Source organism: Azospirillum agricola (assembly GCF_020005195.1).
Lineage (GTDB): Bacteria > Pseudomonadota > Alphaproteobacteria > Azospirillales > Azospirillaceae > Azospirillum > Azospirillum agricola.
In genome coordinates this window covers 111208-168878 of sequence record NZ_JAIFZR010000004.1, presented here as the reverse complement: position 1 = coordinate 168878, position 57671 = coordinate 111208, and the positions used below count along the sequence as shown (strand labels likewise).

Sequence of the window (57671 nt, the reverse complement as noted above, 5' to 3'; positions counted from 1 at the left end):
TCCTCGATGCCGTTCACATAGACCTTCTGCGACATCGGGATCGAGCTGCCGACCCGGATTCCCGGCTCGCCGGAGAAGACGTCGCGGATGTCGCTTGGATTCTTGCGGTCGAGATCCTCCTGGGTGACGGTGGTCTGGCTGACCCCGGTCCAGTTTAGGGCGGAGGCCGACACCGCGACCGGCCCCAGCAGCACGGCGCCCGGTGCCGCCGCGGCCGGCGCCGGGACCAGCGTGGCGGTGCCCGGCCCGGTCATCCGGTAGCCGACGCCGGTGCCGCCGAGCAGCGTGTCCAGCGCCTGGGCCGGGGTCATGGTGCCGGTCACCGGGCGGGAGCTGCGGCCCTCGGCCAGCGCGCTGGGATAGCCGATCTGCCAGCCGGTCTGGCGGATGAAGGCGTCGAGCGCCGCCTGCAACGGCTGCGCCGGAAGCGCGAAGGCCACCGGCCCGCCGGCGGGATTCGCGGTGGCGGCGCCCGGCGTCGCCTGCTGGGCGGCGGCCGGCGAGGCGAGCGCCAGGACGCCGAGCGCGCCGCCAAGGACGGCGCCGCCAAGCGACGTCGAGGCCATCAACGCCACCAGCATGCTCCGGGCGGCGGTCGTCCGCGCGCGTGCCGTACCCTCAACCACCATACCCGTCCGGCCGTGCATTCCCCAAAACTCCCCTGTTTCCGGTGTCGTCGGGGCGGCCGTCGCGCGAACGCTCGGGCTACCCCCTTTTCGCCAGACGCGCGGGGCGGCGGGGCCTCACAAAAAAAGATCGGGTTCAGCCGAAAACAATCAGCCCGCCCGGCAGGGTGGTCATCCGCACACCGGCGATGGCGGCCACCGACCGCAGGGCGGCGGCCGGGTCGTCCAGCCGGTAGTTGCCGCTCACCCGCTCCCCGTCCATACGGTGGTCGAGCACCAGGATCGGTCCCGGATAGTAGCGGCGAAGATTGTCGACGACCGCGGCGAAGGGCTGCTGGTGGAAGATGTAGCGCCCTTCCCGCCACGCCAGCGCGTTGACCGGATCCGTCCGCGCCACCGCCGACAGGCCGAGCACCGTGGCCGTCACCCGGTCGCCGGGCGCCAGCGTCACCGGCCGGCCCGGTTCGTCGAGCGGGCTGACGGACACCCAGCCGCGCTCCAGCACGACCGAGTCCGCCGCATTGTCGGCGCGCACCGCGAAGGCGGTTCCCGTGACCTCGACGGCGCTGAAGCCGGCGGTCACGCGGAAGGGTCGGGAGGGATCGGAAACCACGTCGAAATAGCCCTCGCCGCGCAGCATCCGCACGCCGCGCCGCCCCTCCGCGAAATCCAGCGCGACGGCCGAGCCGGTGTCGAGCGTCAGCCGCGACCCGTCGGGCAGCGCGATCTCCCGCCGTTCGCCGGCGGCCGTCCGGTGATCGGCGGTCCAGCGCAGCATCAGCTCGGGGTAGAGGTTGAGGCCGACGACGGCAAGCAGCAGGGCGGCGGCCAGCGATCTCCACCGCGCGCCCCATCCCGCCCGGCGCGAAGGCGAACGGGAACGCCCCCCTTCCGCACGGACGAACGGAGCGAGGGTCGCGGGAGCGGCAGGGGAAACGGGCGCGGCCCCGGCGGATGGCGGCGGGGCGGCGGCAAGGGTCGCCGCGTGCAGTTCCGACATTCCGCTCATCGCCGCCAGCCGGTCGAAGGCCTGCGCGTGACGGGGATCGCTCTCCCGCCACGCCCGGTAGGCGGCCAGGGTTTCGCTGTCGGAAAGGCCGCCCTGGAAGGCGACGAACCAGTCGAGCGCCGCATCGACGACGGGGTCGGCGTGCCGGTACGGTCCGGCGCCCCCCGACCCGGCCGCTTCCGGCCCGGCCGTCTTTTCCTGTTCCACGCGGGCCATTCCGTCGCTCTTGGTTTGGAGCCTATCGCCATCTTAGACGTTTCAGAACGCGAACGACACAATCGGCGGACGCGGCTTCCCGCGTTCTCTCGACACAATTATGCGAATAATAATCAGTTGCGTGCCGCCGGCCGATCTGGCAAGGGTTGATCGACGGTTCGCCGCACCGTATTGCCCGCAAGCCACGACCGCAAGCGACGACAGGCCGAGGATGCCCGCAAGTCTGGACGCGATCTATCTCGATCACCGCTCCTCGCTGCTCGGCCGGGCGCTGCGGATCGTGCGCGATCTCCAGACCGCCGAGGACGTGATCCAGGAAAGCTATCTGCGGGCGCACAAGGCGGCGGAACGGGGATCCATCGACAACATCGGCGCCTTTCTGCACCGCACGGTCCAGAATCTGGCGCTCGACCATCTCCGCCGCCGCAAGACGCAGGAGCGCTTCGAAGTCCCGCCTTCCGACCGCTTCGATCCGTTGCAGATCGCCAGCGACACCCCTTCGGCCGAGGATCGCCTCCTGCAACGCGAGCGCCTCGCCAGCTTCAGGGATGCGCTGGAGGCGCTGCCGGAACGGGCGCGCCGGGTGTGGACCCTGAACCGGGTCGAGGGCTGGTCCTATCCCCGGATCGCCGAGCATCTCGGCGTGTCGCCGGGCACCGTGTTCAACGACATGAAGCTGGCGATGGGCCATGTCTTCGACGCCATGGCCCGCACCGAACGCGAGTGACACCGGGCGCGGGTGACGCCGGTTTCCCGGCGCCTCGTCGCCCGCCCGGTCACATCTTCTTGACGAGCGGGCAGTCGCTCTCGGCGAGCGGGCGGAAGGCCTTGTCGCCGGGGACCGTGCGGATCAGCTTGTAATAGTCCCACGGCGCCTTGGATTCCGCCGGGGTCTTGACCTGGAACAGGTGCATGTCGCGCAGCACCCGGCCGTCCTCGCGCACCGTGCCGTTCTTCGTCATGAAGTCGTTCACCGGGGTCGCCTTCATCGTCTTCATGACGGTGGGCGCGGCGTCGGTGCCGGCTGCCTTGACCGCCTTCAGGTAATGGGCGACGGCGCCGTAGACGCCGGCCTGGTAGAAGGTCGGCATCGCCTTGCGCTTCTCGAAGAAGCGCTTGGAGAAGGCGCGGGTCTCGTCATCCATGTCCCAATAGAAGGGATCGGTCAGCATGACGCCCTGGGTCGCCGGCAGGCCCAGCGCGTGGACCTCGTTGATGGCGAGCAGCAGCGCCACGATGTTCTTGCCCGACTGGCCGAGCCCGAACTCCGCCGCCTGCTTGATGGCGTTCTGGGTGTCGGCCCCGGCGGTGGCGAGCGCCACCACCTCGGCCGGCGACGCCTGGGCCTGGAGCAGGAAGGAGGAGAAGTCGGCGTTGTTGGCCGGCATCTTGACGCTGCCCGCCACCTTGCCCTTCTGGGCCTGGACGACGGCGCCGGTGTCGCGCTCCAGCGCGTGGCCGAAGGCGTAGTCGGAGGTCAGGAAGAACCAGTTCTTGAAGCCCGCCGCGACCACCGCCTCGCCGGTCACATGGGCCAGCGCGTAAGTGTCGTAGGTCCAGTGGATGCCGTTGGGCGTGCAGGCCTTGCCGGTCAGGTCCGAACTGGCCGGCGAGGAGAAGATGGCGATCCGGTTCGCCTCCTTGGTGATCTGCTGCACGGCCAGCGCGACGGCCGAATTCGGCACGTCGACGATGGCGTCGACCTGATCGACGTCGTACCAGCGCCGCGCGGTGGAGGCGCCGACGTCGGCCTTGTTCTGGTGGTCGGAGAAGATCAGCTCGACCGGCGTGCCGTTGACGGCGCCGCCGAAATCCTCCACCGCCATCTGCGCGGCGGTGATCGAGCCCTGGCCGGTGGTGTCGGTGAGCTGGCCCGACAGGTCGGTCAGGACGCCGATCTTGATCTTGCCGTCGCTGTAGGCGCTTTGCGCGCCCGCCGTCTGGGGAAGCGTCTGGGCGAGCAGGCAGGCGGCGACGGCCGCCGTCACGGCGTAACGGTTCATGATGTCCTCCCGAATTTTTATGGGCCGAGGGTTCTTATGGATTTGGTCAGCCGTCGTCCCTGGACGCGGCGGCGTGCTGGGCGGCCAGACGGCCGAACACGGCGCCGCGCAGGACCGAGGTCGAGCCGGTGTAGACCTGATGGTAGAGCCCGACCGTCTCGCCCGCCGCGTAGAGGCCGGGCATCGGCCGGCCGTTGCCGTCCAGCACGCGGGCGTCGACGTCCACCTTCAGCCCGCCGAAGGTGAAGCAGTTGGCCGACACGATGGGGAAGGCGCGGAACGGCCCCTTGACCAGCGGACGCGCCCAGTTGGTCTTGGCCGGCGAGAGTCCGGTCGTCGCCAGACCGTCCACCCGCGTCGGCTCGAAGCGGCTTCCGTCCGCCGGACAGGCGGCGTTGTAGGCGGCGACCGTCGCCTTGGTGGCCTCCACCGGCAGCCCGAGCTTCTCGATCAGCGCGTCGAGCGTCGGCGCCTCGATGGCCGGCACGTCGCTGCGGATGCTGGCGCGCCAGCGCGGGATGTCCTCCACCTGGTCGTCGAACAGGACGTAGGCGAGCCCGTCCGGCTGGTCGGCGACGATTCGGGTGATGGCGTCGTAGGTGGCGTCGGCGGTGCCCGGCGCCTCGTCGAGGAAGCGCTCGCCGCGCTTGTTGACCAGCACGCCGTAGGGCCAGATGAAGATCACCGCCTCGGGCTGGCGGGAGCGCGGATCGACCGGCTCGGCGTGGTAGGAGCCGAAATCGCCGGCCGGCGCCGCCCCGGCGTCGAGCGCCATGCGGATGCCCTCGCCCCGGTTGTAGTAGCCGCCGCGCGCCACCGGCCGCACATGCTTGGCGCGCTGGCCCATGTAGCGGGTCATCATCTCCGAATTGCCCTGGTAGCCGCCCGACGCCAGGATGGTCGAACGGCCCCGGATGGCGACGCGCAGGCCGTCCGGCCCGGTGGCGTGGACGCCGCCGATGCGGCCCCGCTCGTCGCGCAGCAGATCGAGCGCCGTCGTCCGGTAGAGCACGCGGGCGCCCAGCGTCCTGGCCTCCGCCATCAGACGCTCGATCAGGGCGAGGCCGCCGCCCTGCGCGGCGATGCGCTGGGTGTTCTGGGTCAGCAGATAGATCGCCTGCGGTTCGAAGCGCAGGCCGAACTCCTTCAGCCAGCCGATGGTCGGCGGCACCCGCTCGGCGAAGCGGGCGATCACCTCCGGATCGGGGAAGGGGTGGGCCTTCACGTAGTCGGGCCAGTACTCGTAGGGCTCGGCGGCGGCGGCCAGCACGTTGGGATCGATGTTCAGCCCGGCGTTAGCGGCGAAATGTTCCTCGAAATCGTCGGCGATCTCGGAATCGTTCTTCATCCGCATGTAGGCCTCGGTCCAGCGGGAGTTGCCGCCGAACTCCTCCTCCGGCGACCGCTCCAGCAGCGTGACCGACAGCCCGGCCTGGAGCGCCGTCACCGCCGCCGACAGGCCGGCGATGCCACAGCCGACGATGACCAGATCGCTGATGCCCGCCTGATCCATCCTGGTTTCCTCCGTCATCTCAGTCGTCTCCTGACATGTCCCGCGTTCATCCCGCGAGGCGCTGTTGGTTGCTGTCGGGTGCGCTGTCGGCCACGACGACCCCGCTGTCGCACAGGCTGTCGATCGCCGCCGGGCCGTAGCCGAGTTCGGCCAGAACCGCGCGGGTGTCCTGGCCGACGCGCGGGGGATCGCGGCGGATCGCCAGATCGGCGTCGGCGACGTGGATCGGCAGGCGCGGCAGGGCGGTCCGCACCCCGTTGGGCAGGGTCGTCGCCATCAGCCCGCCGGTCGCCCGCAGATGCGGGTCGTCGAACAGATCCTCCGGCCGGGCGATCGGGGCGAAGGGGATGCGGGCGCGCTCGCACACCGCCACCGCGTCCTCCATCGACAGGCCGCCGAACAGCGCGGTCAGCAGCGGCAGCAGGCGCGGCCGGGCGGCGATGCGGTCGTTGTTGGTGCGGAACTCCGGATCGTCGCGCAGGTCCGGCCGGTCGATCACCGCGCAGAAGCGTTCCCAATGGCTGTCGGTGGTGATGCCGACGAAGATCGGCCGCCCGTCGGCGACGTGGAAGGTTTCGTAGACCGCCCAGGCCGACACGCGCTCCGGCATCGGCGGGATCGGCGCGTCCGACTGGGCGGCGTAGCAGAGATGCTGGCCCATCAGGAACACCGTGGTTTCGAACAGGGCGGACTCGACGGTCTGGCCCTTGCCGGTCCGCTCGCGCTCGCGCAGCGCCACCAGGATGCCGATGACCGCGAACATGCCGCCGGTGATGTCCACCACCGAGGTCCCGGCGCGCAGCGGCCGCCCGCTGGGGCCGGTCATGTAGGCCAGCCCGGTCATCATCTGGACCACCTCGTCGAGCGCAAGGCGGTCGGCGTAGGGGCCGTTGAGGAAGCCCTTCAGGCTGGCGTAGATCAGGCGCGGGTTCACCCGTGCCAGCGCCTCGGCGCCGAGCCCCAGCCGTTCCATGGTGCCGGGGGCGAAGTTCTCCACCAGCACGTCGGCCTCGGCGACGAGGCGCCGCGCGATGTCTCGGCCCTCCGGCGTCTTCAGATCGACGGCGACGGAGCGCTTGTTGCGGTTGAAATAGCCGAAATAGCCGGTGCCGAAGCCCTTCAGATGACGGGTCGGCTCACCGTCGGGCACCGGCTCGATCTTCACCACGTCGGCGCCGAGATCGGCGAGGATCATCGCGCAGGACGGCCCCATAACCGTGTGGCCGAAATCGAGAATCTTGACGCCGGCCAGAGGCAGCGGCTTGTCGCCGGAATGGTCGGTCATGCGCCGTCTCCCGGCACCGGGCGCGGCGCGGCGCCCTCGTAGCGGTAGGGGACGGAGGGCGGCATCGGCCCCTTGATGCGGCCGCCCTGCCGCGACTGCTCCCAGGCGTGCGCCAGGATGCCGACCGAGCGCGACAGCACGAACAGCCCGCGCCCCAGCCCGGCCGGGAAGCCGAGTTCGGCGAACACCACGGCGGTGGCGCCGTCGATGTTCATCGGCAGCCGCTTGCCCTTGCGCGCGGCGAGCGCATCCTCGACCGCGCGGCCGAGGACGGCCGTCTCGCCGGTGACGGCGCCCTCCCCCCTCGCCTCCTCGACCAGCGCCAGCAGGCGGCCGGCGCGCGGATCGACGGGATGGAAGCGGTGGCCGAAGCCGGGGATGTGCTCGCGCCGCTCCAGCCGGGCGGCGATCTCGCGCCCCGCCGCCTCGGCCACGGAGGCACCCTCCGCCACGCGGGCGGCGACGGCGGCGTACAGCTCCATGCACTGCTGGCCGGCGCCGCCATGGACGTCGCCCAGCGCGTTGATGCCCGACGCCATGGCGTTGTTCAGTCCGACGCCGCAGGTGGCGGCCATGCGGGCGGTGGCGATGGAAGGCGCCTGGGGACCGTGGTCCACCGCCGCCACCAGCGCCGCGCCCAGCAGCCGCCCTTGCGCCGGTGTCGGCAGCTCGCCGCGCAGCATCAGCCAGATCATGTCGGGGAAGCCGATCGTGCCGATCAGTTCCTCGATGGCGTAGCCGCGCACCCGGATCGAGCCGGGATGGATGTCGATGATCGAGGTCCGCCACCAGCCGGTGGCGGCGTCGATGCTTATGTCTGACATGGGAATGCTCCCGAAGGCCCTGGCCTCAGCCGAGCACGAAGGGGTTGGCGCGGTTGGGCTTGGTGGTGATCCAGACGCTCTTGGTCTGGAGGTATTCCTTGATCGCCTCGACCCCGCCCTCGCGCCCCAGGCCCGAGCGCTTGTAGCCGCCGAACGGCGTTGTGAAGCTGGTGGAGCGGTAGTTGTTCACCCACACCGTCCCGGCGCGCAGCCGGTCGACGCAGTGCATCGCCCGGTGCAGGTCGCGCGTCCACACCCCGGCCGCCAGCCCGAACTCGACGTCGTTGGCGATGCGCAGCGCGTCCTCCTCGTCCTCGAAGGGGATGACGCAGAGCACCGGGCCGAACACCTCCTCCTGGGCGATGCGCATGTCATTGCGCACGCCGGTGAAGATGGTCGGCGCCACGAACTGGCCCTGGCCGTACTCCGGCCCCGACAGGGCGTGGCCGCCGAGCGCGCAGACCGCGCCCTCCGCCTTCGCGATGTCGATCATGCGCAGGATCTTCTCCCACTGGGCGCGGGTGGCGATCGGGCCGATCTGCGTCTCCATCCGCGACGGGTCGCCGATGACGGCCGCGCCGGCCGCCGCGACCAGCTTTTCGACGAAGGCGTCGTGAATGGTCTTCTGCACCAACAGGCGCGAGCCGGCCATGCAGGTCTGGCCCGAGGCGCCGAACACGCCGGAGATGGCGCCCTTCACCGCCTGGTCGAGGTCGGCGTCGTCGAAGACGATGTTCGGCGACTTGCCGCCCAGCTCCAGCGTCACCTTCTTCAAGCCCGGCGCCGCCGCCTCGTTCACCTTCTGGCCGCCGATGTCGCCGCCGGTGAAGGCGATCTTGGCGGTCAGCGGATGACGCACCAGCGGCTCGCCGACCTCCGGACCGAAGCCGGTGACGACGTTGACGACGCCGCGCGGGAACCCCGCCTCCTGCGCCAGCCGCGCCAGCTCCAGGATCGAGGCGGAGGTGTATTCCGACGGCTTGATGACGATGGTGTTCCCGGCGGCCAGCGCCGGCGCCATCTTCCAGGTGGTCAGCGCCAGCGGCGAGTTCCACGGCGTGATGGCGACGACGACGCCGAGCGGCTCGTACTTCACGTAGTTGAAGACGTCGGCCTTGTTGATCGGCACCACGGCGCCCTGCACCTTGTCGGCCAGCCCGGCGTAATAGTGGAACCACTGGGCGACGTTGCGCACCTGCCCGCTGACCTCGGCCATCAGCTTGCCGTTGTCGCGCTGCTCGATGGCGCCGAGCCCCTCGACGTTGCGCTCGATCAGCTCGGCCAGCCGGCGCAGCAGGGCGCCGCGCTGGGTCGCGGTCAGGCCGGCCCATTCCGGCGACAGGAAGGCGCGGTGCGCCGCTTCGACCGCGCGGTCGGCGTCGGCCCGCGTGCCGCGCGGGATGCGCGCCCACGCCTCCCCGGAGAAGGGCTCCGTCGTCTCGAACCATTCGTTGGAGACCGGATCGCACCAGTCCCCGTCGATGAACATCGTGTAGCGTTCCACCCTCGCCTCGCAAAAGTTCTGTTAGATAGAACTAAGTTTCATCTAAGAGAACATGCGCGGGCAAAATGTGTCAAGCCCCAACCTTTTCCCTCCCGATATTTTCGAGTCCAAACTTTCTACGCGCCACCTCCGGCGCCGACCGACCTTGACGCCCGGTGGTGCGGTCGGGGACAAAAGCGCGTCGAAGCTGCCGCCACCGAAGGACGCGCCATGACCGATGCCAAGCCCACCACGGCCACCGCCCCCGCCGGAGGAGTGGAGGCGGTCGACCGGGCGCTGAGCATCGTCGGCTGCTTCCAGGCGGGCGATCACGCGCTCAGCCTGACGGAGATCGCGGCGCGGACCGGACTTTACAAAAGCACCATCCTGCGGCTGACCGTGTCGCTGGAGAAGGCCGGCTATCTGGTCCGCCACCAGGACAAGTCCTACCGGCTCGGCGCGGAGCTGATGCGGCTGGGCGGGCTCTACCAGCGCTCGCTGCGGCTGGAGGACCATGTCCGGCCGGTGCTGCGCCAGTTGATGCGCGAGAGCGGTGAGAGCGCCTCCTTCTTCCGGCGCGAGGGGGCGTGGCGCATCTGCGCCTTCCGCGAGGATTCCACCCAGGCGATCCGCGACCATGTGCATGAGGGCGACCGCCTGCCGCTGGAGCGGGGTGCGGCCGGCCACGCGCTGACCCGCTTCGCCGGAGAGGTGTCGGCGGCCGACGTCGCCGCCCTGCCCCTGCTGTCCTTCGGCGAGCGGGAGTCCGAGACCGGCGCCGCCGCCGTGCCGGTGTTCTCCCAGCGCGAGGGGCTGATCGGCGCCCTGACCCTGTCGGGCCCGCTGACCCGCTTCACCGAGAAGCGGGTGGCGGTGATGGCGCCCCTGCTGCTGGCCGCCGGGCGCCGGCTGTCGGAGACGCTGGGCGGGCACTATCCGGACCCGGCGGGCACCGCTGGAAGCGCCGCGCCGGAATCCCGCCGGCCTGACGCCCCTAGGTGACCAGCCCCTCCCTTGCCGGCGCCCCTGATCGGACAACCGCTTCGGAGGCGTCATCGTTCGTTGCCACGCCCGGCGTCCCTGCGTAGCTTCGGTCGCCATGGACGCGCAAAGGAGGCCATCGGTGCGGACCGCTCTCTTGCAGCCGGGCGACCCGGCGCCCTGGTTCATCGCCCGCAGCCGCGGCAACCCGCGGTATCGGATCGACACCGCCGCCGGGCGCTGGCTCGTGCTGTGCTTCTTTCCCTCCAGCCGGGATGAACGGGTGGCCCGCCGGCTCGCCGCGCTGCTCGAAGACGCCGAGCGCTTCGACGACCGCAACCTCGCCTTTTTCGGGGTGTCGCTTGATCCGGGAGACTGGGACCGCCTCCGGGACCGCATTCCCGGTGTCCGCTTCCTGCTGGACCCCGACGGCGCCGCGAGCCGGCTGTGCGACGCCCTCGGCAAGACCGACGACGCCGGCACGACCGCGGCCTGGCCGCAGACGCTGATCCTCGACCCGTCCTTCCGCGTCTTCGCCCGCGTCGACTTCGCCGATCCGGACCATGACGACCGGGTGGGGGCGCTCATCCGCAGCCTGCCCAGGGCCGAGGCGGACGACACGGCCGCCTTCGCTCCGGTGCTGGTCCTGCCCCGCGTCTTCGAGCCCGAACTGTGCCGGCGGCTGATCGCCCTGTACGACCGGCATGGCGGCGAGGAGTCCGGCGTCATGCGCGAGGTGGATGGCAAGACCGTCGGGGTCCACGACCACAGCTACAAGCGCCGGGACGACCATACGATCCTGGACGAGGAGGTCCGCGCCCTCGCCTGCCGGCGGATCGAGCGGCGCGTCGTCCCGGAAATCCACAAAGCGTTCAATTTTGCCGTGACCCGGATGGAACGCTACATCGTCGCCTGTTACGACGCGGCGAGCGGCGGGCATTTCCGCGCCCACCGCGACAACACCACCCGAGGCACCGCCCACCGGCGCTTCGCGGTGTCGATCAACCTCAACGCCGAGGACCACGAGGGGGGCGAGTTGCGCTTCCCGGAGCATGGCCGCCGCACCTACCGGGCACCCACCGGCGGTGCCGTGGTCTTCTCCGGCACGCTGCTGCACGAGGTGACGCCGGTCACGTCCGGACGACGCTACGCCTTCCTGCCCTTCCTCTACGACGAGACGGCGGCGCGCCTGCGCGAACGCAACAACGGCTTCCTTGGTGACGCGGTGGGCCAGTATCAGGCGGAATGACGCCCGGTGAAGGCGTTGAAAAAGCACCGCCTCGCGCCTCGCCTCCTCGCGGAGCACCATCCCGGGGTGAGCGCCGTGCAGGTCTGGTCCGGGGACGAAGCCGCATCGGCCGGAAAGGCACCCTGACCCGGCGATGGCACCATGGCGGTCGGCCAAGGGGGCGGTCGCCCGGTCAGGCCATCGCTCAGGCCATCGCTCCGGGACCGGGGGTGGCGCCCGGCGGGCATTTGCCGAGGATGATCATTCCCAACACCTCGTCCTGGGTCACGTCGGACACGTTCGCCGTGCCGACCAGCTTGCCGTTCTTCATGACGTGGATGCGGTCGGCCAGATCGAACACGTCGTGGATGTCATGGGAAATCAGGAAGATGCCGATGCCTTCCTGCTTCAGCTGCTTCACCAGCTCGCCGACCTGCCGGGTTTCGGCGGGACCGAGCGCCGCGGTCGGCTCGTCCATGATCAGGACGCGGGCATCGAAATGGATGGCGCGGGCGATGGCGACCGACTGGCGCTGGCCCCCCGACAGCGCCTTCACCGGCTCCTTGAAGCGGCGGAAATGCGGGTTGAGGCGGCCCATCACCGCCCGCGCCTCCGCCTCCATGGCGTGGTCGTCCAGCGTGCCCCAGGCGGTCAGCTTCTCCCGCCCCAGGAAGATGTTGGCGGCGGCGTCGACGTTGTCGGCGAGCGCCAGCGTCTGGTAGATCGTCTCGATGCCGCAGCGCTTGGCGTCGCGCGGGCTGGCGATGTGGACCGGCTCGCCGTTCACGCGGATCTCGCCGTGGTCGGCGGCGTAGGCCCCCGACAGGATCTTGATCAGCGTCGATTTGCCCGCCCCGTTGTGGCCGAGCAGCCCGACCACCTCGCCGGCGTGGAGGTCGATGCTGACGCCGTCCACCGCCTTGATGCCGCCGAACGCGATCGACACGTCGCGCATTTCCACCAGCGGAACCGGCGGCTCCGGCGCCACCGCCGCGGACAGGCTGACCTCCGTCATTTCACACCTTTGCGGTAGAGCGTGTCGATGTAGACCGCGGCGACCAGCACGACGCCGACGACGATGTTCTGCATCGGCGCGTCGACCCCCAGCAGCACCATGCCGGACTGGAGCGACTGCATCACCAACGCCCCCAGCATGGCGCCGTGGATGGTGCCGACGCCGCCGGCCAGCGAGGTGCCGCCGATGATCGCGGCGGCGATCACGTACAGCTCGTCCAGCGTGCCGTTGGCGTTGGTGGCGGCGTTCAGCCGCGCGGTGGCGATGCAGGCGGACAGGCCGCACAGCGCCCCCATCAGCCCGAACACCATCACCAGGACGCGCCGTGTGTTGATGCCCGACAGTTCCGCCGCCTCCGGGTTGCCGCCGATGGCGAAGACGTAGCGGCCGAAGCGGGTGCGGCTCGCCAGGAAGGTCACCGCCACGCCCACCGCCAGCGCGATCAGCACCGGGATGGCGAAGCCGTGGGCGATCGGCGGCAGCGGCCCGTCGGTCGACAGCCCCTGCGCCTCCACCATCCGCCGCACGACGGGCGGCGGCAGCGGGTAGGCGTTGACCACCAGCACCGACCCGACGATGGCGGCGGCCACCAGCAGGATCACCACCGCCTCCGCCCACAAGGGCCGCACCGGGAAGCCGAAGCCGGCGCGCCGCCGCCGGGTCAGCAGCAGCGCGGCGACCGCCAGCGCGATCGCCGCCACCCCGACCAGCCAGCTCGGCCCGGCGCCGATGGCGCCCTCGAAGCCGCCGCCCAGCCGCTTGAACAGCCCGTCCATCGGCGCCACGGTCTGGCCGGTCGTCACCCACCACGCGGCCCCGCGCCAGACCAGCAGCCCGCCGAGCGTGACGATGAAGGACGACACGCCGAGATAGGCGACGATCGCCCCTTGCAGCGCGCCGACCGTCCCGCCGACCGCGATGCCGGCCGCCACCGCCGCCGCCCAGGTCAGGGGGTGGTCGAACCCCCACAGCTCCGGCAGCAGCCGCGCCTGCAACACGCCGACCACCATGCCGGTGAAGCCCAGGATCGAGCCGACCGACAGGTCGATGTTGCGGGTGACGATGACCAGCACCATGCCGGTCGCCATCACCCCGACCGACGCCGCCTGCACCGAGAGGTTCCACAGGTTGCGCGGGGTGAGGAAGGCACCCCCGGTCAGGACGTCGAAGCCGATCCAGATGACGGCGAGCGCGCCGATCATCCCGACCAGCCTCGTGTCCAGCTCCAGCGCGCGCAGGGTGTCGCCGATGCCGGAACGGCCGGCGGCCGTGGCGGCCGGCACGTCCCCCGGCGCCTCGGTCCGAGGCGGCGGGGACGACAGGGCGGACGGCTCGGCCATCAGTCGCAGACCTTGACCGCGCCCTTCTTGACGCCCTGGCAGACCACGTCCTTCGTCACCCAGCCGGCGTCGATCACCTGGTTCAGGTTGTCCCTGGTGATGGCGATCGGCGTCAGGAACAGCGAGGTCATCGTCTGCTTCTTCGGCCCGCCGTTGAAGCTGGTCGCGCCGTCGATGGCGCTCATCTTCTTGCCGCCGGCCAGTTCCAGGGCGATCTCCGCCGCGCGGCGGCCCAGTTCGCGCGCGTCCTTCCACACCGACACGGTCTGGGTGCCGAGCGCGATGCGGTTGAGCGCCGCCTTGTCGCCGTCCTGGCCCGACACCGGCACCGACCCGGCCAGCCCCTGCGCCGCCAGCGCCGCCACAGCACCACCCGCCGTCCCGTCATTGGAGGCGACCACCGCATCGACCTTGTTGCCGGTCTTGGTCAGGATCTGCTCCATGTTCTGCTGGGCGATGGCCGGCAGCCACTTGTCGGTGTAGGCCTCGCCGACGTTCCTGACGTCGCCGCGGTCGATGGCCTCCTTCAGCACCTCCATCTGGCCGGCGAACAGGAAGTCGGCGTTGGGATCGGTGGAGGACCCCTTGATGAAGGCGTAATTGCCCTTGGGCTTGGCGGCGAAGACGCTGCGGGCCTGCAACCGGCCGACCTCCTTGTTGTCGAAGGTGATGTAGAAGGCCGACGGGATCTCGATCAGCCGGTCGTAGCCGACCACCGGGATGCCCTCCGCCGCTGCCTTCTCCACCGCCGGGCGGATGGCGTCGCCGTCCTGCGCCAGGATGATCAGCGCGGTGGCGCCCCGGGCGATCAGCGATTCGATGTCGGACAGCTGCTTGGCCGGCGAGGATTGCGCGTCGGCCGAGACGTAGGTGCCCCCGGCCTTCTCGATCACCGCCTTGATGGCCGCCTCGTCGGTCTTCCAGCGCTCCTCCTGGAAGTTGGACCAGGACACGCCGACGGTCGGCCCGGCGGCCAGCGCGACGCTGGCGGTCATGCCGGCGGCCAGCGTCAGGAGCAGGCCGGTGGCGGCGGTCGCGATGGGGGTGGCGAGGCGGTGCTTCATCGTGTTCCCTCCCTGTGAGGCCGTCCATGCGGCGGCCCTTGTCGATCGATGATGAGCGGCGGTCGATGAGCGGTGGTCGGCGGCTCAGACGTAGCGGTTGACGACGTTCTCCAGACGCTCCTGCCCGCCGGAGCGCGGCTGCGGATTGACGCCGGTGGTGAGCGCGCGGTCAGCCAGCGTGGCGAGGTCGCGCTCGCCGGCCAGGATGGCCCGGCCCTCCGCGCCGTCCCAGCCGGCGTAGCGCTCGGCGAGCGGGGCGGTCAGCGCCTCGTCCTCCAGCATCGCGGCGGCTTGCAGCAGGGCGCGGGCGCAGGTGTCGATGCCGCCGATGTGGCCGTGCAGCAGGTCGGCCGGATCGATCGACTGGCGCCGGATCTTGGCGTCGAAATTCAGGCCGCCGGTGGTGAAGCCGCCGCCCTTCAGGATGTCGTGCAGCACCAGCGTGGTCTCGCCGACGTCGTTGGCGAACTGGTCGGTGTCCCAGCCCAGCAGCCCGTCGCCGCGATTCATGTCGAGCGAGCCGAAGATCCCCAGCGCCAGCGCCAGCCCCACCTCGTGCTGGAAGCTGTGGCCGGCCAGAATGGCGTGGTTCTGCTCGATGTTCACCCGCACGTCGGCCAGCAGGTCGTAGCGCTCCAGGAAGCCGTAGACGGTGGCGACGTCGAAGTCGTACTGGTGCTTGGTCGGCTCGCGCGGTTTCGGCTCGATCAGGATCGGGCCCTTGAAGCCGATCTTGTGCTTGTGCTCGACCACCATCGACAGGAAGCGGCCCATCTGGTCCAGCTCGCGGCCGAGATCGGTGTTCAGCAGCGTCTCGTACCCCTCGCGCCCGCCCCACATCACATAGTTGGCGCCGCCCAGCGCGTGCGTCGCCTCCAGCGCCGCGCGGACCTGCCCGCAGGCGTAGAGGAAGACGTCCGGATCGGGGTTGGTCGCCGCGCCCGCCATGTAGCGCCGGTGCGAGAACAGGTTGGCGGTGCCCCACAGCAGCCGGACCCTGGCGCTCTCCATCTTCGCGGCGAACAGCTCGGTGATCGCCTTCAGATTGTCGGTGCTCTCGGCCAGCGTGGCGCCTTCGGGCGCGGCGTCGAGGTCGTGGAAGCAGAAGAAGGGGATGTCGAGCAGGCGGAACATCTCGAAGGCGACGTCGGCCTTGTCGCGCGCCGCCGCCATCGGGTCGAATCCTGGGCGCATCCACGGCCGCAGGAAGGTCTCGCCGCCGAAGGGATCGCCGCCCGGCCAGCAGAAGCTGTGCCAGTAGCAGGCGGCGAGGCGCAGATGCTCCTCCATCCGCTTGCCCATCACCACGCGATCCTTGTCGTACCAGCGGTAGGACAGCGGGTCGCGGCTGTCCGGCCCGCGGTACGCCACCGGGGACAGGTCGCCGAAGAAGGGAACGGTGCTCAAGACGCGAACTCCTTGGCAAGAGGGTAGAGCCGGCGCCAGCGCAGCCACGCTTGGCTGTAGGCCTCGGCGCGGGCCGGATCGGGGGTGAAGGATTCCAGGCGGCGGGGCTTGCGGCAGACGGCGGCGGGATCCTCGCCGGTCGCCGCCATGCGGCCGAGATGGGCGGCGCCCAGCGCGGCGCCGACCTCGCCGTCCTCGATGCGGTGGACGGTCAGGCCGAGCGCGTCGGCGCAGATCCGCGCCCACAGCCGCGAGCGGGAGCCGCCGCCGGCCAGATCGATGGATTCCGGCCTCTGCCCGAGCGCCGCCAGATTGTCGCGGGCGGCGAAGGCGACACCCTCCAGCACCGCCTGCACCAGCGCGTCGCGCCCGGTGTTGGCCGCCAGCCCGGCGAACAGGCCGCGCACGGTGGCGTCGTTGTGGGGGGTGCGCTCGCCCGACAGATAGGGCAGGAAGGCGACCGGCGACGGGCCGTCCACCGCGTCGCCCAGCGGGGCCAGCAGTTCCACCTCCCCGGCGCCCGCCCCGGCCCCCGTCCCCCCTGCCCCCAGCGCCGTCGCCGCCCAGGCCAGCGACGCCGCCGCCGACAGCATGACGCCCATCTGGTGCCAGACACCCGGCAGGGCGTGGCAGAAGGCGTGGACCGCCATCGCCGGGTTGGGCAGGAAGCGGTCGGTCGTCGTCCACACCACCCCCGACGTTCCGAGGCTGAGGAAGGCGTCGCCCGGCGCGATGGCGCCCAGCCCGACGGCGCTCGCCGCGCAGTCACCCGCCCCGCCCGCCACCACCGGCGCCGTGCGCATGCCCCAGCGCCGGGCGAAATCGGCGGACAGCCGGGCGACCGGGGCCGAGCCCTCGGCGAGATCCGGCATGTGGTCGCGGGTCAGGCGGGTGGCGGCCAGCAGATCGTCGGACCAGTCGCGCCGGGCGACGTTGAGCCACAGGGTGCCGGACGCGTCCGACATCTCCTCCACCATCACCCCGGTCAGGCGCCAGCGGACATAGGCCTTGGGCAGCAGGACCTTGGCGAGGGCGGCGAAGATCTCCGGCTCCTCCTCCGCCACCCACAGCAGCTTGGGCGCGGTGAAGCCGGGCATGGCGATGTTGCCGCTGATGGCGCGCAGGGCCGGCAGCGCCGCTTCCAGCGTCGCGCACTGGCGGTGGGAGCGGCCGTCGTTCCACAGGATGGCCGGCCGCAGCACCCGGCCGTCCCCGCCCAGCAGCACGGCGCCGTGCATCTGACCGGAAAAGCCGATCCCCGTGACGGCGGCGACGGCGTCCGGCAGCCGCGCCGCCAGCTCGTCCACCGCGGCGACGGCCGCCGCGACCCAGTCCTCCGGCTCCTGCTCCGACCACAGCGGATGCGGACGGGAGACGGCGCAGGGATGCGACGCGACAGCCGCCACTCCTCCGTCGGCGTCGGTCAGCACCGCCTTGACGCTCGACGTGCCGATGTCGATTCCCAGAAACATGACGGCCGACCTTCCCGATGTGGTGCCGTGCCGGCGGATGCCGGTATCGCCTGCGCCGGCTGACGCCGGTATCGTCTGCGCCGGCTGACGCCGGTCAGGGCAGATTGTCCCGAAGGATGACCTCGACCCGGATGTGCTCCTGCGCGGCGACGATCTCCTGGCCGCTGACCAGCGCGTGCAGCACCCGCGCCATCGACCGCGCCTCGTGCCCGGGATCCTGCGCCACCAGCGCGGCGAAGGTGCCGTCCAGCAGCATCCGGCGCGTCGCCGGGGTCAGCTCGTGCCCGACGCACAGGATCCGGCGGGCGAGCCCGGCCTCGGCCAGCGCTTCCCCGATGCCGACCGATCCTTCGCCGGTGTTGTAGATGGCGACCAGATCGGGAATGTCGGCGATCATCCGGCGGACCAGGGCGCGGTTGCGCTCCGGATCATCGCGCCCCTCCACCGGAGCCAGCCGCGTCAGGTGCGGATACTCCTCCGCCATCACCTGCCCGAAGCCGAAACGCCGCTCGGCATGGTCGCGCAGGCTGCCGGAGCCGGTGACGATGCCGATGGAGCCGCCGGGGCCATCCCCGCGCGGGGGGCCGAGGAAGCGGCCGACCAGCGACCCCGCCGTGCGGCCGGCGGCGATGTTGTCGATGCCGACGTAATGCCGGCGGCGCGAGGACGGCGAATCCGACACCAGCGTCACCACCGCCACGCCGGCATCGACCAGATCGTCGATCGCCGCCCGAATGCGCGGGTGGTCGAGCGCCACCACCGCCACCCCGTCGAAGCGGCCGGGCAGTCCGGCCAGTTCGGCCGCCAGACGGTCGGCGTCGAACACGTCGGTTTCGATGATCTCGACCGCGATGCGCCGGGCGCGGAACCAGTCGGCCTGGGCGCGGATGTTGTCGGCGATGTCCAACATGAAGCGGTTGCTCCCGCGCGGCAGCACCACGCCGAAGCGCCAGGACCGCGCCCGCGCCAGTTCGGCCGCCGCCGCCAGCGGGCGGAAGCCCAGGCGCTGCACCGCCTCGTTCACCTTGCGCGCTGTCTTCTCGCTGACTCCGGGCCGGCCGTTGACCACCCGATCGGCCGTCGCAAGACTGACGCCCGCAGCAGCCGCCACGTCGCGAAGCGTCAAAGGCCCATCGTCTTGCTGATTGTTCATGAAACAAACGTATCGCAAATCTTTGAGGTGCGCAACTCAAAACAAAAAATGGTTACAGTAAAGGAGTTCGCATGCGAAAAGACCGCGAATGCATGGTGTCCATCCGCGCTTCCTTAAGGTGCGCGCATCAGAAATGTTCGACAAAAGAAAAACTCACCGCAGGTCGGTCCGGAACCGCAGTTGCATGCGGTGCCCGTACCGCTGGCCGGGATCGAGCCGGGCGGACGGGAAATGGGCGATGCTCGGCGTGCCGGGGAAGCGCTGGGTCTCCAGCGCGATCCCGGCGAAGGGGCGGTAGGGCCGACCGCCTTTTCCGACCACGCGGTCGCTGAGGTAACCGCCGGTGTAAACCTGCAAGCCCGGCTGGTCGCTGGACAGCTCCAGACGGCGGCCCGACGCCGGATCCTCCAGCGAGGCCACCGGGCGCAGTTCCCCGGCCGGCCCTTCCAGGCACCAGTTGTGGTCGAAGCCGAACCCGCCCACCGCCGCCAGCGCATCCCCCAACAGCGGGCCGTCGCGCAGGTCGAAGGGGGTGCCGTCCACCGGCCGCACCTCCCCGGTCGGGATCAGGTCGGAGCCAACCGGGGTGACGAAGCCGCCGCGCACCGCCAGCCGGTGGCCGCGCACATCGCCCACCGCGTGGTCGGCCGCATGGCCGGCGAGATTCCAATAGCTGTGATGGACCAGATTGACGATTGTCGGCCGGTCGGTGGTCGCCGCCATCCGGATGTCCAACACGCCGTCTCCGGACAGTTGGTAGCGGACGCTGGCCGTCAGCGCGCCGGGATAGCCCTGGTCGCCATCGGGCGAGCGCAGGGTGAAGGTGACCGCGTTCGCCGCCTCGTCCACCGCCGCCTCCCACAGCCGGCGGTCGAAACCGTCGCTGCCGCCATGCAGCTGGTTGGGCGGCTCGTTGGCGACCAGCCGGTGCCGGACGCCGTCCAGCGTGAAGGCCGCCCCGCCGATCCGGTTGCCGTAGCGCCCGCAGGTCGCCCCGACATAGGCGTCGCTGCCCAGATAGCCCGCCAGCCGGTCGAAGCCGAGCACGACGTTCGCCGGCCGGCCGTCGCGATCGGGCATCAGGAAGCGGACCAGCCGGGCGCCATGGGCGATGACCGTCGCCTCCAGCCCGCCGGCGGCGAGCGTGAAGCCCTCCACCGGCCGGCCGTCCAGTTCGTCGAACGGAAAGGAATTGATCGGCATCAGGCCTCCGCCAGTTCGCCGCCACGGCCGGTCCAGGCCGCCAGCAGACCCTTTTGCAGCAGGATGAAGACGAACAGCAGGGCGCCGATGGCGATCTTGGTCCACCAGCTGCTGAGCGTGCCGTCGAAGGTGATGTAGGTCTGGATCAGCCCCTGGATCAGCACCCCGGCAAAGGTCCCCAGCACATAGCCGTAGCCGCCGGTCAGCTGGGCGCCGCCGATCACCACCGCCGTGATGGTGTCCAGCTCCACCCCCGTCGCCGCCAGCGAATAGCCGGCGCCGGTGTAGAGCGAGAAGACGATGCCGGCCAGCCCAGCCAGCAGCCCCGACAGGGTGTAGACCGCCACGGTGGTCCGCGCCACCGGCACCCCCATCAGCTCCGCCGACTGCCGGTTGCCGCCCAGGGCGTACAGGTTGGCGCCGAAGCGGGTCCAATGCGCCAGCACCACCGCCAGCGCCAGCACGCCCAGCAGGACCATCGCCGGCAGGCTCAACTTGCCGCCGCCGTCGAACCGCCAGGCGACATCGTTCAATTCGCCGTAGAGCGGGTGGTTGATCGGCAGGGAGTCGGTGGTCAAGACGAAGGCCATGCCACGGGCGACGAACATGCCGGCCAGCGTGACGATGAAGGGCGGCATCCGGAACACATGGATGATGGCGCCCATCGCCGCCCCGAACAGCGCGGCGGCCAGCAGCGCCGCCGCGAAGGCGGCCGGCGGATCCCAGCCGCCCTGCTCGATCAGCACCGCCAGCAACACGGTGGTGAAGCCGATCACCGCCCCGACCGACAGATCGATGCCGCCCGACAGGATGACGAAGGTCATGCCGATCGCGGTGATGCCGAGAAAGGCGTTGTCGGTCAGCAGGTTGCCCACCACCCGCAACGAGGCGAAGTTGGGGAACTGCACGGCGCACAGCAGGAAGCCGACCACCAGCACGACGATGGTGACGATGAGGGGAAGGAAACGGTGGATCATGGTTTCACGCTCCCGCTCTCGCGCTGGGGCGGCCCCAGTGGCGGACGCGCGCCCTTCGGCCGGGGCAGCAGCAGCGTCAGGGCCGGCGACTGGAGCAGCAGCACGGCCAGCAGGACCGCCGCCTTGACGATCAGGTTGAACTCCGGCTTGAAGCCGCTCAGCAGGATGCCGGTGTTCATCGCCTGGATGATCGCCGCCCCCACCACCGACAGCAGCAGCCCGAACCGCCCGCCGAGCAGCGACGTGCCGCCGATCACCACCGCCAGGATGGCGTCCAGCTCCAGCCACAGGCCGGCGTTGTTGACGTCGGCGCCGCGGATGTCGGCGGCAACGATGACGCCCGCCACCGCCGCGCACAGACCGCACCAGACATAGACGGCGACCAGCACCAGCGGCGTGTTGACGCCGGCCCCGGCGCTCGACAGCCGGTTGACGCCGACCGCCTCGATCATCAGCCCGAGCGCCGTCGCCCGCACCAACAGCGCGGTGACGGCCAGCAGCACGGCAGTGATGACGACCGGCATCGGCACGGTCAGGAAGGATCCGCTGCCGATCGCCGCCAGACCGGGGCTGACGAAGGTGACGATCTGCCCCTCGGTGATCAGCTGGGCGAGGCCGCGCCCGGCGACCATCAGGATCAGCGTGGCGATGATCGGCTGGATGCGCAGCAGCGCCACCAGCAGCCCGTTCCACAACCCGCACAGCAGCCCGGCGCCAAGCGACGCCGCCAGCACCGCCGGGAGGCCCCAGCCGGCCTGGGTCATGGTGGCGGCGACCGCGCCGGCGATCGCCATCACGGCGCCGACCGACAGGTCGATGCCACGGGTGGCGATGACCATGGTCATGCCGATGGCGAGCAGCGCGACCGGGGCGCCGCGGTTCAGCACGTCGATCAGGCTTCCGAACAGCCGTCCGTCCTGGAGACGGACGGAGAAGAAGTCGGGAAACAGCAGCCAGTTGGCCAGCAGCACGGCGGCGAGCGCGCCGTATTGCGGCAGGCTGCGCAACAGGCCGGTGCGGTGCAGGCCGGGGGCCGGGCCGGGAAGCGGCAGGGTCATGCCGGCACCCCTTCCGGGCCCGCCGAAGCCGGTTCCGACGCGATGGCGGACACGATGCGGTCCACGGTGACCTCCCCTCCCCTCAGTTCGGCGACGTGGCGGCGGTCGCGCAGCACCACGACCCGGTGGCTGTAGGCGACGATCTCCTCCAGCTCGGACGAGACGACCAGCAGCGCCATGCCGTCGGCGCACAGACGTTCGATCAGGCGGATGATCTCGGCATGGGCGCCGACGTCGATGCCGCGCGTCGGCTCGTCCAGGATCAGCAGGCGCGGCTCGGTCGCCAGCCAGCGGGCCAGCAGCGCCTTCTGCTGGTTGCCGCCCGACAGGAGCTGGATCGGCCGTTCGGCGTCGGGCGTGCGGATGTCGAGCAGGCGGATGAAGCGGTCGGCGATCTCCTCCTGGCGGCGGCGCGGGATCGGCTTCAACCAGCCCTGCCGCGCCTGGAGCGCCAGGATGATGTTCTCGCGCACCGACAGTTCGCCGACGATGCCCTCCTTCTTGCGGTCCTCCGGACAGAAGCCGAAGCCGAGCCGGATCGCCTCGCGGGGGCCGCGCAGCCGCAAGGGGCGCCCGTCCACCGCCACCTCGCCGCGGTCGGCACGGTCCATGCCGAAGACCAGCCGGACCGTCTCCGTCCGGCCGGAGCCGAGCAGACCGGCCAGCCCGACCACCTCGCCCGGACGGATGTCGAGGTCGAACGGCTCGACGCTGCGCGCCTTGCCGAAGCCGCGGAAGCGGACCAGCGGCGGGCGGGCGTCGGCGCCGGCTTCGGTGTCGGCGGCCGGATCGGCGGCGATCCGGTGCGCCGCCTCCTCCAGCTCCCGCCCCAGCATCATGGCGACCAGATCGAGGCGGGGCAGGTCTTCCGTCCGGCGCTCGCCGACCAGCCGGCCGTTGCGCAGCACGGTGATGCGGTCGCACACCGCGTAGACCTGATCGAGGAAATGGGTGACGAAGACGATGCCGATGCCGCGCCCCTTCAGCGCGCGCAGGACTCCGAACAGCACCGCCACCTCCTGGGCGTCGAGGCTGGCGGTCGGCTCGTCCAGGATCAGCACCTTGGCCGACATGTCGACCGCGCGGGCGATGGCGACGATCTGCTGGGTCGCCACCGAAAACCGCCCGAGCGGCGCCGTCACGTCGACCGACAGGCCGAAGCCGGACAGCACCGCCCGCGCCCGCCGCCGCATCGCCCCGCGATCGACCAGTCCGAACCGCATCGGCTGGCGGCCCAGGAACAGGTTTTCCGCCACCGACAGGTTGGGCAGCAGGTTCACCTCCTGGTAGACGGTGCCGATGTGCAGGCGCTGCGCCTCCTCCACCCCGCGCGGCGCGATCTCCCGCCCCTCCAGCGCGACGGTGCCGGCGTCGCGCCGGTAGACGCCGGTCAGCGTCTTGATCAGCGTCGACTTGCCGGCGCCGTTCTCGCCGAGCAGCGCGTGGATCTCGCCATGGCGCAGCGTGAAATCGACGCCGTCGAGCGCCTGGACGCCGAGAAAGGCCTTGGACAGGCCGCGGATCGCCAGCAGCGGCGCGGATTGTTGGGGAAGGTGCGGCGTCATCGGAGCCTCGCCAGCCACGCGTCGGCAAAGAGCGCCGGGGCCTGTGCCGGAGCAGAGTCCGGCACAGGCCCCGGCGCCGGATCAGTAGGCGTCCTTGCGGCGCTCGTACTCGGCCTTGGCGGTGTCGGGGGTGAACAGCGCCGACTCCGTCTTGATCCATTTCGGCGGGGCCTTGCCGTCCTTCTTGAAGGCGACCAGCGCGTCGTAGGCCGGACCGGCCATGTTGGGGGTCAGTTCGACCGTCGCGTTGGCCTCGCCGTCCGCCATCGCCTTGAAGATGTCGGGAACGCCGTCGATCGAGACGACCAGGATGTCCTTGCCCGGCTTCAGGCCGGCCTCCTTGATCGCCTGGATGGCGCCGACCGCCATGTCGTCGTTGTGGGCGTAGACGGCGCAGATCCTCTTGCCGCCGTCCTCGGCCTTGATGAAGCTCTCCATCACCTCCTTGCCCTTGGCGCGGGTGAAGTCGCCGGACTGGGTGCGGATGATCGTCATGCCGGGAGTCTTGGCGACGACCTCGTCGAAGCCCTTCTTGCGGTTGATCGCCGGGGATGACCCCACCGTGCCCTGCAACTCCACCACCGCGCATTTGCCGCCGGTCTGCTTGGCCAGCCATTCGCCGGCCACCCGGCCCTCGTGCACGGTGTCAGAGGTGACGGCGGTCATGTAGAGGCTCGGATCCTTGGTGTCGATCTGGCGGTCGAGCAGGACCACCGGGATCTTCGCCTCCTTGGCCTCCTTCAACACCGCATCCCAGCCGGTCGCCACCACCGGTGCTATGAAGATGGCGTCGACGCCCTGGGCGACGAAGGAGCGCACCGCCTTGATCTGGTTCTCCTGCTTCTGCTGGGCGTCGGAGATTTTCAGATCGATTCCGCGCTTCTGGGCCTCGGCCTTGGCCGTCTTGGTCTCGGCGGCGCGCCAGCCGGATTCGGAGCCGATCTGCGAGAAGCCGACCACCAGCTTGCCGTCGGCGGCCTGGACCGAACCCAGCCCGATGAGCAGGGCCGTCATGGCGGTGGCGGCGGTGGCGGCGGACGTCAGCCAATTCCTGGACATTCGTTTCACTCCCTGCGTTCTGTCGTGTTCTTGGAAACGGGGGCGGATGAGGCTGCGGAGCGGGAAGGCCGAACCGGCGCGACAAGGCATCGCGGCGTTCCGCCGGATCTCAAATCGCCGGATTTCAAACTGTTCGCCATACCCACTTTAAGTGTCTGAAACCATAACTGTCCAATATGTTTATCCGCCAGTCCGATACGGAAACCGGCATGGGCGGAAGCGTCACGGAAAAGCACGGCCGGACGACGTTCCGACCGCCGCCCTGCCACGCCAGACAGGCGCCGCAAGCAGGCGTCACTCCCGGCCCGGCACGCCGTCGACGCGGCGCCACAGCCCCAGCGGGTTGCCGTCGCGCAGGGACTCGGGCAGCAGGTCGGCGGGCAGGTCCTGGTAGCAGACCGGGCGCAGGAAGCGGCGGATCGCCAGCGTGCCGACCGAGGTCGAGCGGCTGTCCGACGTCGCCGGGAACGGGCCGCCATGCACCATCGCGTCGCAGACCTCCACCCCGGTCGGCCAGCCGTTCGCCAGGATGCGGCCGGCCTTGCGCTCCAGCGTCGGGATCAGCGCGCCGACCGCCGCCGCGTCGGCCCCGTCCATCTGCACGGTCGCGGTCAATTGGCCCTCCAGCCGCTCCGCCACCACCCGCATCGTCGCCACGTCCGGGCAGCGGACCAGCAGCGAGGCCGCCCCGAACACCTCCTCCTGCAAGCCCGCCTCCGCCAGGAACGTTCGGGCCGTCGTGGCGAAGAGGGCCGCCCAAGCCTGGTTGGGGCCGGAGCAAGCGATGCCGCGCGCCAGCGTCTCCACCGCCGTCGCGCCGGCCAGCCGGGCGACGCCGGCGTCGTAGGCCGCGTGGATGCCCGGCGTCAGCATCGTCGCCGCCGCGCTGCCGCCGAGCGCCGCCACCGCCGCCGTCACGAAGCGGTCGAGGTCCGGCCCCTCCACCCCCAGCAGGATGCCGGGGTTGGTGCAGAACTGCCCCGCCCCCATGGTCAGCGAGGCGACAAATTCCGCGCCCAGCGCCTCGGCGCGGGCCGCCAGCGCCGCCGGCATCAGGAAGACCGGGTTGATGCTGCTCATCTCGGCGTAGACCGGAATCGGTTCCGGCCGTTTGGCCGCCACCTCCATCAGCGCCAGCCCGCCACGGCGCGAGCCGGTGAAGCCGACCGCCTTGATGCGCGGGTCGGCGACCAGCGCCATGCCGATGGCGGTGCCGGCGCCGAACAGCAGGGAGAACACGCCCTCCGGCAGGCCGCAGGCCACCACCGCCGCCTGGATGGCGCGGCCGACCAGCTCCGACGTGCCGGGATGGGCGGGGTGCGCCTTGACCACCACCGGGCAGCCGGCGGCGAAGGCCGAGGCGGTGTCGCCGCCGGCGACCGAGAAGGCCAGCGGGAAGTTCGAGGCGCCGAACACCGCGACCGGCCCCAGGGCGATGTGGCGCTGCCGCAGGTCGGCGCGGGGCATCGGCGCGCGGTCGGGCAGCGCCGGGTCGATGCGGGCATCGAGCCAGCTTCCCTCGCGCACGGTCCGGGCGAACAGGCGGAGCTGGCCGACGGTGCGGCCGCGCTCGCCCTCCAGCCTTGGGCGCGGCAGGCCGCTTTCGGCCATGGCGCGGGCGATCAGTTCGTCGCCGATGTCGAGGATGTTCCGGGCGACGGTCTCCAGGAAGGCCGCCCGCTGGTCCAGGCCGCTCTCGCGGAAGGCGTCGAAGGCTTGCCCGGCGAGCGCGCAGGCGCGCTCGACCTCGGCCGCGCCGCCGCCGCCAAAGCCGGGCTCCAGCGCCGCGCCGGTGGCCGGGTCGACGGCGTGGAAATCGCCGTCCCCGCCGCGGTGGCGCCGCGCGCCGATCAGCATCTCGCCGGTGATGGTCATGGCAACGTCCTGGATCGGGAGGGAGGCGGGCGGAACGCCTTTCACCGCGCCCAGCGCAGGACCAGCGGGTCCAGGCGGCGGGCGGCGTCGAGCAGGCCGGCGCGGGCCGCCGGGTGCGGCGGGGGCATCGGATGGCGCACCGCGTCCGACGCGATGACGCCGCCCTCCTTCATCAGCATCTTGGCGGTGGCGATGCCGGTCTGCCGGTTCTCGTGGTTGATCAGCGGCAGCCAGCGCCCGTAGGCGGCCACCGCCGCCTCGCGGTCGCCGGCCAGATAGGGATCCATGATCTGGCGGATGCCGTCGGGGTAGCCGCCGCCGGTCATGGCGCCGGTGGCGCCGGCGTCGAGATCGGCCAGCAGGGTGATGGCCTCCTCGCCGTCCCACGGCCCCTCGATGGCCTCGCCGCCCAGCTCGATCAGCGCGCGCAGCTTGGCGGCGGCCTGCGGCACCTCGATCTTGAAGTAGGAGACGTTGGCGATCTCGCGCGCCATGCGGGCCAGCAGTTGGGCGGACAGCGCGGTGCCGCTGACGGGAGCGTCCTGGATCATGATCGGGATGCCGATGGCGTCGGACACCCGCTGGAAGAACTCCACGATGCCGGGCTCGGCCACGCGGATGGTGGCGCCGTGATAGGGCGGCATGACCATCACCATGGCGGCGCCGAGATCCTGGGCGCGCCGGCTGCGCTCGGCGCAGGCCCGGGTGCTGAAATGGGTGGTGGTGACGATGACCGGGACGCGCCCTACGACATGGCCGAGGATGGTCTCCATCAGCACCGTGCGCTCGTCGTCGGTCAGCACGAACTGCTCGGAGAAGTTGGCGAGGATGCACAGGCCGGTGGAGCCGGCGTCGATCATGAAATCGACGCAGCGCTTCTGCCCGGCGAGGTCCAGCTCCCCCGTCCCGGTGAAGATCGTCGGCACGACAGGAAAGACGCCGCGGTAGGGTCGGATGGTCGCCGGCATGGCAATCACGTCCTCTCTCGGAAGGATGTCAGGAAGCGCGCCCGAACCGGCCGCAGGGCAGGCCGCGAACACCGGGCGCGCACTCGAAGATGGCCCCGGCCAGCGGCTCGTCGGGCCGGCCATGGGCGGCGGTGGTGATGAACAGCCGGTCGAGACCGGGGCCGGCGAAGACGCAGGAGGTGACGCGGGACACCGGCAACGCGATGGCGCGGTCGAACGACCCGTCGGGCCGGAAGCGGCTGACCCGCCCGCCGTCCCAATGGGCGATCCACAGCCCACCCTCGGCGTCGGCGGTCATACCGTCGGGATAGCCGTCCGCCTCGGCGAAGCGGATGTGGACGCGCTTGCCGGTCAGCCCGCCGTCGGCGCCGACGTCGAAGGCGTAGACCGTCCGCGCCGCGCTGTCGGTGTGGTACAGGGTGTGCCCATCGGGTGATAGCGCCGGGCCGTTGGCGACGGTGTAGCCCTCGTCCACGCGGGCGGTCGCGCCGTCCGGGTCGAGCCGGTGCAGGGCGCCGGTGGGCGCCGCCTCCGCGTCGTCCATGCTGCCGATCCACAGGCGGCCCCGCGCGTCGGCCTTGGCGTCGTTCAGCCGGTTGCCCGGCCGGTCGGGGTCGAGCCGCGCCAGTTCGCCGACGATCGCCGGCCGGTCGCCATCCAGGCGCAGGCGCACCACCCGGCGCGACCGCAGACCGGCGATGAAGCCGTCGCCGTCGGCGCTCTCGACCAGCCAGCAGGCGGCGTCCTCCATCGCCCACTCCCGGCGCGCGCCATCGGCCAGCGACAGGCGAAGGATGCGGGAGCCCCGGATGTCGACGGCATAGACCGCGGCCTGTCCCGGCGACCACAGCGGGCCTTCGCCCAGAAGCGCCCCGGCGGGCCACGCGCAACGCGCCTCCTGCGTCATCCCGTCTCCCCTGCCCCGAGCCTGTGCGGATCCCGTCCGACCGAGCGGTGGGGGCCCGTTTTTAAAATTTGTTGACGCCCCGAACGATAAGGGGCCTTTTGATAATCGTCCAATACGAAGATCGGCGTTGGCGATATCAAATATCGTATGGTCCCGCCCCCGCCCGACCGCCGCGCCCGACCGGAGGCTGACACCGTGACACCCCAACGTTTTTCCGCCAACTGGTTCCAGCGGGTGCGGCTGAAGCTGCGCCACCTCCAGCTCTTCGCGGCGCTGGACGAACACCGCAACCTGCACCGCGCCGCCGCCAGCCTGAACATGTCGCAGCCCGCCGCCTCCAAGCTGCTGGGCGACCTGGAGGAGACGCTGGGCATCACGCTGTTCGACCGCCATGGCCGGGGGGTCGAGCCGAACTGGTACGGCAGCCTGATGATCCGCCACGCCCGGATGATCCTCAGCGAGCTTCAGGAGACGGGGGAAGAACTGAACGCCCTGCTGGCCGGGCACAGCGGCCGGGTGTCGATCGGCACGGTGATGGCCCCGGCGGTGGAACTGGTGGTGCCGGTGATCAGCGCGCTGACCCGCGACCATCCCGGCCTGAAGATCGCCGTCGCGGTCGAAACCAGCGACGTGCTGGCCGAGCGGGTCCACCAGGGCGTGATGGATTTCGCCATCGGCCGCCTGCCGGGACGGTTCGATCCCTCCGCCTTCGATTACCAGGAGATCAACAGCGAGGAGCTGTGCTTCGTCGGCCGCGACACCCACCCGCTGCTGCGACTGAACCGCCCGCTGACCACGGCGGATCTGGCGGACACGACCTGGATCCTCCAGCCGGTGGGCTCGCTGCTGCGCGACCGCGTCGAGGCGCTGTTCCGCGCCGAGGGGGTGCCGCCGCCGCAGCGGGTGATCGAGAGCGCCTCCCCCGTCATCTCGATGGCAATGGTGGCGGAAACCGATTCGGTCACCGTCTTCGCCCGCGCGCTGGCGCGGCTGTTCTCACCCAGCGGAAGCTGCACGATCCTGCCCTTCCACAAGCGGTTCAGCGTCGAACCCTACGGGATCTTCTGGCTCAAGGAGCGCCCGCTGTCGCCCGGCGCCCGCACCGTGCTGGGCGCGGTGCGGGAGACGGCGGCAGCCCCGCGCCGCGCCGCATCGTCCGCCGCGTCGCCGGACTCCGCTTTCACCGATATCAAAACCCATATCGAAACATCGAACAATCGTATTTGACAGTTATGATGAAACGGAGGATTGCTGGATACGCAAACCATCGCGGCGCGAGCCATCCGTGCTTGGTGCGGCAACGCCGGCGAACGGCGTGTCACGGAACGGGAAGGGAAGCGGTCCATGTCTTCTTTCAAGTCCACGCTCACCGGATTGGCCGTCGGCCTGCTGGCCGTCGCCGGCACCGCCGCCCCGGCCCTGGCGCAGACCAAGCCCACCATCGGCATCTCCATGCCGACCAAGTCGTCGGCCCGCTGGATCGACGACGGCAACAACATGGTCAGGTATTTCCAGGAAAAGGGCTACAAGACCGACCTGCAATACGCCGAGGACGACATCCCCAACCAGCTCGCCCAGATCGAGAACATGGTCACCAAGAACGACAAGGTTCTGGTGATCGCCGCCATCGACGGGACGACGCTGACCGACGTGCTGCGCAAGGCGGCGGAACGCGGCGTGAAGGTCATCGCCTACGACCGCCTGATCCGCGGATCGACCGACGTCGATTACTACGCCACCTTCGACAACTTCCAGGTCGGCGTCCTCCAGGCCTCCTACATCGAGGCGGCCCTGGGGCTGAAGGACGGCAAGGGGCCGTTCAACATCGAGCTGTTCGGCGGCTCGCCCGACGACAACAACGCCTATTTCTTCTACGACGGCGCCATGTCGGTGCTCCAGCCCCACATCGACAGCGGCACGCTGAAGGTCGGCAGCGGCCAGGTCGGCATGGGCAAGGTGTCCACCCTGCGCTGGGACGGCGCCGTCGCCCAGGCCCGCATGGACAACCTGCTGAGCGCCTACTATTCCGGCAAGCGGGTCGACGCGGTGCTGTCGCCCTATGACGGCCTGAGCATCGGCATCATCTCGTCGCTGAAGGGGGTCGGCTACGGCTCGGCCTCGCTGCCGATGCCGGTGGTGACCGGGCAGGACGCGGAGGTCCCGTCGGTCAAGTCGATCCTGGCCGGGGAGCAGCGCTCCACCGTGTTCAAGGACACCCGCGAGCTGGCGAAGGTCGCGGTCGGCATGGTCGACGACATGCTGAGCGGCCGCACCCCGCAGGTCAACGACACCAAGACCTACGACAACGGCAAGAAGGTGGTTCCGTCCTACCTGCTGAAACCGGTCAGCGTGGACGCGTCGAACTGGAAGGAAACCCTGATCGCCAGCGGCTACTACAAGGAATCCCAGATCAAGTGACCGCAGGGCCGTGGCGGGCACGGCGGCAGACGGGTGCGCCGCCGCGCCCGTCGCGGCACCGGAAAGACGGCCGGAAAGGCGGGGAGACCGGGGGCATCGGCATGAACACCATCCTTGAGATGCGCGGCATCACCAAGACGTTCCCCGGGGTCAAGGCCCTGGACAACGTCAACCTCTCGGTCCGCGAGGGGGAGATCCACGCGCTGATCGGCGAGAACGGCGCCGGCAAATCCACGCTGATGAAGGTGCTGAGCGGCGTTTATCCGCACGGCTCCTACGAGGGCGACATCCGTTTCCGGGGGGAGCCGGTCGCCGTCCGCGGCATCGCCGACAGCGAGAGGCTGGGCATCATCATCATCCACCAGGAGCTGGCGCTGGTGCCGCTGCTGTCGATCAGCGAGAATCTGTTCCTCGGCAACGAACGGGCGCGCGGCGGGATCATCGACTGGACGGCGGCGACGCTGCGCGCGCGCGACCTGCTGCGCATGGTCGGGCTGACCGATTCGCCGGAGACCCTGATCACCGACCTCGGCGTCGGCAAGCAGCAGCTGGTCGAGATCGCCAAGGCGCTGTCGAAGGAGGTCAAGCTGCTGATCCTCGACGAACCGACCGCCAGCCTGAACGAAAGCGACAGCGACGCACTGCTGGCGCTGCTGCTGCGCTTCAAGGCCCAGGGAATCGCGTCGATCCTGATCTCCCACAAGCTGAACGAGATCGCCAGGGTCGCCCACCGCGTCACCATCCTGCGCGACGGCACGACCGTGGAGACGCTGGACTGCCGCGACGCCCCCATCAGCCAGGACCGCATCATCAAGGGCATGGTCGGCCGCGACCTCGCCGACCGCTACCCCCGGCGGGCCGGCACCCCCGGCGACATCCTGTTCGAGGTCGAGGGCTGGAGCGCCGATCACCCGGTCCACCCCGGCCGCCGCGTCGTCAAGGACATCGACCTGCACGTCCGCCGGGGCGAGGTCGTCGGCATCGCCGGGCTGATGGGCGCCGGCCGCACCGAATTCGCCATGAGCCTGTTCGGCCGCTCCTACGGCCGCAACATCCGCGGCACGGCCCGCCTGAACGGGCGGACGATCGACGTCTCCACCATCCGCCGCGCGATGGACAGCGGGCTGGCCTACGCCACCGAGGACCGCAAGCATTACGGCCTCGTGCTCGACAACGACATCCGCCACAACGTGACGCTGGCCAACCTCGACGGCGTCGCCAAGGCCGGGGTGATCCATCACGAGCGCGAGATCGAGGTCGCCAACGACTTCCGCCGCCGCCTGCGCATCCGCTGTTCCAGCGTGTTCCAGGAGACCGTCAACCTGTCCGGCGGCAACCAGCAGAAGGTCGTGCTGAGCAAATGGCTGTTCGCCGACCCGCAACTGCTGATCCTGGACGAACCGACGCGCGGCATCGACGTCGGCGCCAAGTATGAAATCTACACCATCATCAACCAGCTGGTGGCGGAGGGCCGCGGCGTCATCCTGATCTCGTCGGAGCTGCCGGAGCTGCTGGGCGTCGCCGACCGCATCTACGTGATGAACGAGGGCGCGCTGGTGGCCGAGATGCCGGCGGCCGAGGCGAGCCAGGAAAAAATCATGCACGCCATCATGTCGGGCGGCATGGCGGGCAGCACGGCGGGAACCAGGCCCGTCGACGGCACGGGCCCCCGGGAGTATCCGCAATGAGCGCCGAAATCAACCTGCCGGCCCAGCCGCGCGACGCCTCCCCGGCGAAATTCCTCAAGAGCCACATGCGCGATTACGGCATATTGATCTCGCTGCTGGCGATCGTGGCGTTCTTCCAGTACATGACCGGCGGCACGCTGTTGCAGCCGCTGAACCTGACCAATCTGGTGCTCCAGAACAGCTACATCGTCATCATGGCGCTGGGCATGCTGCTGGTGATCGTCGCCGGGCACATCGACCTGTCGGTCGGCTCCATCGTCGGCTTCATCGGCGCGCTGGCCGCCATCCTGATGGTGCAGTTCAACCTGCATTTCCTCCCCACCGCCCTGATCTGTCTGGCGGCCGGCGGCCTCATCGGCGCGGCGCAGGGCTATTGGGTCGCCTATTTCCGCATCCCGTCCTTCATCGTGACGCTGGCCGGCATGCTGGTCTTCCGGGGCTTGAGCCTCGCCCTGCTCGCCGGGCAGTCGGTCGGCCCCTTCCCGGTGGAGTTCCAGCTTCTCAGCTCCGGCTTCATCCCGGACGTCTTCGCGACGGGCGGTTTCCACCTGACGACGCTGCTGCTGTGCGTGGCGACCCCGGCGATCCTGATCGGCCTGAGCGTCGCCGCCCGCCTGCGCCGCCACCGCTTCGCCATCGAGCAGGAGCCGCTGCCGCTGTTCGTTGCCAAGAGCGCCGGACTGTTCGCGGCGATGGCCGGCATCGGCTGGCTGCTGGCCTCCTACAAGGGGCTGCCGAACGTCCTGATCATCATGGCGCTGCTGATCGGCCTCTACGCCTTCGTCACCCGCGACACCACCATCGGCCGCCGCGTCTACGCGCTGGGCGGCAACGAGAAGGCGGCCAGGCTGTCCGGCATCGACACCCGCCGCCTGTCCTTCTACACCTTCGTCAACATGGGCGTCCTCGCCGCGCTGGCCGGGCTGATCTTCGCGGCCCGCCTGAACACCGCCACGCCCAAGGCCGGCGTGTCGTTCGAGCTGGACGTGATCGCCGCCTGCTTCATCGGCGGGGCGTCCGCCTCGGGCGGCGTCGGGCGGGTGACGGGTGCGGTGATCGGCGCCTTCATCATGGGCGTGATGAACAACGGCATGTCGATCCTCGGCATCGGCATCGACTGGCAGCAGGTGATCAAGGGTCTGGTGCTGCTCGCCGCCGTCTGCTTCGACGTCTACAACAAGGGCAAGGTCTGACGGCGGCTTCGGGACCTGGGTTCCCTCGCCGCCGTCCACCCTGCCCCAACCGGACACATCGCCATGACGCTCCCCACCCTCGGCCTCGTCGGTCTGGGAAAGATCGCCCGCGACCAGCACATCCCGGCCATCGCCGCCACCGGCCTGTTCCATCTCGCCGCCGTGGTCAGCCCGGATGGCGCCACCACGGACGGCGTCCCGACCTTCCGCTCCCAGGCGGAGATGCTGGCGGCGCTGCCCGGTCTCGACGCCGTGGCGCTCTGCACGCCGCCCGCCGTCCGCCACGGCTTGGCGGTCGAGGCGCTCCGCGCCGGCAAGCACGCGCTGATCGAGAAGCCGCCCGTCGCCACTTTGTCGGAGCTTCACGATCTGGAGGCCGAGGCCGAGGCGGCGCGGCGCACCCTGTTCACCGCCTGGCATTCACAGTTCAACCCGGCGGTGGAGGAGACCAGGCGCCGGCTGGCCGACGCCACCATCCACAGCGTCGCCATCACCTGGAAGGAGGATGTGCGGCGCTGGCATCCGGGCCAGGACTGGATCTTCGCGACCGGCGGCTTCGGCGTCTTCGATCCCGGCATCAACGCGCTGTCGATCCTGACCGACATTCTGCCGGCCCCGGTCTTCGTCCGCTCGGCGGAGCTGCGCGTCCCGGCCAACCGCGACACCCCCATCGCCGCCACGCTGGAGATGGGCGCGGCCCCCGGCTCCCGCATCGGCCATCGCATCGGCCGTGTCACCGCCGATTTCGACTTCCTCCAGCAGGGCGGGCAGACCTGGTCCATCGTCATCGAGACGACGGACGGACGTCTCGACCTGACCCATGGCGGGACCCGCCTGACGGTGGACGGCGCGCCGGCCCTGGCCGAGCCCGACACCGAGTATCGGCGCATCTACCGCCATTTCCATCGGTTGATCGAGGACGGGGCAAGCGACATCGACGCCCGCCCGTTGTCCCTGGTCGCCGACGCCTGCATGGTCGGGCGCTGGCACCGCACCGCTTCCTTCGACTGGTAGAAGGCCCCGCAACGGGTCCGGCAACAGGGCGTTTCCCGGCGGACAGGCGCGCGGCCCGATGCCGACGAACGAGCTTCACCCCCACCCCCGGCGCCGGGCCGTCCGGTCCGCGCCCCAACCCGAAACCGGTGTCGACATGTCCGAGACGAAGCCCCCCTTCCCCCCCAGTTCCTCCGATTCAGGGCGTCGGCTGCGCTCGCGCGCGTGGTTCGACAACCCCGACAACCCCGACATGACCGCGCTCTATCTGGAGCGCTACCTGAATTTCGGGCTGACGCGGGAGGAGCTGCAATCGGGCGCGCCGATCATCGGCATCGCCCAGACCGGCTCCGACCTCAGCCCGTGCAACCGGCATCATCTGGTCCTGGCCGAACGCCTGCGCGAGGGCATCCGCACCGCCGGCGGCATCGCCATCGAGTTTCCCGTCCACCCGATCCAGGAGACCGGCAAGCGGCCGACCGCCTCGATCGACCGCAACCTCGCCTATCTCGGCCTCGTCGAGGTGCTGCACGGCTATCCGCTGGACGGCGTCGTGCTGACCATCGGCTGCGACAAGACCACGCCGGCCTGCCTGATGGCGGCGGCCACCGTCAACATCCCGGCCATCGCCCTGTCGGTCGGCCCGATGCTGAACGGCTGGTTCCGCGGCGAGCGCACCGGCTCGGGCACCATCGTGTGGAAGGCCCGCCAGATGATGGCGGCCGGCGAGATCGACTATCAGGGCTTCATCGAACTGGTGGCCTCGTCCGCCCCCTCGACCGGCTACTGCAACACGATGGGCACCGCCTCCACCATGAATTCGCTGGCGGAAGTGCTGGGCATGCAGCTTCCGGGCTCCGCCGCCATCCCCGCCCCCTACCGCGAGCGCCAGCAGGCCGCCTACGAGACCGGCAAGCGCATCGTCGAGATGGTGCGCCAGGACATCAAGCCGTCGGACATCCTGACCCGCAACGCCTTCCTCAACGCCATCGTCGTGAACTCGGCCATCGGTGGATCGACCAACGCGCCGATCCACATCAACGCCATCGCCAAGCATGTCGGCGTGCCGCTGACGGTGGAGGACTGGCAGACCCATGGGCTGGGCGTGCCGCTGCTGGTCAACCTCCAGCCGGCGGGCGAGTATCTCGGCGAGGACTTCCACCGGGCCGGCGGCGTCCCCGCCGTGGTGGCGCAACTGATCGGCCAGGGCCTGATCCGCGAGGACGCGCCCAACGTCAACGGCCGGACCATCGGCGAGAACTGCCGCGATCAGCCGATCATGGACAGCCGGGTAATCCTGCCGATCGACCAGCCGCTGAGGATCAACGCCGGCTTCGTCGTGCTGCGCGGCAACCTGTTCAACGCCGCCATCATGAAGACCAGCGTGATTTCCGAGGAGTTCCGCGAACGCTACCTGTCCAACCCCCAGGATCCCGAGGCATTCGAGGGGAAGGTCGTCGTCTTCGACGGGCCGGAGGACTACCACCACCGCATCGACGACCCGTCGCTCGGCATCGACGCCTACACGATCCTGGTCATCCGCGGCACCGGACCGATCGGCTATCCGGGAGCGGCGGAGGTGGTGAACATGCGTCCGCCCGCCGACCTGATCAGGCAGGGTGTCCATTCCCTGCCCTGCATCGGCGACGGCCGCCAATCCGGCACCTCGGGCTCGCCGTCCATTCTCAACGCATCGCCGGAAGCGGCGGTGGGCGGCGGGCTGGCCCTGCTGCGCAGCGGCGACCGGGTGCGGATCGACCTGCGCCGCGGCTCCGCCGATATCCTGATCCCCGAAGCGGAACTGGCCGATCGCCGTGCCGCCCTGGACGCCGCGGGCGGCTACCCGGTGCCGCCGTCGCAGACGCCCTGGCAGGAAATTCAGCGCGGCTTGGTCGGCCAACTGGACGAGGGCATGATTCTGAAGCCGGCGGTCAAGTACCAGCGCATCGCCCAGACCATGGGAATCCCGCGCGACAATCATTGACGAGGAGCCAGGGGGCGCTGATGGGTCATTGCGTCCGCAACGGGCCGTTGGCGGTCGAGCTCCCGACGACCTCCGTCGGGCCCTCCCCGATGACCAGACGATCCGTGAAGGTTGGCCTCTGAAACGCGCGTCGCGTGTCACATTTCCGGGGCCATCCTTGTCATGTCTTTTGTAACGGCAGCTCGCAAAGGAGATGACGATGGCCGGGAAGACGACAGCGACGATCGACTCTCAAGCCGAGAGCCTGACGCTCATCAACGTGTATGAGGTCGAGCCTGAAAAGCAGGCCGAGCTTGCGAAGGCGCTTTCCGAGGCGACCGAAAGCACGATCCGGCATCAGCCTGGCTTCATCTCGGTCAGCATTCACAGCAGCTTCGACGGCCGGAAAGTCGTCAACTATGCGCAATGGGTGTCGAAGGAGCATTTCGAGGGGTTCATGAAGAAGCCTGGGACGCAGGACCAGCTCAAGCAGTTCGCCGGGCTTGCGAAATCGGTCGCGCCCAGCCTTTACAGGGTGAGCTCGGTTGTCGCGGAGTAAAGGCAGGACGGTGCTGAAATGAACGGCATGCGGCCAGAACCCTCATTCGCCGATTTGCGGCCGCGCCTTGTCCGGCTGGCATATCGGATGTTGGGATCGGTGGCGGACGCCGAGGATGTCGTTCAGGATGCCTGGGCGCGGTGGCTGGCGACGGACCGTGATGCGGTGCGCGAACCGGCTGCCCTGCTGCGCACCATCGTCACGCGCCTTTGCCTCAACGAGTTGAAATCCGCCCGGCACAGGCGCGAGACCTATATCGGACCATGGCTCCCCGAACCCATCTTCGAGGACGGGGAGCCGGACACCGACGATGACATCACGCTTCCGCTGATGATCGCGCTGGAACGGTTGTCGCCACTGGAGCGCGCCGCCTTCCTGCTCCATGACATTTTCGGCATGGGCTTTGATGACGTAGCCAGTGCCATTGGCCGTGAACCCGCGGCATGCCGCAAGCTCGCCAGCCGGGCGCGGGAGCATATCCAGGCCGCCCGACCGCGTTTCGCGGTGACGAAGGAGCATGGATTGGAAATCGCCGCCACTTTCTTCACCGCATCGCGCAATGGCGACATGGGTGCGTTGCGGTCGCTTTTGGCTGAGGATGTTACGGCCTTCGCGGATGGCGGCGGCAAGGTTCCAGCTTCGCCGCGTCCACTGATCGGCATCGCCGAGGTCATGGCGCGGCATGTCCAGCTTGCGCAGGAGTTCAACCAGGTCGCGTCCCGGTGAGTGGTGTCCGAACGTGAGGCTGGCCCGCCGGAGCGCTCCCCCCTAGCTGGCGCAGGCGGGCCAGCCGTTCGGAAGCAGGCGGTCACCGTGTGTCTTCGGTAAGTTGAGGTTGCTTGACGACCATCAACTGTGACGGAGACCACGATGACCGAGGACAGGATCGCTCTTCAGGACCTGATTGGGAAGAGCGCCGACGCTGACTTCCTGCGCGAGATGGTCGGTTTCGCCGCCCAGCGGCTGATGGAACTGGAGGTCGAAACCTTGTGCGGCGCCGGTTACGGCGAGCGCACGGACGAGCGGCAGACCAAGCGCAACGGGTATCGCGAGCGGAGCTGGGAAACCCGCGCCGGGGCCATCGACCTTCGGATCCCCAAGCTTCGGCGCGGCTCCTACTTCCCGGCCTTCCTGGAGCCACGGCGCACGGCGGAGAAGGTGCTGGTCGCGGTGATCCAGGAGGCCTACGTGCAGGGCATCTCGACGCGCAACGTCGATGACTTGGTCAAGGCGATGGGCATGATCGGCATCTCGAAGAGCCAGGTCAGCCGCCTGTGCCAGGACATCGACGAGCGCGTCCAGGCGTTTTTGAACCGGCCGCTGGAGGGTGACTGGCCCTTTGTGTGGCTGGACGCCACCTATGTCAAAGTGCGCCAGGACGGCCGCATCGTCTCGGTTGCCGCCATACTCGCCATCGGCGTCACCACCGATGGCCGGCGCGAGGTGCTGGGGCTCGGTCTCGGGCTGTCGGAAGCCGAAATCTTCTGGAGCGAGTTCCTGCGCTCCTTGACGCGCCGGGGGCTGCGCGGAGTGAAACTGGTGATCGCCGATGCTCATCTCGGGCTGAAGGCCGCCGCTTCCAAGGTGCTGGGCGCGACACTCCAACGGTGTCGTGTTCATTGCATGAGGAACCTCCTGGCCTGCGTCGGCAAGGCGCACCAGACGATGGTCGCCGCCACCATCCGCACCGCCTTTGCCCAGGAGACCGCCCAGGCCGCCCACGAGCAGTGGCGACACGTCGCCGACAGCCTGCGGCCGCGCTTCTCCAAACTGGCCGCCTTGATGGACGAGGCCGAGTTCGACGTGCTGGCCTACATGGCCTATCCCAAGGACCTGCGCACCAAGCTGCACTCCACCAACCCCTTGGAACGCCTGAACGGCGAGATCAAGCGGCGCACCAATGTCGTCGGCATCTTCCCATGCGAAGCCGCCGTCACCCGACTGGTCGGCGCCCTGCTGCTGGAGCAACATGACGAGTGGGCTGTATGCCGACGCTACATGACCATGGAAAGCTTGGCCGTGCTGTGCAACCCTGCGGGCGACCCGCTTGTCATCTCAGCGGAGTAAACCGGCAGCCTCAGCGCGCCGAGGAACACGAAGCCTCCTCAGACACCACACCCCGGGGCACGATCGATGTGCTGGGCGATCAGCGTCGAGAAGAGCGTCAGGACCTGCCGCCCTTCCAGCGAAAAGGGTCGGCTCTCCGTGCTCGCGGCGCAGAGCGTCCCGTACAGCCTGTTGTCTTCGAGATAGACCGGCGTGCTGGCGTAGGTCTTGATGCCGAGGCTCCGGGCCGCTTCCGAATCCCCCCAGCAGGCGGACACATCCTCCGTGTAGGCCCGCCCCTCGTCCAGTGCGCGCTTGCACAGCGTGTCGTCCCAGGGCACCGACAAGCCTTCGGGAATCCGCATGGTCTTGCTGTTGCGGGAAAACACGATGGTCTGGACACCGGCCTCCGCGTCGACGCGGGTCAGATAGGTGCTTTCCATCCGGTGATCAGTTCCAGCAACTCCAGCAAAGGGTGGGTCAGTTGCCCAACGGTGCGGGGGCCGATACCAACGTGCTGGAAACCCGCTCCAGAAACTCCTGAGGGACCATTGCGTTGATCTGATTCGTGGATGGCACGCCCCTATGCTGTGAACCACACCCAATTTCCGCAAGCTTATCGCCTTGAGTTTCCATCACCATTGCGCTTCCCACAACCAATGCGTGTTCGCGCGATTCGGCGCTGGCGGTTCGGCGCTTCTGGATGGAGACAAGAAAAAGCCCCTGAAAGCTGTTTGCTTTCAGGGGCTTTGATTTGGTTGCGGGGGCAGGATTTGAACCTGCGGCCTTCAGGTTATGAGTTAGATTTCGGCAAGTTTTTCGATCCTACGCCATCGCCGCCGCTATCCGCCAAAACCAAGCCAACTAATTGTTATCACTTGTTTTTTTCACGACACCATCTCACTCTTTCCTACGACGCCATACGCTGTGACTTTCGTCGCGACGCTTCCACGACGCTTCCACAAAACTCCGGCGCCACCCTCTGGATCGGAAAGGTAACCCGCCATGGCCAAGGAGAAGCTCACCAAACGTTCCGTCGAGCAGTTCGCGGTGAAGGAAAAGGACTATATCGTCTTCGACAGCGATCTGCCGGGTTTCGGCGTCCGCGTCATGCCGAGCGGCAAACGCTTCTTCCTGATCCAGTATCGCCGCCATGGCCGCACCCGCCGCGTCATGCTCGGACAGTTCGGCCCCGTCACGGCCGAACGCGCCCGCAGGGACGCGACGCGCATGCTCGGCAATGTGCGCGGAGCCGATGGCGATCCGGCAGCGCTTCGCGACCAGGAACGGCAATCCACATCCGTCCAGGAATTGGGCGAGCGCTTCCTCAAGGAACATGTCGCCGTCCGCTGCAAGCCGAGAACGCAGGGCGAGTACAAGCGCGCCATCGAACTGTTCATCAATCCGTTCTTCGGCACCCAGCGGACTCGAACCGTCACCCCGGCCGATGTCGCCGATCTTCATGGCACCTACTCCCACATCCCCTATCAGGCCAATCGTACCCTCGGCGTCCTGTCCAAGATGATGAGCCTCGCCGAGACCTGGGGCATCCGCGACAAACACACCAACCCATGCGAGGACATCGAGCGTTATCCCGAGCACAAGCGGGAACGCTTTCTCTCGGCCAAGGAGATCCAACGGCTCGGCGAGGTTCTGAGAGAGGCCGAGGTTGCCGGCACGGAGAGCCAGTACGCTGTTGCCGCCTTCCGACTGCTATTGCTCACCGGCTGCCGGCTGTCGGAAATCCAGACCCTCAAATGGGCCTATGTGAACCTCGAAGAAAACGAACTCGACCTGCCGGACAGCAAGACCGGAGCCAAGACCGTTCACTTCGGCCAAGCCGTCCATGACCTGCTGGAAAAGCTGCCGCGGGCCGACGACAACCCCTACGTCATCGCCGGCAAGATCGAGGGTCATTATCTCACCGACCTGCAAAAGCCGTGGCGGCGCATCCGCAAAGCGGCTGGGATTGAGGAAGCCCGCATCCACGACCTGCGGCATACCTTCGCCTCGGGCGGGCTGCTGGTCGGTGAGGGCCTGCCGATGATCGGCAAGCTGCTCGGACACACCCAGATCCAGACGACAGCCCGCTATGCTCATCTGGCCGATGATCCCATCAAGGCTGTAGCCACCCGCATCTCCAGCCAACTCGCGGCGGCGCTGGGATGACACCCGTGACATCGCCAGCAATGTGACGGAGGCTGCCCGCGGCACGACCGCGGTGTCCTCCACCATCGTCGGTGTCAACCAAGCGGTGCTGGAAACCGGTTCCGCTGCGACGGGGGTGCTGGATGCCGCCAGCAGCTTGGCGCAGGATGCCGAGACGTTGCGCAGTGAGGTCAGCACCTTCCTCATCGCAGTCCACACCGTCTAGTTCCAGCAGCCAGTACGCGATCTGACCGAGCTCGTCGAGCGTCAGAAAGCCGGCTTGGCGGAATTGGAGTCCCTGCGCCTGCAACTCTGGCAGATGCAGCGCACCGTTTTCGGGCGACGCTCCAAACGACGAGATCCCAATCAACTCGACTTGGGGGTAGAGGATCTGCTCCTGAAGAAACGGTCGTGTCAGCTCGCGCACCGACGCCGGATCGAAAGTGAGGGCCAGGACGAGGGCGGATGACCGCGCCAACGCAGAGCGAGAGTGAGAGTGCGGACGGGAATCCCGTGACGGGTTGAGAGCCGGAGGAGAGGCTTCCGGCGCCCGTCGCGGAGGTTCCCGCGATGTCCAGACAGTCCACCCAGCCCGGCACCGGCCGGACAAGCCTGTACGACGAGATCACCGGCACGATCATCACCCAGTTGGAGGGCGGGTGCGTCCCCTGGGTTCAGCCCTGGGGCACGGCGGCGGGGAAAGCGCCGCTCGCCATGCCGAGGAACGCCGGCACCGGCCGTCTCTATTCGGGGATCAACGTGCTGATCCTGTGGGGCGCCGTCATCCAGCACGGCTTTCCCTGCCAGAGCTGGCTGACCTTCCGCCAGGCCCTGTCCCTGGGTGGCAACGTCCGCAAGGGCGAGCGCGGCACCACCGTCGTCTATGCCGACCGCTTCGTCCCGGACGGCGAGAAGAAGCGGGCGCGTGAAACCGGCGACAATCCCCAGGCGGTCCCCTTCCTGAAGCGCTTCACCCTGTTCAACGCCGCCCAGTGCGACGGCCTGCCGGACGACATGGCCGCTGCCGTCCCACCACCCTCGCCCGGCCTGATCGAGCCTACGGTGGATGCCCTGATCCGGGCCACCGGCATCGATTTCCACATCGGCGGCAACCGCGCCTTCTACGCCGTGAACGGCGACTATGTGCAGGTGCCGCCGCCCCAGGCGTATTTCGAGCCGATCAACTGGCACCGCACCGCGCTTCACGAACTGGGTCACGCTTCGGGCGCCAGGCACCGGCTGAACCGCGATCTCTCCGGATCGTTCGGCTCGAAGAAGTACGCTTTCGAGGAGCTTATCGCCGAAATCAACGCCGCTTTCTGCTGCGCTTCGCTCGGCATCGTACCGACCGTGCGCCACGCCGACTACATCAGCGCCTGGCTCGACGTGCTCCGCGAGGACAACCGGGCGATCATCCGCGCCGCCTCCCAGGCCAGCAAGGCGGCGGACTTCCTACTCGGCTTCTTGCCGGAGGCCGGTGCCGGGCAAAGCATGAAACATGGGAGGGCGGCATGATCCTCCTCACCGACGACCTGCGCGCCTGTCTCCTGGCCAACGGCCTTCGGCGCGGCGCCGATCACATCCCGGTGGTGAAACTCTTCAACCCGATGGGTGCCGCCACTTGGCTGGCAACCGAACTCGACCGGGACGGAGACACCCTGTTCGGGCTGGCGGACCTCGGCTTCGGCTGCCCGGAACTAGGGGCCTTCAGCCTGTCGGAACTGGCCTCGCTCCGCCTGCCCTTCGGGCTGGGGATCGAACGCGACCTCCTGTTCGAGGCCGCCCACCCGCTGTCGGTCTACGCCGATGCGGCCCATCGCACCGGCAGCATCATGGACGGCATCCGCCGGCTCGCCATGGCGGACGGCGTCCCCCGACAAAGCCGATGACGCGGGTTCGCCGCCGGCCCGGACCAATCGCCCCGGGCCAATCGTCGGTGACGCCGGCGCACGCCGGCGTGGCGTCTTTCCCGACCATCCCTCGGCATCCGGAGAAACCCGCCTCAAGGAGATCTCACGATGACCGACTTAAAGCGCTATGCCGTCGAGTGCCATGGCGGCGGTGAAGGGCTTGGTGCCCCGGCCCTGGCGGTGTTCGACATCGAGCGGCAAACCGCCGAATTCATCGTCCAAATGGCCCGCCTGATCAAGCAGCATCAGATCCACCAAATCGAACGGTATGATTTCCGGGTCTGGTATTTCGAAACCGACCCGCGGGATGATCTCAACGATCGGCAACGGACAGCGGCGGAAGCCGACCCGAGCCTGATCGAGTTGCGGGACGACAGCCAGGCCCTGATGCGGTCGGAAGCCGATCGCCTCTGCGTCACGGCGGATCGCTTCCGCTTCCTGACCTACCGGAAGCACTGCGACGATGAAATCGAAACGCAGGACCAGCCGATCGCCGCCTTGGCCGTTCACTTCGCCATCCCCTGGGATTTCGCGGGACCGGACGGCTACCTCCAGGCCGAATACGGCGACGAGGGGGAAGATCCCAGGTTCCCGCGCAGCGACTGGCAATACGAGATGGCGAACGGCGACACGGCGCTCGGCTATTTCCTCTGGCTGTGGCATCGCCACGAGGCCGAGAACATCGCGCTTCCCGCCAGCGCCATCGGGCCGGTTGCCGACTGCGTCGAGCGTCTCACCCGGAACGGCGTCACGGATACCGATCTGGACGCGATGGTCCATGATCTGAAATCGGCGGAGGCCGCCAGCATTAACAACGAGGGGCTTTCCACCCAGGTCCGTTACCTGCTGGAAGCCGATGCCCACAGGCCGCACTCGATGCCCTGCTGGCCTGACGGGGCACGCAAGCCCGTCTCCGGAACGACCGGTCCAGCCCCATCCCTCCTGGCCCGCCGGTTTTCCGGATTTCCTTAAATCCGCCCTTCCGGCTTTCCGGGTTTGTGGCGGCGCCGGAAGAGAGGAAGAGGAAGGCCGGGTTTTTCGTGACGGGTTGGAGGCCGGGGAGAGTCTTCCGGCCGCCCGTCGCGGAGATTCACCCGATGGCCGCTGTCCAGAAGATCACCCTGTCGCCCTCCCTCGACGTCCCCTTCAACAAGCTCGTCCTCTCCCAGGCCAACGTCCGCCGCGTCAAGGCCGGCGTCTCGATCGAGGAACTGGCCGAGGACATCGCCCGGCGCACCCTGTTGCAGGGGCTGAGCGTCAGGCCGATCCTCGACGCCGAAGGCGCCGAAACCGGCATGTACGAGGTTCCGGCCGGCGGCCGTCGCTACCGGGCGCTGGAACTGCTGATCAAGCAGAAGCGCCTGCTCAAGACCGCACCGATCCCCTGCGTCGTCCGCGACCGCGGCATCCCCGAGGAAGATTCGCTGGCCGAAAACGTCCAGCGCGCCCCCCTCCACCCCCTCGATCAGTTCCGCGCCTTCTTCGCCCTGCGCCAGAAGGGACTGTCCGAGGAAGAGATCGCCGCCGCCTTCTTCGTCTCGGCCGTCGTCGTCAGGCAGCGGCTGCGCTTGGTCTCGGTGTCCGAGGTCCTGCTCGACGTCTATGCCGCGGACGGCATGTCGCTCGACCAGCTCATGGCCTTCACCATTTCCTCCGATCACGCCCGTCAGGAACAGGTGTGGGAGGCGGTCCAGCGTTCCTACAACCGGGAGCCTTATCAGATCCGCCGGATGCTGACCGAGAACACCGTGCGGGCCGCCGACAAGCGGGTGCAGTTCGTCGGCACGGAGGCTTATGAGACGGCCGGCGGCATCGTCCTGCGCGATCTCTTCCAGTCCGACGACGGCGGCTGGATTGAGGACGTGGCCCTGCTCGACCGCTTGGTCGCTGAGAAGCTGAAGGCCCTGGCCGATCAGATCGCCAGCGAGGGCTGGAAGTGGGTCGTCGCCGATCTCGGCTTTCCCTACGGCCATACCCAGGGCCTGCGCAAGCTGGTTGGCACGGCAGCCGACCTGACCCCCGAAGAGCGGGCGACGGTCGAGGCCCTCGAAGCGGAACATGACCGGATTGAGGACGAGTACGCCGAGGCCGAGGAACTGCCAGACGAGACCGACCGCCGGCTCGGCGAGATCGAGACAGCGCTGGACACCTTCGCCGGCCGGCCGCTGCGGTTCGACCCGGCAGAGATCGGCCTTGCCGGCGCCTTCGTCAGCATCGGCGCCGACGGCAGCCCGGTGATCGACCGCGGATATGTCCGCCCCGAGGACGAGCCGCCGGCTGCCGTCGAACCCGATGGCGAGCCGGCCGGCGCCGTTCCCCTGTCGCCGCCCGTCGCCGTGGTCACCGTCGGCTGCCAGCCCACCGCTCCCGAGGAGGAGGAGGATGGCGCCATCAAGCCCCTGCCCGACCGGCTGGTGATGGAGCTGACCGCCTACCGCACCCTGGCCCTGCGCGACGCCGTCGCCGAGCACCCCCAGGTCGCCCTGACCCTGCTGCTACACAAGCTGGTCGGCGACACGTTCCGGCATGGCGGAGCAGGGGCCTGCCTGGAAGCCTTCGTCCGCTCCGTCTCCTTCCCGGCCCAGCCGGCGAACCTCGCCGACAGCCCGCCGGCCAAGGCCGTCGCCGAACGGCACGCCGCCTGGGAGGCCGAGCTGCCGGAGGGCGACGACGCCCTGTGGAACTGGCTCGCCGCCCTCGACGACGCCAGCCGCCTGGCCCTGCTCGCCCATTGCGTCAGCTTCGGCGTCAACGCCCTCTATGAGAAGGTGGACCGCTTTGGCGGCGCCGGCCTGTCGCAGCACGGTCTCGACCGCCGGCTGACCCAGGCCGGGCGCCTGGCCGGGGCCGTCGATCTCGACCTGGTGGAGGCCGGCTGGCACCCCACCGCCGACAACTACCTGGGCCGCGTCACCAAGTCCCGCATCCTGGAGGCGGTGCGGGAAGGCGTCGGCGACCGGGCTGCCCAGCTCATCGACCACTTGAAGAAGGGCGACATGGCCAAGGAGGCCGAACGGCTGCTCACCGACAGCGGCTGGCTGCCCGAGCTGCTGCGGCCGGCGGGTGACGATGCCCCGGCGCCGGACGCCGGGAGCGATGCCGTCACCCTGCCCGATTTTCTTGCCGGCGACGACGGAACGGCAGAACCGCCGGCCGCCCCCGAGGCAGCCCACAGCATCGCCGCCGAGTAACCCATCCATCCTCCGGCCCGGCCCCTTCCAAGGAGCCGGGCCTTTTCTTTTTCGAGGCTGCGATCATGCCCATGAACATTAACGGCAGCCCGGCTCCCTTGCATGACGGCTCCGGTCCAACTGGTTCATCTCTCGCTTTCAGAGCACTCTCAGAAATTCGAATCTGACCCAAAGCGAACCATCGCTCGCGACCGCGAAGCGCCAGGAGCCGACCTTTGCGACGGCTCTCCAGTGCGGATTTCGATGAAGCCAGCCGGGGTTTCCGATTTGAAAGCGGTCCAGCGTTCCTGGCTGAAGCCGGTCCAAGCTTCCGACGCAGTCGCTCGCATGGGCAAGGGCGGATCGCGCGGCTCGCCGCGCCCCGTGCATAGAGCCTACCTTCGGCAGAAGTCAGGAGGTAGGAGGCGGGGCGCGCTGCAACCACACTGTCATTGCGGTCCTGTCAGATCAAATCAATCAGAGGACGCATATAAGTGAATACGGACTCGTATTCATCCGCCTGAAGAAGTTTATCCTTGTGAGATAGGGTAATTGTTTCTCCCACATGGGGTACATCATGGAGCGAGACTGTCCCAAGGATAAGTTGCGAGTCTTTGGGCTGTTCTTTAAAAATAAGCCGGAAAGCCGCCTCGGCATTCTTATCGTCCAGATCTTCCTGTTTCGGGGAGTCGATAATGATAGGGCAGGCGCAAGATGAAGAGAATTCAAACAGAGTATGAAGAAATGCATACGTATAAGCCAGTAAAGCACGAGGGCGGTTGCTGCCAGTTGCCTTAATCTTACAATCAATCCGCTCAACGCTCTTAGCGCTAACAGTTGTTACATTCAGATCACGAAGGAAGCTGGTCATTTTAGTAAAATAAAATTTCTCTATACGCTCCTGATGCTCTTTATCTAATAAGGGTTTTAGGCGCGCTTCTAAATCTTCGATGCGGCGCCTGATTTTCTCAATCTTTCTTGTGAGATGGTCTATTTCATCCCGCATAAGGATGTAGGCTTTCTTTTCCCCCTCGGCGTCGATGAAATCCTTAAGTTTAAGTTTTCCACGCTTCTGCGACATTAACAGGTTTATCTTGGAAAGTCGGAAGTCTGCTTTTTTGAGAGCCTCTTGCTGGCGATTAATATCGCGTGATAGTCTATCCAGTTGCGTAACTGCATCTGCGATGAATTTGCGGCAGGCTTCACGGTCTTCGAGAAGTGAAAACCTGTGAAAGAAAGAGTTGTCATGATCGGTCCCGCAGGTTGGGCAGCGAATTGTGAGACTGCGCTGATCGAGGATGAAGCGATAATCCCTATCAAATTCCCCGAGAGCGCTTCTGGTGATGTTGAGTTGGTCATCCAGCGATGTTCTCTGATTGGAGAGATCCGAGAGCTTCTCGGTAATTGTTGTGCGCCGTTCCTGAAGGCCGGAAAGCTCCTGAAGTAGTTCCTTAATGGCCTTCTGGTAGGCGTGATGGTCAATATCGATTGCCGCATGCTTGCGCCGTTCCTGGATGCGGGAGAGCGCCCCTTGTACGATATTCCGCTCGCTCTCAAGGGCTAACTTTGCCTGCTTTTCGACATTCAGCGCGGCGTTGATCTCGAAATATGCATTGGGGCGAATACCAGAATGAAACATAATGACAGCTGGCTTCCAGTCTTCATATTGACCAAGATTGTCAAATGAGGACCATTGGCTACGCCACCCGTAATCTTGGTCAATGTAGAAAGGTAAGAGACAATAAGCGGGCGGCGGGACATCAGGTGCTCCGGCGCGATTAGTGAGGATGAGATTGAAATTAAGGATATGTGCCATGAAGGGAGCTAGCTCCTTCGAGATATCTGTCGTCTTCAGAATTAGATTGCGTTTTTCATCGAATACAAGAAATATCGTTCCGGTTCGCAAAATACTGTACGCCTTCTCGTCGATTGTAAATTCGAGAAGACCAAAGACATTTGCTTTCTTCCAGCCAGGATTAACGATGGCTGGCTCCGCCCCCAGGCACCAGTAGGTCGATTTTATTAGAGAGGATTTGCCGACATCATTGGCTCCCTTGATCACCGTCACGTTGGGGTGAAATGGTGCCTTCTTCGCGGCCTTCTCGGTCATTGATAGGAGATATAATGCCTTTAAGCGCAATTTTTTCATGTTGCTTCTTCCTGAGATGCCTGACCAGCATCTTGTATTGTTCTTCACTTCTCATAGGACGCCTGAAATTCATAAAGGACGCCGGCATAGATATAGCTAACGGACAGGTGCGGTACGGCGCGATGAACAGACTGTTGGACGATATTTGACACGTCTTTCATGATTTCTTCCATGCATGCTTCTTGGTTTGTCTCTAGATACGCGTCGAGAACACTACGGATCGTCGATCGTAATTCATGAAGGCCCACATCGGTGACCTTATAGCGATCCGTCTCGTACTTCTCCCATTGTTGCCGAATTATCCGCAGTCTTGCCGGAGAGAAGAATGCTGCAATCAGTGGCTGCGCATCGGACCAAGGTGGCCTCCTTTGATTGGCAAGCTTAAGGCCTTCTATCCATCCATCCATATCGGAACGGCGGATGAATTTCGCTGCCAGAAGCTGTTCAAACGATGTGATGTCGTCCATGTTTTTTGAGCGATCACGACAGTGATCGAGAAGTGCAAGCCGGAACCCATCATGACCTGAGGCAAGCATCCCGCATGTACTTTGGACAAATTCTAATATGCGACCCTTCAGAAATGTTTCGTATTTCTCAAGGGAAAAATCCGTTTTATGAAAATGGAAAAGCTCACCATCTGCATCGCAGGTAACTCTTGGAAACTCATTCTTCAAAGCGGTGATAAACATCACATAGTCTGACGCCTGTGTTTCGCAAAACTTACAGGGATATGGCTTAGATATAAATATGGCGGGTGCATTGCTCACAAATCCTAGGTGATCCGTCTCGTCGGGAAACTTAATCTTGTTCGCAAGCATCTTGCCCATAACTGAGGGCTTGGTTCCTTTTTTACCTTTTTCTCGACGGGTGAGTTCATCGATAGTCCAGAATCCGGCACTTTTTGTCTTTACTTGAAAGAAACGAACTTTTGGCGCGCCAGAAACGTAGACAATGACGAAGATGTCATCATGGAATTCAAACGCAATATTGTAATCAATTCCCTGCTCATGGAGGTCAAGCAAATGGGTAATGCCCCAGTGCGCTTGAAAGTCGAATCGGTCTTGCGCGAGACTTCCTGCCTTTTCACGTTGCGGTGTACTAATGAGCTTCTCTATAAGGTCCACAATCGCTCCTGGGGCAGAAGCCGACAACAACATAGATATACCTTTTTCATAAGTGTGCGGCAATCACTATTGAAATCATGATTAAAGTAGGGAAGTGCATATCATCGTATTCAGCAAAAAAATTCTGTTTTAATTCTGCATAGAGCGTGTGTGGTGCTTGGTTTCTTTGGACGCCATCGCCCGCCCCTCACCATATGCGCGATCAGGAACAGCCAACGGGGACGGTTCCGTCGCTCATGACGACCACGCTGGCATCGTTGGAAGAATAGCTTCGCAGACTCATTCAGTTCTTTGACGCCCTCAACCGACAGCCAGATTGTCCGCTTCAAATACGCTACCGAATGTCTGGAAATGGCGGATAGTGTTGAAAAAGTCCCTGGGCTGATGGAGCGAGAAACTTTCCGTCTTGTGGCGGCCGTATCGCGCAGTGATATATTTTGTGAGTCAGCCGAAATGGCTCATTGTTACGCAAAAATGGCTGCGGAGCACTCACCAGGAGTTTTTCAACACTATCGGCGCTAAACCGACATACGGAAGTAACCGACCAGGGCTGACTACGAGTTCGGCAAAGTGGTGGATATGATTGGAGAAGCCTTTACCTTGTCCGTAGGATTGGCGCAGTGCAGCACCCTCTACCAGCTTAGCCACCAGTTCGGTTCATCAGAGCGGCTTGGCCTCCAACCACGCCAAGGCAGATCCAAGCCCTGAGAGTTAAAGGGCTGCCGGGACGGGATTGAGCCGGAGCGGTCGAGAGAGCGCCGGATCGGCTCGCCCCGCTCCCGCTCTCCCGAGGCGTTTCCCATGCCTGTTCTTTCCCTCGCGGTGGCCGTTCCGGCCGCGCCGACCTTTCTTGCCGCCCTCCCCGATCCGGCCGACGCCATCCATCGGGCCGCGCTCGATCTCCTTCCCCAGCTCGAACAGGGCCAGCACATCGACGCGGTCTTCCTGCGCGATACCCTGACCCGCGCCTTCGGCGGCTCCGATGCCGAAGGCGCCTGGGACTGGAAGACCGCATACGAGGCCGGCGAAGCCGCCACCGTGCTGTTCCTGCGCAAATACGGTTTGGCGCTTTTCCGTAAAGCCGGCTCTCCGGCCGCGGCGCTGCCCCTGCTCGCCCGGATCGCCGGACTGCTGCCCACCCACACCCGCCGCTCCGAGGACAGCCAGACCTTCCAGCAATTCTCCACGCCGATTCCGCTGGGTTTGGCAGCGGCCACCGCCGCCGCGTTCACTCCGACCGACCGCGTGCTCGAACCCTCGGCCGGCACCGGCCTGCTGGCGATCTTCGCCGAGATCGCCGGAGCCGCCCTCGCGCTGAACGAACTCGCCGACACCCGCGCCGGGCTGCTCTCCCGCCTGTTCCCCGACCGGCCCCTCACCCGCTTCGACGCCGCCCAGATCGACGATCATCTGGCGTCCGGTGCGGCGCCTTCCGTGACCCTGATGAACCCGCCCTTCTCGGCCACGGCCCATGTCGCCGGGCGGAAGGCCGACACCGCGCTGCGCCACATCGCCTCGGCGCTGGCCCGCTTGGCCGATGGCGGCCGGCTGGTGGCCATCACCGGAGCGGGATTTGCACCGGAGACGCCCACCTGGCGCGATGCCTTCATCCATCTGCAGGAACGCGGGCAGGTGGTGTTCACCGCCGCCATCGACGGCGCGGTCTATGCCCGGCACGGCACCACCTTCGACACCCGCCTCCTGGTCATTGACAAACGGCCGGCCGCCGATCCGGCCGTCTTTCCGCCCTCGCCCGGCATAGCCCCCGACGTCGCCACCCTGCTCGGCTGGATCGGCACCCGGGTGCCGCCCCGCCTGCCCTTGGTCAACGGCCCCCTCACCTCCCGGGCGGCGCCGGTCCACGCGGTGCGCGTCGCACCGGCCCGGCCCGTCCAACCGGCCCGCAAGCCCCTGGCTGCGGACCCGGACGCCGTCGATCTCGCCTATGAAACCGCCGACTGGACCCCATCGGAGGACGTCCGCCTCACCGACGCCCTCTACGAGGAATACGGCTTGCAGTCGATTCGTATTCCCGGCGCCCAACCCCACCCCACCAAGCTGGTGCAATCGGCGGCGATGGCCTCGGTGGCGCCCCCCAAGCCCAGCTACCGGCCACGCCTGCCGGCCCGCCTGGTCGGCGAGGGCCCGCTGTCCGACGCCCAGCTCGAAACCGTGATCTATGCCGGCGAGGCCCATTCCGGCCATCTCGCCGGATCGTGGACGCTGGACGAGACCTTCGACACCGTCTCGGCGGCGCCCGACGGCGCCCCCGGCGCCGTGCGCTTCCGCAAGGGCTTCATGCTGGGCGACGGCACCGGCGCCGGCAAGGGCCGCCAGTCGGCCGCCATCATCCTCGACAACTGGCTGCGCGGCCGCCGCAAGGCGGTGTGGATCAGCAAGTCCGACAAGCTGATCGAGGACGCCCAGCGCGACTGGTCGGCACTCGGCATGGAACGGCTGCTGGTCACCCCGCTGTCGCGCTTCGCCCAGGGCCGGCCGATCAATCTGACGGAAGGCGTCCTTTTTCTAACCTATGCCACGCTGCGCTCCGACGACCGCGGGGAGAAGGTTTCGCGGGTGCGGCAGGTCGTGGAATGGTTGGGCACCGACTTCGATGGAGTGATCGTCTTCGACGAGAGCCACGCCATGCAGAACGCCGCCGGCAGCCAATCCGAACGGGGCGGTCAGGCGCCCTCGCAGCAGGGCCGTGCCGGCTTGCGCCTTCAGCACGCCCTGCCGGACGCCCGCATCGTCTATGTCTCGGCCACCGGCGCCACCACCGTCCACAACCTCGCCTACGCCCAGCGCCTCGGCCTGTGGGGCGGCGAGGACTTCCCCTTCGCCACCCGCGCCGAGTTCGTCGAGGCCATCGAGGCCGGCGGCATGGCGGCAATGGAGGTGCTGGCCCGCGACCTGCGCTCGCTCGGCCTCTACAGCGCCCGCTCGCTCTCCTACGACGGCGTCGAGTATGAGTTGCTCGAGCACGCCCTGAGCGCCGAGCAGGTGGCGATCTACGACGCCTATGCCGGCGCCTTCGCCGTCATCCACAACCATCTCGACGCGGCCCTGCGGGCAGCCAACGTCACCGGCGACAGCGGCACGCTGAACCGCCAAGCCAAATCCGCCGCCCGCTCGGCCTTCGAGAGCGCCAAGCAGCGCTTCTTCGGCCATCTGCTGACCGGCATGAAGACACCGACCCTGATCCGCTCCATCGAGCGTGACCTGGAGGAAGGCCACGCCGCCGTGGTGCAGATCGTCTCCACCGGCGAGGCGCTGATGGAACGGCGGCTGGCCGAGATCCCCGCCGAGGATTGGGCCGACGTCCAGATCGACATCACGCCGCGGGAATACGTCCTCGACTATCTCGCCCATTCCTTCCCGGTGCAGCTCTACGAACCGTTCACCGACAAGGAGGGCAACCTGTCCTCGCGCCCGGTGTACCGCGACGGCCAGCCGGTGGAAAGCCGGGAGGCGGTGGCCCGCCGCGGCGAACTGATCGAACGGCTGGCGTCGCTGCCGCCGGTGCCCGGCGCCCTCGACCAGATCGTCCAGCGCTTCGGCACCGATCTGGTGGCCGAGGTGACCGGCCGCTCTCGCCGCATCGTCCGCAAGGGCGACCGTTTCCAGGTGGAGAGCCGGGCCGGCGCCGCCAATCTCGCCGAGGCCCAGGCCTTCATGGACGACCAGAAACGCATCCTTGTGTTCTCCGACGCCGGCGGCACCGGACGGAGCTATCACGCCGACCTGACGGCGAAGAACCGGCGCCTGCGGGTGCATTACCTGCTGGAGCCGGGCTGGAAGGCGGACGCGGCCATCCAGGGCCTGGGGCGGACCAACCGCACCAACCAGGCCCAGCCGCCACTGTTCCGCCCCATCGCCACCAACGTGAAGGCGGAAAAACGCTTTCTCTCCACCATCGCCCGCCGGCTCGACACGCTCGGAGCCATCACCCGCGGCCAGCGCCAGACCGGCGGCCAGGGACTGTTCCGTCCCGAGGACAATCTGGAATCCCACTATGCCCGCGACGCCCTGCGCCAGCTCTATCAGATGCTGGTCCTCGGCAAGCTCGACGGCTGCCCGATCCAGACCTTCGAGGCCGCCACCAGCCTGACCCTGATGGACGAGGGCGGCCTCAAGGACGAGCTGCCGCCGATCACAACCTTCCTCAACCGCCTGCTGGCGCTCACCATCGATCTGCAGGGCGTGCTGTTCACCGCCTTCGAACGGTTGCTCGACGCCCGCATCCAGGGGGCCATCGCCAGCGGTGCCTACGACGTTGGGCTGGAGACGCTGCGGGCCGAGAGCTTCCTCGTCACCGAGCGGCGCACCATCTATGTTCATCCCGGCACCGGCGCGGAAACCCGCCTGCTGACCATCCGCCAGCGCCAACGCAACCATCCGCGCACCCTGGACGACGCGCTGGAGACCTTGTCCGACCCCCGCGCCCGGCTTCTGGTCAACCAGCGGTCGGGGCGGGCCGCCGTGCAGGTTCCCGCCCGCAGCGTCATGCTCGACGACGGCGAGATCGAACGCCGCGTCCGCCTGCTGCGCCCGATGGAAGCCGCCTCCCTGCCGCTGAAGACACTGGCGGAGACCCACTGGACCGAGGCCGACCACGCCGCTTTCACCACGGCCTGGAACGCCGAGGTTGCGGAGGTGCCGGAGTTCACCGAGAGCCTGCTGCATATGGTCACCGGCCTGCTGCTGCCGGTCTGGAAACGCCTGCCCGCTGGCTCGACGCGGGTCTTCCGGCTTCAGACCGACGACGGCGAACGCCTGATCGGCCGCACCGTGCCGCCCGCCTGGGTGGCCGGTGCCCTGGCGACCGGCACCACCACGCTGACGCCGGAGGATGCCTTCGCCGCCCTGACGGACGGGCGCACCATCCTCGACCTCGCCGACGGCCTCCAACTCCGCCGGGTGCGGGTGATGGGGACCTGCCGCATCGAACTCTCCGGCTTCACCGATCCCATGCGCGAGCGCCTTTCCGCCGACGGCCTGTTCCACGAGATCATCTCGTGGAAGCTGCGCATGTTCGTCCCCACCGCCACCACCACCGGCGTGGCGGTGCTGGCCCGGCTGCTGGACCGCTTCCCGATCCGGCGCATCGCCGAACGGGAGGCGGCGTGATGGTCCGGTTCGACGCCGCCGACCTAGCCCGCCGCCTTGGCCATCAGGCCGAGGCGGTGTGCCGCCGCTACCTCTCCGCCGGCCGCCGCGAGGGACATTACTGGCTGGTCGGCGACATCCTCAACACCCCCGGGCGCTCGCTGTTCGTCCGCCTGACCGGGCCGGAGAGCGGCAAGGGGGCGGCGGGCAAATGGACCGACGCCGCCACCGGCGAGCATGGCGACCTGCTGGACGTCATCCGCCGGTCCTGCGGCCTGGTGGACTTCAAGGAGGCCGCCGCCGAGGCCCGCGCCTTCCTCAGCCTGCCGCGCCAAGAGCCGGAACCACCGGCGATGCGCCCGGCACCACCGGCACCGTCCGGTTCACGCGAGGCGGCGCGGCGGCTGTTCGCCATGTCCCGGCCGATCCACGGCACCGTCGTGGAAACGTATTTACGGAAACGCGGAATCACGGCTCTGCACGACACCGGCCATCTGCGCTTCCATCCCCGCTGCTATTATCGCCCGGACGATGGCGGTCCCACCGAGATGTGGCCGGCGATGGTGGCCTCCGTCACCGATCCCGGCGGCTGCCTGACGGGCGCGCACCGCACCTGGCTGGCCGCCGACGGCTCCGGCAAGGCACAGGTCGCCACGCCGCGCCGGGCCATGGGCGACCTGCTCGGCCACGCCGTCCGCTTCGGCGTGGTCGAGGATGTCCTCGCTGTCGGCGAAGGCATCGAAACGATGCTGTCGCTGCGCTGTGCGTTCCCCGCCATGCCGGTGGCCGCCGCCCTCTCGGCCAGCCACCTTGCCGCCCTTCTGCTTCCGCCGATGCTGCGGCGGCTCTACATCGCCCGCGATGCCGATGCCGCGGGGGACACGGCCCTCGCGGCATTGACCGAACGCGCCGAAGCGGCGGGCGTCGAGGCGCTGACCCTGTCTCCGAGGACGGGCGACCTCAACGAGGATCTGTGCCGATTTGGCCTCGCTGCACTTCGGGGGGCGCTGCGCGTCCAACTCGCGACACAGGATGTCGTTCGCTTCATGCGACGGGAAACGGCCAGGCCGGGATGAGACGGGGAACGGGCCGATGCGATGTCATTGCAGGCGCGCAAGCCCATGGTGGCCGCGGATGATGTTGACCAGCGACCGCAGCGCAGGATGGCTGTGGCGGCGGCGGTCGTAATAGATATGGAACGGCTCGCCCGCGGAGGCGTGGTCGGCCAGCACGATGCAAAGGCTGCCCTCGCGGACTTCCTGGGCGATGCGCGCTTCCAGGAGATAGGCGAGCCCCATGCCCGCCCTCGCGGCGGCAATCGTCGTCGCCGTGTCGTTGATCGTGATGGACCCTGCAACGCGCAGGCGCTGCCCCCGCTCGCCATCGCCCAGTTCCCACGAATAGGTCGAATTGTCGCCCAGCAGCAACTGCAGGCAGGTGTGGCTGGCCAGATCGGAAGGCACCCGCGGGGTGCCGTGCCGGGCCAGATAGTCCGGAGAGCCCGCGACCACCCAGCGTTGGCCGCCGGTCAGGGGAACCGCCACCATGTCCTCGGGAACGTGGTGGCCATAGCGCATCCCGGCGTCGTAGCCTTCCTTGACGATGTCGATGGGACGGTTCTCGACCACCACCGTGAGGCGCACGCCGGGGCATTGCCGGGCAAAATCCGGCAGGGCCGGCGCGACCAAAAGATGCGCGGCATCGGCGAAGACGTTCAGGCGAAGCTCGCCGAAACGGGCGGCACCGGGCGCGTCCAGGGATTCCAGAGCCGCATCGATCATGTCGAAACCCGCACCCAGCTTCGCGGCCAGTTCCAGCCCAAGGTCGGTCGGCGCCACGGCGCGGCTGGTGCTGTTGAGCAACCGGGCCTGAAGACGCTCCTCGAGCCGGCGCATGGCATGGCTGGTGGCCGACGGTGTCAGGCCAAGTTCGATGGACGCCGCCTTGAAGCTGCCCCGCCGCAGGATGGTCAGGAACAGGCGCAGGTCGGCAAGGTCGATACGGTCGAGAAGACTCATGGTGATCCGAGTTCACCGCTCGAATGGATCGTGCCCCGGGGTGTGGTGTCTGAGGAGGCTTCGTGTTCCTCGGCGCGCTGAGGCTGCCGGTTTACTCCGCTGAGATGACAAGCGGGTCGCCCGCAGGGTTGCACAGCACGGCCAAGCTTTCCATGGTCATGTAGCGTCGGCATACAGCCCACTCGTCATGTTGCTCCAGCAGCAGGGCGCCGACCAGTCGGGTGACGGCGGCTTCGCATGGGAAGATGCCGACGACATTGGTGCGCCGCTTGATCTCGCCGTTCAGGCGTTCCAAGGGGTTGGTGGAGTGCAGCTTGGTGCGCAGGTCCTTGGGATAGGCCATGTAGGCCAGCACGTCGAACTCGGCCTCGTCCATCAAGGCGGCCAGTTTGGAGAAGCGCGGCCGCAGGCTGTCGGCGACGTGTCGCCACTGCTCGTGGGCGGCCTGGGCGGTCTCCTGGGCAAAGGCGGTGCGGATGGTGGCGGCGACCATCGTCTGGTGCGCCTTGCCGACGCAGGCCAGGAGGTTCCTCATGCAATGAACACGACACCGTTGGAGTGTCGCGCCCAGCACCTTGGAAGCGGCGGCCTTCAGCCCGAGATGAGCATCGGCGATCACCAGTTTCACTCCGCGCAGCCCCCGGCGCGTCAAGGAGCGCAGGAACTCGCTCCAGAAGATTTCGGCTTCCGACAGCCCGAGACCGAGCCCCAGCACCTCGCGCCGGCCATCGGTGGTGACGCCGATGGCGAGTATGGCGGCAACCGAGACGATGCGGCCGTCCTGGCGCACTTTGACATAGGTGGCGTCCAGCCACACAAAGGGCCAGTCACCCTCCAGCGGCCGGTTCAAAAACGCCTGGACGCGCTCGTCGATGTCCTGGCACAGGCGGCTGACCTGGCTCTTCGAGATGCCGATCATGCCCATCGCCTTGACCAAGTCATCGACGTTGCG

46 protein-coding genes and 1 pseudogene (2 of these 47 only partly in view) are annotated in these 57671 nt (G+C 68.0%); 21 read left to right on the top strand and 26 right to left on the bottom strand.

The annotated features are described in order from the left end of the window. Positions 1–647, bottom strand: the start of a protein-coding gene (locus JN22_RS09740) for a TonB-dependent receptor (protein WP_085553752.1). Its footprint begins 1702 nt before the window's first position; only the first 647 of its 2349 coding nucleotides appear in the window; the start codon lies at positions 645–647; its stop codon lies beyond the left edge, outside the window. Positions 648–762: 115 nt separating this feature from the next. Next, positions 763–1851 carry a FecR family protein gene (locus JN22_RS09735; protein WP_085553751.1) on the bottom strand — a complete coding sequence of 363 codons (1089 nt, stop codon included), beginning with the start codon at positions 1849–1851 and terminating at the stop codon, positions 763–765. 211 nt (positions 1852–2062) lie between these two features. On the opposite strand from JN22_RS09735, the gene JN22_RS09730 reads away from it, so the two are divergent. Then, positions 2063–2578 (top strand): RNA polymerase sigma factor, encoded by a 516-nt coding sequence (locus JN22_RS09730; RefSeq protein WP_085553750.1) that lies wholly within the window; start codon positions 2063–2065, stop codon positions 2576–2578. Positions 2579–2627: 49 nt separating this feature from the next. Here the strand turns inward: JN22_RS09730 and JN22_RS09725 are convergent, their stop codons facing one another. Genes JN22_RS09725 through JN22_RS09705 form a run of 5 tightly spaced genes read right to left on the bottom strand, consistent with a single transcriptional unit; the run spans position 2628 to position 8980 of the window. After that, the gene (locus JN22_RS09725; protein WP_085553749.1) at positions 2628–3854 is read right to left on the bottom strand and encodes an ABC transporter substrate-binding protein; all 1227 of its coding nucleotides are present in this window, start codon (positions 3852–3854) and stop codon (positions 2628–2630) included. A 46-nt stretch (positions 3855–3900) separates the two neighbouring features. Next, entirely contained in the window at positions 3901–5385 is a 1485-nt protein-coding gene (locus tag JN22_RS09720; RefSeq protein ID WP_211099625.1) for an FAD-dependent oxidoreductase, read from the bottom strand. Positions 5386–5413: 28 nt separating this feature from the next. Then, on the bottom strand, positions 5414–6652 hold the full coding sequence (locus JN22_RS09715; protein ID WP_085553747.1) for a CaiB/BaiF CoA transferase family protein: 1239 nt from the start codon (positions 6650–6652) through the stop codon (positions 5414–5416). Beyond that, a complete protein-coding gene (locus JN22_RS09710; RefSeq protein WP_085553746.1) occupies positions 6649–7476 on the bottom strand; it encodes a citryl-CoA lyase in 828 nt (275 codons plus the stop codon). Before JN22_RS09710 ends, JN22_RS09715 begins: the two co-directional genes overlap by 4 nt. Positions 7477–7501: 25 nt before the next feature. Continuing rightward, positions 7502–8980 (bottom strand): aldehyde dehydrogenase, encoded by a 1479-nt coding sequence (locus tag JN22_RS09705; protein WP_085553745.1) that lies wholly within the window; start codon positions 8978–8980, stop codon positions 7502–7504. Positions 8981–9190: 210 nt separating this feature from the next. Here JN22_RS09705 and JN22_RS09700 point away from each other — a divergent pair, with 210 nt between their 5' ends. Together JN22_RS09700 and JN22_RS09695 are read left to right on the top strand one after the other, a co-directional pair. Continuing rightward, positions 9191–9961, top strand: coding sequence for an IclR family transcriptional regulator (locus JN22_RS09700; protein ID WP_085553744.1), 771 nt, complete (start codon positions 9191–9193; stop codon positions 9959–9961). Between the two features lie 121 nt (positions 9962–10082). After that, positions 10083–11189 carry a 2OG-Fe(II) oxygenase gene (locus tag JN22_RS09695; RefSeq protein WP_211099624.1) on the top strand — a complete coding sequence of 369 codons (1107 nt, stop codon included), beginning with the start codon at positions 10083–10085 and terminating at the stop codon, positions 11187–11189. A 184-nt stretch (positions 11190–11373) separates the two neighbouring features. Here the strand turns inward: JN22_RS09695 and JN22_RS09690 are convergent, their stop codons facing one another. The 14 genes from JN22_RS09690 to JN22_RS09625 form a co-directional block, all read right to left on the bottom strand. Further along, on the bottom strand, positions 11374–12183 hold the full coding sequence (locus tag JN22_RS09690) for an ATP-binding cassette domain-containing protein (protein ID WP_085553742.1): 810 nt from the start codon (positions 12181–12183) through the stop codon (positions 11374–11376). Then, on the bottom strand, positions 12180–13523 hold the full coding sequence (locus JN22_RS09685; RefSeq protein WP_085553741.1) for a sugar ABC transporter permease: 1344 nt from the start codon (positions 13521–13523) through the stop codon (positions 12180–12182). Before JN22_RS09685 ends, JN22_RS09690 begins: the two co-directional genes overlap by 4 nt. Continuing rightward, positions 13523–14587, bottom strand: coding sequence for a D-xylose ABC transporter substrate-binding protein (gene xylF, locus JN22_RS09680; protein ID WP_211099623.1), 1065 nt, complete (start codon positions 14585–14587; stop codon positions 13523–13525). The genes JN22_RS09685 and xylF overlap by 1 nt, the downstream gene beginning before the upstream one ends. A gap of 84 nt (positions 14588–14671) precedes the next feature. Continuing rightward, positions 14672–15994: a xylose isomerase gene (gene xylA / locus JN22_RS09675; RefSeq protein WP_085553740.1), complete on the bottom strand. Its 1323-nt coding sequence runs from the start codon at positions 15992–15994 to the stop codon at positions 14672–14674. Next, complete coding sequence (gene xylB / locus JN22_RS09670) at positions 15991–17466, bottom strand: xylulokinase (protein WP_085553739.1); 1476 nt, start codon at positions 17464–17466, stop codon at positions 15991–15993. Before xylB ends, xylA begins: the two co-directional genes overlap by 4 nt. A 94-nt stretch (positions 17467–17560) precedes the next feature. After that, positions 17561–18619, bottom strand: a complete 1059-nt coding sequence (locus JN22_RS09665) for a LacI family DNA-binding transcriptional regulator (RefSeq protein ID WP_085553738.1) — start codon at positions 18617–18619, stop codon at positions 17561–17563. Between the two features lie 153 nt (positions 18620–18772). After that, positions 18773–19822, bottom strand: a complete 1050-nt coding sequence (locus JN22_RS09660; RefSeq protein WP_085553737.1) for an aldose epimerase family protein — start codon at positions 19820–19822, stop codon at positions 18773–18775. Further along, the gene (gene yjfF / locus JN22_RS09655; RefSeq protein ID WP_085553736.1) at positions 19822–20799 is read right to left on the bottom strand and encodes a galactofuranose ABC transporter, permease protein YjfF; all 978 of its coding nucleotides are present in this window, start codon (positions 20797–20799) and stop codon (positions 19822–19824) included. The genes JN22_RS09660 and yjfF overlap by 1 nt, the downstream gene beginning before the upstream one ends. Next, on the bottom strand, positions 20796–21857 hold the full coding sequence (locus JN22_RS09650; protein WP_085553735.1) for an ABC transporter permease: 1062 nt from the start codon (positions 21855–21857) through the stop codon (positions 20796–20798). The genes yjfF and JN22_RS09650 overlap by 4 nt, the downstream gene beginning before the upstream one ends. Next, positions 21854–23422: a galactofuranose ABC transporter, ATP-binding protein YtfR gene (gene ytfR / locus JN22_RS09645; protein ID WP_085553734.1), complete on the bottom strand. Its 1569-nt coding sequence runs from the start codon at positions 23420–23422 to the stop codon at positions 21854–21856. The genes JN22_RS09650 and ytfR overlap by 4 nt, the downstream gene beginning before the upstream one ends. A gap of 81 nt (positions 23423–23503) precedes the next feature. After that, positions 23504–24481, bottom strand: coding sequence for a galactofuranose ABC transporter, galactofuranose-binding protein YtfQ (ytfQ, locus tag JN22_RS09640; RefSeq protein WP_085553733.1), 978 nt, complete (start codon positions 24479–24481; stop codon positions 23504–23506). A gap of 294 nt (positions 24482–24775) precedes the next feature. After that, positions 24776–26356 (bottom strand): aldehyde dehydrogenase (NADP(+)), encoded by a 1581-nt coding sequence (locus JN22_RS09635; protein ID WP_085553732.1) that lies wholly within the window; start codon positions 26354–26356, stop codon positions 24776–24778. Positions 26357–26397: 41 nt separating this feature from the next. Beyond that, positions 26398–27324, bottom strand: coding sequence for a dihydrodipicolinate synthase family protein (locus tag JN22_RS09630; protein ID WP_085553731.1), 927 nt, complete (start codon positions 27322–27324; stop codon positions 26398–26400). 28 nt (positions 27325–27352) lie between these two features. After that, on the bottom strand, positions 27353–28231 hold the full coding sequence (locus tag JN22_RS09625) for an SMP-30/gluconolactonase/LRE family protein (protein WP_085553730.1): 879 nt from the start codon (positions 28229–28231) through the stop codon (positions 27353–27355). A 195-nt stretch (positions 28232–28426) separates the two neighbouring features. Here JN22_RS09625 and JN22_RS09620 point away from each other — a divergent pair, with 195 nt between their 5' ends. The 9 genes from JN22_RS09620 (at position 28427) to JN22_RS09580 (ending at position 39112) form a co-directional block, all read left to right on the top strand. Next, positions 28427–29458 (top strand): LysR family transcriptional regulator, encoded by a 1032-nt coding sequence (locus JN22_RS09620; protein WP_085554616.1) that lies wholly within the window; start codon positions 28427–28429, stop codon positions 29456–29458. Between the two features lie 117 nt (positions 29459–29575). Next, entirely contained in the window at positions 29576–30649 is a 1074-nt protein-coding gene (gene chvE / locus JN22_RS09615; RefSeq protein ID WP_085553729.1) for a multiple monosaccharide ABC transporter substrate-binding protein, read from the top strand. Between the two features lie 101 nt (positions 30650–30750). Further along, positions 30751–32337 (top strand): multiple monosaccharide ABC transporter ATP-binding protein, encoded by a 1587-nt coding sequence (gene mmsA / locus JN22_RS09610; RefSeq protein WP_085553728.1) that lies wholly within the window; start codon positions 30751–30753, stop codon positions 32335–32337. Next, positions 32334–33530, top strand: coding sequence for a multiple monosaccharide ABC transporter permease (gene mmsB / locus JN22_RS09605; protein ID WP_085553727.1), 1197 nt, complete (start codon positions 32334–32336; stop codon positions 33528–33530). The genes mmsA and mmsB overlap by 4 nt, the downstream gene beginning before the upstream one ends. A 63-nt stretch (positions 33531–33593) precedes the next feature. Further along, entirely contained in the window at positions 33594–34544 is a 951-nt protein-coding gene (locus JN22_RS09600; protein WP_085553726.1) for a Gfo/Idh/MocA family protein, read from the top strand. Between the two features lie 136 nt (positions 34545–34680). Further along, complete coding sequence (locus JN22_RS09595) at positions 34681–36507, top strand: IlvD/Edd family dehydratase (RefSeq protein WP_085553725.1); 1827 nt, start codon at positions 34681–34683, stop codon at positions 36505–36507. A gap of 199 nt (positions 36508–36706) precedes the next feature. Continuing rightward, positions 36707–37045 (top strand): antibiotic biosynthesis monooxygenase family protein, encoded by a 339-nt coding sequence (locus JN22_RS09590; protein ID WP_085554615.1) that lies wholly within the window; start codon positions 36707–36709, stop codon positions 37043–37045. An 18-nt stretch (positions 37046–37063) separates the two neighbouring features. Then, positions 37064–37771, top strand: coding sequence for an RNA polymerase sigma factor SigJ (sigJ, locus tag JN22_RS09585; RefSeq protein ID WP_085553724.1), 708 nt, complete (start codon positions 37064–37066; stop codon positions 37769–37771). A 144-nt stretch (positions 37772–37915) separates the two neighbouring features. Then, entirely contained in the window at positions 37916–39112 is a 1197-nt protein-coding gene (locus JN22_RS09580) for an IS256 family transposase (protein WP_085553231.1), read from the top strand. Positions 39113–39150: 38 nt separating this feature from the next. Here the strand turns inward: JN22_RS09580 and JN22_RS09575 are convergent, their stop codons facing one another. Next, positions 39151–39534: a GAF domain-containing protein gene (locus JN22_RS09575; protein ID WP_223677652.1), complete on the bottom strand. Its 384-nt coding sequence runs from the start codon at positions 39532–39534 to the stop codon at positions 39151–39153. 562 nt (positions 39535–40096) lie between these two features. On the opposite strand from JN22_RS09575, the gene JN22_RS09570 reads away from it, so the two are divergent. From JN22_RS09570 to JN22_RS09540, 7 genes and pseudogenes are all read left to right on the top strand, one after another. Beyond that, positions 40097–41260 carry a tyrosine-type recombinase/integrase gene (locus JN22_RS09570; RefSeq protein WP_085553723.1) on the top strand — a complete coding sequence of 388 codons (1164 nt, stop codon included), beginning with the start codon at positions 40097–40099 and terminating at the stop codon, positions 41258–41260. Between the two features lie 52 nt (positions 41261–41312). Continuing rightward, positions 41313–41465, top strand: coding sequence for a hypothetical protein (locus JN22_RS09565; protein ID WP_179166110.1), 153 nt, complete (start codon positions 41313–41315; stop codon positions 41463–41465). Positions 41466–41468: 3 nt separating this feature from the next. Continuing rightward, positions 41469–41708 (top strand): annotated as a pseudogene (locus JN22_RS09560) (IS66 family transposase); the annotation flags it as partial. Positions 41709–41809: 101 nt separating this feature from the next. Continuing rightward, a complete protein-coding gene (locus JN22_RS09555) occupies positions 41810–42754 on the top strand; it encodes an ArdC family protein (RefSeq protein WP_085553721.1) in 945 nt (314 codons plus the stop codon). Beyond that, a complete protein-coding gene (locus JN22_RS09550) occupies positions 42751–43128 on the top strand; it encodes a DUF2958 domain-containing protein (protein ID WP_085553720.1) in 378 nt (125 codons plus the stop codon). The genes JN22_RS09555 and JN22_RS09550 overlap by 4 nt, the downstream gene beginning before the upstream one ends. A gap of 129 nt (positions 43129–43257) precedes the next feature. Next, positions 43258–44121 carry a hypothetical protein gene (locus JN22_RS09545; protein ID WP_085553719.1) on the top strand — a complete coding sequence of 288 codons (864 nt, stop codon included), beginning with the start codon at positions 43258–43260 and terminating at the stop codon, positions 44119–44121. Positions 44122–44246: 125 nt separating this feature from the next. Continuing rightward, positions 44247–46340, top strand: coding sequence for a ParB/RepB/Spo0J family partition protein (locus JN22_RS09540; protein ID WP_085553718.1), 2094 nt, complete (start codon positions 44247–44249; stop codon positions 46338–46340). Positions 46341–46782: 442 nt separating this feature from the next. Here the strand turns inward: JN22_RS09540 and JN22_RS09535 are convergent, their stop codons facing one another. Beyond that, a complete protein-coding gene (locus tag JN22_RS09535; RefSeq protein ID WP_143268250.1) occupies positions 46783–48468 on the bottom strand; it encodes an SMC family protein in 1686 nt (561 codons plus the stop codon). A gap of 44 nt (positions 48469–48512) precedes the next feature. Continuing rightward, positions 48513–49655, bottom strand: coding sequence for a dsDNA nuclease domain-containing protein (locus JN22_RS09530; protein WP_143268249.1), 1143 nt, complete (start codon positions 49653–49655; stop codon positions 48513–48515). A gap of 738 nt (positions 49656–50393) precedes the next feature. On the opposite strand from JN22_RS09530, the gene JN22_RS09525 reads away from it, so the two are divergent. Then, positions 50394–54722, top strand: a complete 4329-nt coding sequence (locus JN22_RS09525; protein WP_085553716.1) for a strawberry notch family protein — start codon at positions 50394–50396, stop codon at positions 54720–54722. Next, complete coding sequence (locus tag JN22_RS09520) at positions 54722–55777, top strand: DUF7146 domain-containing protein (RefSeq protein WP_085553715.1); 1056 nt, start codon at positions 54722–54724, stop codon at positions 55775–55777. The genes JN22_RS09525 and JN22_RS09520 overlap by 1 nt, the downstream gene beginning before the upstream one ends. Positions 55778–55801: 24 nt before the next feature. Here the strand turns inward: JN22_RS09520 and JN22_RS09515 are convergent, their stop codons facing one another. Together JN22_RS09515 and JN22_RS09510 are read right to left on the bottom strand one after the other, a co-directional pair. Continuing rightward, positions 55802–56719, bottom strand: coding sequence for a LysR family transcriptional regulator (locus JN22_RS09515; RefSeq protein ID WP_085553714.1), 918 nt, complete (start codon positions 56717–56719; stop codon positions 55802–55804). Between the two features lie 91 nt (positions 56720–56810). After that, positions 56811–57671: the 3' portion of an IS256 family transposase gene (locus JN22_RS09510; RefSeq protein WP_085553231.1), read on the bottom strand. Its footprint extends 336 nt past the window's final position; only the last 861 of its 1197 coding nucleotides appear in the window; the start codon falls outside the window, past its right edge; the stop codon is at positions 56811–56813.

Coding starts and splice junctions, on each gene's coding strand:
- JN22_RS09735 (WP_085553751.1), bottom strand. CDS start 1,851: ATGGCCCGCGTGGAACAGGAAAAGACGGCCGGGCCGGAAGCGGCCGGG.
- JN22_RS09730 (WP_085553750.1), top strand. CDS start 2,063: ATGCCCGCAAGTCTGGACGCGATCTATCTCGATCACCGCTCCTCGCTG.
- JN22_RS09725 (WP_085553749.1), bottom strand. CDS start 3,854: ATGAACCGTTACGCCGTGACGGCGGCCGTCGCCGCCTGCCTGCTCGCC.
- JN22_RS09720 (WP_211099625.1), bottom strand. CDS start 5,385: ATGACGGAGGAAACCAGGATGGATCAGGCGGGCATCAGCGATCTGGTC.
- JN22_RS09715 (WP_085553747.1), bottom strand. CDS start 6,652: ATGACCGACCATTCCGGCGACAAGCCGCTGCCTCTGGCCGGCGTCAAG.
- JN22_RS09710 (WP_085553746.1), bottom strand. CDS start 7,476: ATGTCAGACATAAGCATCGACGCCGCCACCGGCTGGTGGCGGACCTCG.
- JN22_RS09700 (WP_085553744.1), top strand. CDS start 9,191: ATGACCGATGCCAAGCCCACCACGGCCACCGCCCCCGCCGGAGGAGTG.
- JN22_RS09690 (WP_085553742.1), bottom strand. CDS start 12,183: ATGACGGAGGTCAGCCTGTCCGCGGCGGTGGCGCCGGAGCCGCCGGTT.
- JN22_RS09685 (WP_085553741.1), bottom strand. CDS start 13,523: ATGGCCGAGCCGTCCGCCCTGTCGTCCCCGCCGCCTCGGACCGAGGCG.
- xylF (WP_211099623.1), bottom strand. CDS start 14,587: ATGAAGCACCGCCTCGCCACCCCCATCGCGACCGCCGCCACCGGCCTG.
- xylB (WP_085553739.1), bottom strand. CDS start 17,466: ATGTTTCTGGGAATCGACATCGGCACGTCGAGCGTCAAGGCGGTGCTG.
- JN22_RS09665 (WP_085553738.1), bottom strand. CDS start 18,619: ATGAACAATCAGCAAGACGATGGGCCTTTGACGCTTCGCGACGTGGCG.
- JN22_RS09660 (WP_085553737.1), bottom strand. CDS start 19,822: ATGCCGATCAATTCCTTTCCGTTCGACGAACTGGACGGCCGGCCGGTG.
- yjfF (WP_085553736.1), bottom strand. CDS start 20,799: ATGATCCACCGTTTCCTTCCCCTCATCGTCACCATCGTCGTGCTGGTG.
- JN22_RS09650 (WP_085553735.1), bottom strand. CDS start 21,857: ATGACCCTGCCGCTTCCCGGCCCGGCCCCCGGCCTGCACCGCACCGGC.
- ytfR (WP_085553734.1), bottom strand. CDS start 23,422: ATGACGCCGCACCTTCCCCAACAATCCGCGCCGCTGCTGGCGATCCGC.
- ytfQ (WP_085553733.1), bottom strand. CDS start 24,481: ATGTCCAGGAATTGGCTGACGTCCGCCGCCACCGCCGCCACCGCCATG.
- JN22_RS09635 (WP_085553732.1), bottom strand. CDS start 26,356: ATGACCATCACCGGCGAGATGCTGATCGGCGCGCGGCGCCACCGCGGC.
- JN22_RS09630 (WP_085553731.1), bottom strand. CDS start 27,324: ATGCCGGCGACCATCCGACCCTACCGCGGCGTCTTTCCTGTCGTGCCG.
- JN22_RS09625 (WP_085553730.1), bottom strand. CDS start 28,231: ATGACGCAGGAGGCGCGTTGCGCGTGGCCCGCCGGGGCGCTTCTGGGC.
- chvE (WP_085553729.1), top strand. CDS start 29,576: ATGTCTTCTTTCAAGTCCACGCTCACCGGATTGGCCGTCGGCCTGCTG.
- mmsA (WP_085553728.1), top strand. CDS start 30,751: ATGAACACCATCCTTGAGATGCGCGGCATCACCAAGACGTTCCCCGGG.
- mmsB (WP_085553727.1), top strand. CDS start 32,334: ATGAGCGCCGAAATCAACCTGCCGGCCCAGCCGCGCGACGCCTCCCCG.
- JN22_RS09600 (WP_085553726.1), top strand. CDS start 33,594: ATGACGCTCCCCACCCTCGGCCTCGTCGGTCTGGGAAAGATCGCCCGC.
- JN22_RS09595 (WP_085553725.1), top strand. CDS start 34,681: ATGTCCGAGACGAAGCCCCCCTTCCCCCCCAGTTCCTCCGATTCAGGG.
- JN22_RS09590 (WP_085554615.1), top strand. CDS start 36,707: ATGGCCGGGAAGACGACAGCGACGATCGACTCTCAAGCCGAGAGCCTG.
- sigJ (WP_085553724.1), top strand. CDS start 37,064: ATGAACGGCATGCGGCCAGAACCCTCATTCGCCGATTTGCGGCCGCGC.
- JN22_RS09580 (WP_085553231.1), top strand. CDS start 37,916: ATGACCGAGGACAGGATCGCTCTTCAGGACCTGATTGGGAAGAGCGCC.
- JN22_RS09575 (WP_223677652.1), bottom strand. CDS start 39,534: ATGGAAAGCACCTATCTGACCCGCGTCGACGCGGAGGCCGGTGTCCAG.
- JN22_RS09570 (WP_085553723.1), top strand. CDS start 40,097: ATGGCCAAGGAGAAGCTCACCAAACGTTCCGTCGAGCAGTTCGCGGTG.
- JN22_RS09555 (WP_085553721.1), top strand. CDS start 41,810: ATGTCCAGACAGTCCACCCAGCCCGGCACCGGCCGGACAAGCCTGTAC.
- JN22_RS09550 (WP_085553720.1), top strand. CDS start 42,751: ATGATCCTCCTCACCGACGACCTGCGCGCCTGTCTCCTGGCCAACGGC.
- JN22_RS09545 (WP_085553719.1), top strand. CDS start 43,258: ATGACCGACTTAAAGCGCTATGCCGTCGAGTGCCATGGCGGCGGTGAA.
- JN22_RS09540 (WP_085553718.1), top strand. CDS start 44,247: ATGGCCGCTGTCCAGAAGATCACCCTGTCGCCCTCCCTCGACGTCCCC.
- JN22_RS09535 (WP_143268250.1), bottom strand. CDS start 48,468: ATGAAAAAATTGCGCTTAAAGGCATTATATCTCCTATCAATGACCGAG.
- JN22_RS09525 (WP_085553716.1), top strand. CDS start 50,394: ATGCCTGTTCTTTCCCTCGCGGTGGCCGTTCCGGCCGCGCCGACCTTT.
- JN22_RS09520 (WP_085553715.1), top strand. CDS start 54,722: ATGGTCCGGTTCGACGCCGCCGACCTAGCCCGCCGCCTTGGCCATCAG.
- JN22_RS09515 (WP_085553714.1), bottom strand. CDS start 56,719: ATGAGTCTTCTCGACCGTATCGACCTTGCCGACCTGCGCCTGTTCCTG.